Raw genomic sequence first — 57671 nt, forward strand, 5'->3', positions numbered from 1 at the left:
GCTTCATCTGCAGAGGCATTGTTACCTGGCGATGCGGAACTCACACTAAAAGCAAAAACCTATGCGCCATGACAGGTATCAGAGAAGAGATGATTGTAAAGGCCATGATCAGAGGCTTTATGGAGCGATATCAAAGCAGAGATTATCAGAAAAAACAGGACCTTGCTACAAAGCTGATTGAAGAACTTCAAGGTGTAAATTCTGCAACAGACTCTGCCTACAACCAAATCCGATTAGAGCTGGAGCGGATTTTGTATAAAGAAAACCTGGTGGTTTTGAACCCGGAAGTCCAAGATAAAGATGGGCAATTAAAAGCTCTAAATGAGAAACGGACAAAAATTGAAGAGCAAATGGCTGCCAAAGAAGCTTGGTGGATCTTATTAGAAGAAGACTCTGAGTATCGACAAAGGGCCATAGAAACCTTAGAGAACTTACGAGCTGTAAAGGTATCTCTAAAAGAGTTGAAAGAACATCTAAATAACAATGATTTTTTAAGAGCATGGGTGGTACGTGTGAAAGCACTATCGCCCATTTCTTTTTCCCTAAATTGGTTTGATGGAGAAGAGACTTTGGTTGAATTTAATGAAGGAGTTGAAGGGAGATGACGACACAGGGGAAAAACTCGGCAAGAGTTAAGGTTATTCCTGCCAAAGTAAGGGCAATCAGACAAGATGAAACTTCTCAACAGCAGAAAAAGAGAATTGCTGTATACGTCAGAGTTTCTACCGAATCGGACATGCAAGCGAGCAGTTATAAGTTACAAGTAGCGCACTATACAGATTATGTACAAAAGAACCCCGCTTGGACTTTGGTTAAAGTTTACGCCGATGAAGGAATTTCCGGTACATCTACCAAAAACAGAAGTCAATTTTTGCAGATGATCCAGGACTGTAAAGACGGCTTGATTGACTATGTAATAACGAAATCTATAAGTAGATTCGCACGAAACACTCTGGATTGTTTGCATTTTATTAGAACACTTAAAAATTTATCGCCACCTGTGGGGGTTTACTTTGAAAAAGAAAATTTAGATACCTTAGATAGCAAAAGCGAACTCTTTTTAACCATACTTTCTTCCATGGCCCAAGAAGAATCGAGGTCTGTGTCAGAAAATACCAAATGGGCGGTACAGAAAAGATTTCAACAAGGGAAAGCCCATTGCCCAACCACCTACTTCTTAGGATACGATACGGATGAACAAGGGAACATCGTTATCAATGAAGAGCAAGCGGCTGTAGTCAGAAGAATTTTTCGAGAGTACTTAGAAGGCAAAGGCGCAACGATAATCGCAAAAGGGCTGATGCAAGACGGCATTCTTACCGCCAGAGGCAATGCAACGTGGACGGGAAACGCCATTCTAAAAATCTTAAAACAGGAGAAGTACTATGGTGCCGTACTCTGCCAGAAGTCAGTCACCATAGACTTCCTGAACCACAAGCGCGTCCCCAACCGAGATATCTTGCCACAATACTACATTAAGGACCACCACCCGGCCATTATATCGGAAGAAGAATTCCAGGCTGTTCAACAGGAGATAAAACGCCGATACAACATGCGCAAAGATCCCGATGGCAAGTATCGAATGAACTACAGTGGAAAAGCCCCTTTTTCCAATAAACTTTTCTGCGGCCATTGCGGCAGGCCTGTGGTCAGACGCAGACTAACATCCCAAACAAATGGCGAGAAGTATCTTTTCTCAGCCTGGCAATGTCGAGTACCGGTAGGGAGAGACCCAGACTTTAAAGGCTGCAATGGAAGGTACGTTTGGGAGATAGATTTAGAAGATTGTTTCACAGAGCTTCTACGTGAAATGCGCAACAACAGGGATGAAGTTATGGCAGAGGCAGAGCAGGCCATAGCAGATAAAAGGTTATCGGAAAAGGAACAAGCAAGATTTGAGGAGCTTGAAAAACAACTTGAAGCGGTAACAAATAGAATTAGCGATCTAGCCTCGAGAGAAATGGGCAGTGCAGACGCCCTTTACGATGCCACCTTACGGCACCTGATTTTCGAGCAAGAAATCCTCAAACAAGAATATGATGCACTCAAAGATAAAAAAGAGGGAAGCTTATACTTCCAGAAACACTTGGAGGTACTTTTAGAATACCTTGACCAGCTACCGAAACGATTTAGCGATGAAATCTTCATCAAAACGGTAGAGCGAGGCATTCTCGATAGAGACAAAAAAGTCACCTTTGAATTCAAATGCGGCATTGCCCGCAAAAAACCAGTAGGCAGATAACCAATAAAAATCTCCTTTCAAACTAGAGAAAGACTTGCATTTTCTCTAGAAATGAGCGACTAATGACATGCCTCAAAGCTGTCGCTCAAGTAGAAAGGAGATTTTTTTATTGGACCAAAACGAAAAGAGAATGTGGATTCAAACCCTTTGGGAGCCCATCCATGAAATCAAGCAAAGCGCACTGGAAAGCGAAAGACAGGGCATCAAAGTGGCCGCTTATTGCCGAGTGAGCAGCAAAGACGAGTCCATCACATCGTTAAAGAACCAGATCGATCATTACACCCTTTTTATAAAAAACAAAGCAAACTGGAAGTTTGTCGGCATCTATTTTGACGCCGGTGCCAGCGCCGCCAACTACAAAAATAGAAGGGGCTTTCAAAGACTCTTGCGGCATTGTGAAGAAGGGAAAATTGACTTTATACTGACCAAAAATGTATCGAGGTTTTCGAGAAACACAGAAGAGCTTTTAAGAATTGTGAAAGAACTTAAAGAGCGGAACATTGGCATCTTCTTCGAAAGGGAAAACATCGACACATCCATCGAATACAATAAATTTCTTCTTAGCACTTATTCTGCTTTGGCCCAAAAAGAGATCGAGAGCATGTCTGAGCTAACGAGGTGGGGCTTTGAAAAACAGTTCATGAAAGGAAAACCCAAGTACTCACGCATGCTCGGTTACGATGTCGTTAAAAGCAATGAAGAATCGCACCTTCAAATCAATGAGAAAGAAGCAGAGGCTGTTAGAAGCATCTTCAATATGTTTATAAAAGGACTTTCACTATCCGAAATTGCACGCCAGTTGATCCAAGAAGGCGTTAAAACGTCCGCCGACAAGGATTTATGGAGAGGAAGCACTGTTAAAAACATACTGACCAATGTGACCTATACAGGAAACAAGCTCACGCGTGTAAGAACTAAAGATATCTTTACCAACAAAACAAGCCGAGGAGCAAGAGACCAAATTCTCATTGAAAACTGCCACCGGCCTATTATCAGCCCAGAAGTTTTCGACTTGGCCCAGAAGCGACTGGAAGAAATAAAACCGAAAGAGATAGCGGCGAAGCCAAAAAAGAAAAAAGCTTTGTCAGGAAGGATGAAGTGCGGTCATTGCGGTTATAGGCTCTCAAACTATCCCACAAGAGGCGTGAACTATTGGAAATGCGACCCCAGCGATTCAGGTGTATGCCACTTCAAATCGCTAAAAGAAGAGGCCTTACGCAAGATGATGCTAAAGGCCATGGAAGAAAAATATGATTTTCAACAGCCTGGCCTACTCCAAAGACTGGGCAAGGAGCTAGAGCGGGTTAACCAAGATGATCACTTTGAATTTCTCAGGCTTAAATATATTACAGAAATAGAGCTCGCCAAACAGGAGCAGATATTGCTAGATCATCATCAAGACATCGACCAAATGGAACAAGCCTACTTTGCCTTTGAAGAAAAAGCGGCAAAATTAGAAGACGATCGAAAGTATCGTAACGTAACGATTGAATGGTTGCAAAAAACCAGCAGCGTCGATGAATGGCTGGAAAAGGTTACGATTGAACATTTGCGATCTTGGATCATTGAAATGACAATCTACTCTACCGATGATTATCGAGTCTATTGGATTGATGATCAGCAAACCATGATCGGCGACTGCACGCTCTATGGCAAGGCGGAGCTAAGACCGAAGCTGGTAAAAGAACAGGAAAAAATGATTTCCAAGGAAAGCATAACCCTTCCCAAGGAGGCTCCAGTAGATATGGATACTAATAGAGAGGTTATTAAGATCGAACCGAGCCAAAGCGCTCTTACCAAGCAAGCGATTCAGTCAGCGAAAAATGTAGAGCTTATGAATCCCTTTCAAGCACTAGGCAAGCCCAGACTACGCACGGCCGCCTATTGCAGGGTATCAACAGATCAGCTAGATCAGAAGACAAGCTTAAAAACCCAGGTCGCCTATTACACCTATCTGATTCTAAAAGATCCAACCTACGAATTTACCGGCATTTTTGCAGACGAAGGGATCTCCGGGAAGTCACTTAAAAACAGAACAGAATTGTTGAAGCTGTTAGAAGAATGCAAAGCCGGAAACATCGATTTGATTCTTACCAAATCCATTTCAAGATTTAGCAGAAATACGCTGGATTGTTTAGAAATGGTCAGAATGCTACGCTCTTTACAGCAACCTGTGTATGTGTACTTTGAAAAAGAGAACATCCATACCAAAGACGCTACCAGTGAAATGATGATCTCGATTTTTGGCAGCATCGCGCAAGAAGAAAGCATTGGTTTAGGCGAGTCAATTGCCTGGGGAAAAAGAAAGTATGCAGCGCGAGGAATTGTAAAAACGGGAACCGTCTGTTATGGCTACAAGTTTGACAAGAACAAAAGGTGGGTCATTGACGAGGAAGAGGCCAAGATCGTGAGGAGGATTTTTCAAGATACTTTGGCCGGAAAAAGTTATAACCAGATTGTCAAAGAATTGACCGAAGAAGGCATCAAAAGCCCCAAAGGGAAAGCGAAATGGTACACATCGAGAATCAAAGCGATATTAGAAAACGAAGCCTATCGAGGCAATTATGTTTACCAACGGACCTTTACAGCTGATAGCATAGAAGCAAAAATTGTCCCTAACAATGGAGAGTATCCTCAGTACTTTATTGAAGACCACCATGAAGCGATTGTTTCCAGTAGCGATTGGGAAAAGGTTCAATCCATACTGGAAGAGCGCTCAGCGAAATTCAAAAATAGAAATCGAAAGAAATACCCTAAAGAAAACCTTAAAAATCCCGCTTTTGTGAATGCCTTTACCTGTGGTGACTGCGGGAGCTTGATCGGCCATAGACGGTATGTTGAAAAGACTTACGAAATGCACGGTTGGGTATGCAACTTGGCCGATAAGCTTTATGTAGCCAACCGGTGCAAGTCAGGAAGATTTCAGCAAAAGCTTATAGAACTTAACTTCATGAAAACGCTGCTTTCTATCAAGAGGGACAAGGCATTTAAGAAGGCAATGGATGAGCTGATAAAAAAGACCGATTTGAATCAAGAGGAACTGCGTTTAGAGGAAGCGCTTCAAGATAGAATCGAGCTTTTCAACCAGCAGCTTTACGAGGCCGTGAATGAAGAACTCAATAAAGAGGGACAAGACTCTCGAAAAGTAGATGAACTAACAGAGGAACTCGTAAAGCTACATAATGAGCTAAAGAGCTATTCAGAGCGAAAACGGCAAGCACAACAATACAAGCAAGAGCTCAATTGGCTTTGGAAACAGCTACGAAAGATAGACGACAAAGCCATTGAAAGCCTCGATGTACTTCGGAAAGACCGAGAAGTTCCTTTTCGCAAGGACATCTTCACCAGGATTGTGGAGAGTGGAAAAATCTTCAGCGATGGCAAGATTATCTATAAGCTCAAGCTGGGTCTTGAGTGGTCGATTGATTTTAAGAATGAAGATTTCAAGAAACTCATCTCAAAGCAAAAAGCAGCCGAGCGCAGGGCGAAGAAAGAAGCCTTTTTAGAAGGGCCAGAAGTTAAAGCACTTTTAGAGTTTTGCCAAGAGCCAAAGCCTTTTTCAGAGCTCTTTAAGTTTATGAATAGGATGCTACCTATATCAGAAGCTCATTTTAGAGTAACGGTGTTGAACGTGCTCTTAGAGCAAGGCAGGGTGAAGAGGAAGTTCCCGGAAAAGCGTAGCCGCAGGATGATGATTTATTATTCTGTAGAAGGGGTTGGGGATGAGGGAAGGGTTAATTTTTAGCACGAGAACTCCCTCAGATTTCCCTTGATATAAGTCTGCTCTAGAGCAATACTCTTACTACCAAAATGAATGGATTGGGGAGGGGGAAAATGGTGATGGCCAGCAAGAAGGAAAGGAAACAATTGACACCAAGCCTCTCTCTCAAATCTGTTCAGAGCCCTGTGCCGATGTAAAGTCAGCACAGGGTTTTTCTTTTCATTTAAATAGGATGGGAGTGTTTCAGATGAGTACTGTAAGAGTGAAAACATTCATCGATGTGATCGAATTGGCCCCACTTAAAAGCGGCCAGGGCGTAACTGATCACATTGTAGCAAGCATGGGGGCATACCGAGAGGAACTGCGCACTTTAAAAGAAGAGGCGAGAACAGCTTTTCAGCTTCGGCAAATACCGGGACTTGAAGTTAAGGAGAACATGGTTTTGGTCTGCGACACCGGCAGATACAAGATCACCAGGGTGAAAAGAAAGGATGATATGTACTTAGAGGCCTTGGTTGAAAGGGATTGAGTACTTGGTTCTTTTGGCTACTATTCGTTCCGTTACTTCTACCGAACAATCTCGAGGAAATGATTTGAAAAATTTTGCAAATGATTATAAGGGCCGTACAATGGGGATTCAGGAATTGATCAGAAACGCCACAAGCCGCCACCCTGTTTTGGGATGACGGCTTGTTTATGCGAAAGTAACTTTAGCTACGGTTCCTGGTACGGGACGCTTATTTTGAGATCCGGATGTTCTACGTAATGGTAGTCATCGGGATTCCGTGTAAGCAAAGGAAGCTTATAATGGATAGCTGTTGCAGCAATATAACAATCCTCGATATGATGCTCCCGATATTCATAAGATTGTCGGGATAGCATTCCTGCTACTTGAGCGACATCGGCTGTTGTTGAGAGAATACCAACAAATCGTGGAAGCTTATCGATTATCCTGGCTTCTTCTTCTATGGATAAATGGGGGTATTGAAGTAGTTCCTTCAATGTGTGGCATGAAGTAAAAAGAGGCTGGTCATCTAAAATGAGAGATTCAATCAGCTCTTTAGCAGACTCCTGACAAAAACGTTGTTTTTCGTTTTTTGGGCGGGACCTACGAAAGTGCCGAATCCAATCAATTAAAATGTTTGTATCTAAAAGATAGCCGTTCATGAGTTATCTGCTTTCATCTTTGTCAAAGAAAGAGGTGTCTTTGTCGCCCCACATACCAAGCAAACTGTAGGCAGCTCGTAAGCGGCGCTGAATTCTTCTCTCCTTTGGGTCTTTAGTTAAAGCTTCACGAAACTGTTTCCCACGCAGAGACTTTTTGCGGATTATGTTTCTGTTTTTGGTCTCTCTGATGACAGTTTTCATTTCTCTTTCTCCTCCTTTTCTTTCAACCCCTCAAAAATCGCATTCCAAGGTAGCACGCAGTTTGAAACCTTCTTAACTTAAATTATACGTTACAGAGAGTAGCAACGCAATTCAAGGATAAAAAACAAGAAAAAACACTTGGTCACAAGTCAGACTACCGAAGCGAACCGGGGACCTGGGCCTCCATGGGTACCACCCTGCATTGGTGAAATAAAAATTAAAAGAGGACTAGACGCATCTAGTCCCCTTAAGTGCAAGCCGAAGCTTACACCGCAATTCATATATTACACCCCAGTACTGCATGTAGAGACAGTAAGTTTCCCTTGGTTTAAGACCATTTGAACTCGACCACTTATTAGCCGCATGTCGAGTAGCGACAAGTATTTGATTCATATCTTCTGACTAGACCTTATAGCAACTCTGGGGAAATGTCAAGGCTAGATTTATTTTGAAATCACCAGATAAACGAAGAATACGATCATCGCCCATAAAGGCACGCTGATTAGCGTACCAACAATCAAGCCTTTGAAAAAGTTGAAGCCTTCCAATTCAATATCCCCCTCTATGCTCTTACGTTTAGTTTGGCAAAAAACATGCTTTCCTAAACCAAACAAAGAGAGGGGTTGGTATGGTGAGGTGAAAAAACCAAATCGTTGTTCCTCTAACGAAGCTCATCACCTTAACCGGTGGTGGGCTTTTTTTGATCTATAAAGCATACTCATGCAAAACCATATTCCGGGCAAAAAAGGGTCAGAGCATCACTATATCTAGTGACCCGGAATTTAGCCTGATACTAGATATAGTTATTTTATCCTTGGATCATCAAGGGGTGCCTCAAATTCATAAGAGAGCTTAAGGCGTTGGGGATAGGCATTTACTTCGAAAAAGAGAACATCGACACCTTAGACACAAAAAGCGAACTGTTCCTTACCATCCTCTCCTCCATGGCACAGGAAGAGTCCAGAAGCATAAGTCTCAACACAAAATGGTCGATCATGAAGAGATTCCAACGAGGCAACGCCCATATCCCAACAACCTACTTTCTAGGCTACGACACTGATGAAAATGGCAACCTTGTCATCAACGAAGAAGAAGCGGCCGTCATCCGAAGAATCTACTCCGAATGCCTCGCTGGAAAAGGAGCAGCCTTGATCGCCAAAGGCTTAATGAAAGACGGTATTTTAACAGCCAGAGGCAATAAAAAATGGACACCCGATGCGGTCTATAAGATCTTGACGAATGAAAAATTTACAGGCTCGGCCTTAACTAACAAAACAATAACCATTGATTACTTATCCCACAAACGAATCCGGAATGATGGCAGAGAACAACAATATTTCATTAAAGAGCATCACCCCGCCATCATTTCAGAAGAAGATTGGAATGCCGTCCAGCAAGAGCTAAAACGAAGAAACGACATGCTCAGAAACCCCGATGGAAAATACGCACAAAACTATTCCAACAGATCATGCTTTTCCAACATACTCTACTGCGCCGAGTGCGGCCACCCCATCGTGCGAAGGCGAATGAGCTCACAGAAAAATGGAGAGAAGTACCTTTTCACCGCCTGGCACTGCCGAACGAAAACGCACCCCCAAAAATACAAAGAGGACTGCAAAGCAAGGTACGTCTGGGAATCTGCTCTGGAAAGTGAGTTCATGACTTTGCTAAGAGACTTAAAAGCAGGAAAGGCTGAATTGCTCCAAGATGCTCAGCAAGTCATTGATGAACACGACCTCAGCCCAACAGAAAAAGAGCGCCAATTAAATCTTGCAACACAGATTAAGCAAATCAATGAGCAGATACAAAAGCTCACAGAACAAAGCAACTCTTCTCTTGCCAACATTTATGAAGCTTCAATCAACCACTTATACTACGAGCAAGAGCTACTACAAGCCGAGTACGATGAACTCGATGAGAGGCGACAAACAAGCAAAGATATGGAGCGTCACTTGGAAACATTACTTTCCTATTTAGACAGCCTCGATGAACGAGAAAGCTTTGATGAACAAGAAAGCTTAGAACAAGAACAAGAAGAACCGGCCTTCCAAGAAGAAATCTTCCGACAGGTCGTGCAAAAAGGCATCATTAACAAAGACCTGAAAGTGACCCTAGAATTCAAATGTGGCATTACCCGAAGCTTTATAGCTAACCGGAAAAAATAAAATAAAGAACCCCCTTGAACTTCTAGCAAGATTGAGTGATAGATAACGTACCTCCCCAGTACCAACAGGTGAGGGAAGAACGCCAAACTTGATTAGAAGAGGAGGGGGTTTTTCTTTGTCCGAGGACATTCTAAAAAACCATGAGTGGAAGGAAGTTCTCTGGAAACCCTTAGCCCAGGAAAAAGCAAGCCTACTAGGATCAGAGCAAAAGATCATCCGAGTTGCCGCTTACGCCAGAACGAGCAAAAAAATCAGCGTGCAATTGCAGTCCTTAGAAATTCAAATTGACTACTTCACAAGGTTTGTTCAAAAGAAGCCACAGTTTAAGCTCGTTTCAATTTATTACGATGAAGGTGTTTCTGGCACCAAAATGGACAACCGCTTAGGCCTGACCCGCTTGTTGCGCCATTGTCGAGAAGGAAAAATTGATTACATTGTCACCAAAAGCATATCCAGATTTTCACGGAACGTAAAAGAGCTTATGGAAGTGGTGAAAGAATTACAAAAGCTCAATGTGGGTTTGTATTTCCAAAAAGAAAACCTCGACACTTCAAAAGAGTACAACGAATTTTTACTGGCCACCTATGCGGCCCTTGCTCAAAACGAAGTAGAAACCTTAGGCCAAAACGTCAGCTGGGGCTATGAGCAAAGAACCTTACGAGGCGTGCCTAAGTTTGAGCGGATTCTCGGGTACCATGTTTTCCACTATCAAAAAAAGCCCCACATCACCGTTGACGAAGAAGAAGCAAAGTACGTTAAAAAAGTCTATCAATTATATCTAGAAGGAAAAAACTACAATGAAATCGCCCAATATTTGATGTTGCAAAAAGTGATCAGCTCAAGAGGAAGCGCTGTTTGGGACGGAACAACGGTCAAAAAAAATTCTAACCAATGTGACCTATACGGGAAATCGACTTGCCACATTTAAGTCCAATGATCTTCTAACCAAAGGCAAAGCAACAGAGAGACAGAGCTATTACATTGAGAACAACCATCAAGCCATTATTGACCGGTCCACCTTTGAAGAAGTGCAAAAGCGTATCCAAGCGACAGAGTACAAAAAGAATATGAAAAAAGCAGAGTTTCGCTCCTTATCCAGTCGCATCCTCTGCGGGCTATGCGGATGTAATTATCAGTTCTTAAGGGACTATGCCACCCCTTGTTGGCGCTGTAGAAAAAGTAAATATGGCATGGAAATATGCTCTTCTTACAGGCTCTATGAATCAGAATTGCTTGAGCTGATGAAAGAAGCCTTTAAGAAGCGCTTTGATAACCAGTCATTGAAGGATATCTTCTACCCAATGAAACGACATCATGAACAAGATCAGTACGAACAGCGCCGATTGCTCTACTTCAGCCGGCTCCGATTGATCAGAGAGATGGAAAAAAAGGCGCTAGAAAGTGAATTGCCTGTAATCCAGGACAAAAAGAAAGAGCTAGAAGAGGAGCTTTTTACTTTTGAAAGGCACCTCAAAAAGATAGAAAAGGACAGGTCTTATCGGGAAGAATCCATCGCTTGGATGAAAAGCATTTCTTCTCTCGATGACTTTTTTGAAGAAGCTACCATCGATCGCTTACGAGCATGGATCGTTAGCATGACGATTTATTCAAAAGATTTGTTTCTCGTTCAATGGTATGACCAGCAAGAAACACAGGTAGGAGAAGGCGATACACCTGAACCGCCTAAGACCTGGAGGAATCTAAACCACACTAATGAGCAACGAAAGAAGGAGGAAGGTGTGATAGTCCAGGGGAAAGAGGTTAGCCAGAATGAAGTGTTAGCCCAGAGCGAAGCACTTGTGCAGGGTGTTTTGATTGACCAGGGCGATGGGCGTATTCAGAGTGATGTGATACCCAAAGATGATACACTCATCCAAGGCGATACTTTTAGCCAGAGCGATGCACCTGTGCAGGATAATGTGATTGTCAAAGATGATGAGCTCACCCAGAGTAATGTGATAGCCCCAGATGATGCATTCATCCAGAGTGATGTAATAACCCAAGGTGATACTCTTGCTCAGAATAATACTTCTATCCATGACAATGCACCTGCTCCAACCCATAGAGCAAAGATTAGCACACCAGCAAAGGGTTATCTAACGCGCCAAATAAAAAAAGAAAACATCATCAAAGTGGAGCAGGCTGTTCAAAGAAAGCAGCTAGAAAAGCCAAAACTAAGAACGGCCAGCTACTGCAGGGTATCAACGGAAAAAGACCCCCAGCAGATCAGTCTAGAATCGCAAGTTGCCTACTACACTTATCTGATCTTGAAAAACCCTGATATGATCTTTGCCGGGATCTTTGCCGACAAAGGGCTGTCGGGAACACAAACCAAAAACAGAACAGAGTTTAATCGGCTTATGCAAAAATGCAAAGAAGGAAAAGTCGATCTCATACTGACCAAATCCATATCAAGGTTTTCTAGAAATACGGTCGACGCCCTTTCTTGGGTAAGAATGCTAAAGTCACTGGATCCACCCGTACATATCCACTTTGAGCGAGAGAACATCAACACAGCCGATGAAGACAGTGAATTGATGCTAACAATTCTAACCAGTATGGCCCAAGAAGAAGCGATCAGCTTAGGAATCAGTAGCCAGTGGGCAAAACAAAAGTTAGCCGAACAAGGCATTATCAATGTGGGCCGAGCCCCTTATGGATACGACCTTGATGAAGAGAAAAACTGGGTCATCAACCCTGAACAAGCAGCCGTGGTTAGAAGAATCTTTCAATCTTACTTAAGCGGCAAGGGCACCAGAACAATTGCCCGAGAATTAAGCGAAGAGAAGATCGAATCAGCCAGCGGAAATAACTACTGGCATCAAAATGCTGTCCATCGGATCTTACAGTCCATCATCTACAGAGGCTGTTACTTATACCAAAAGACCTACTCACAAGATGCAATTACACAAAAAAGATTGGTTAACAAAGGGGAGCTTCCCCAGTATTACATCGAGGACCATCATCCAGCCATTATCACACCGGAGGTTTGGGACGCCGTTCAAGAACTGAGAGAATCCAAAAAAATAAATATAAAGATCATGCCAGAAGAAAGAAGGGAGCCACAAAACTTTCATAAAATATTTAGGTGCGGTCAATGCGGAGGAATCCTGAGCCATCATTTGCGGTACAACTACCAAGATCCGAAGAAAGGTGCAAAGCACTACTGGAGATGCATTGTCAGTAGAGGGAAAAACTACTCTGCCAAGTGCAATGCTCAGAGCTTTCGGCAAGAGTATCTAGTGCATAACTTTATGACCGCATTGCTGGAGATGAAATCAAATGAACGATTTCAGATAGAGGCAGAAGCTGTAGCAACCAAGACAGACTTAACAAGTGAAGAACTTGCTGAAGTGAAAGCAATAGAAGCAAAGATGGAGCAACTCAACCAAGAACTTTATGAAGCCGTAGACGAGGAGTTAAACAAAGCAGGCCAAGACACCAAAAAGGTCGAAGCGTTAACAGACCAGATCGTAAAATGCAAAGAGCAGCTAGATGAGTATGAAGAGCGAAAAGAAAAGGCTGAAAAGTATCGAGATGAACTAAAGTGGCTCATGAAAGAATTAGAAGGCTTGGAGGAGTTTGATCCGCTCAAGCACCGGGTAGCCTTTCGAGCAGATATCTTCGAGCGCCTTGTAGAAAGTGGAGTCGTTCATCCCGACGGCAGGATTGTCTATACACTAAGCACAGGAGTTGAGTGGGAGTGCTATCTTGAAGAGAAGCGATCCTATAAGTTGAAGGTGAAACAGCAGAGGATGGAAAGGGTTCTTAAGAAAAAGTGAATCAATAGAGAAAGCCCACTAAGTTAGCTGTGTAGGATTTAGATAGCTACTTGGTGGGCTTTTTATTTCGTTATTATCGAGTTGTTGGAGAATCTCGGAACCTTGATAGTAGAGTGCTTTTGCGTGACATAAACAAGACTGAGTTAAAGCTCTTGTAAAAAAAATGTTTACCTTTCTTTTGTCTTAATTCCGTCATAATTAAGACTGAATTAACGTAGAATAAAAGTAACTTAAAGGGAAGGGAGGATAGCATTATATGAATGTGTACGAATCACGGGCTGTACTTCGTTATCCAGTAGAAAAAGCCGATATTCGTAAAGACGAAAAGACTTTGCATGAAGCCGCGAAACACTTTAATGAAAAAGCGGTAAATCGCAAAATTATGGCCATATCGGCAATTTGTGAGACACAAATTGATTTTCTTATTGCTTTTTATGGTGATAAGAACAAGAGTCCTACGGGCTATGATCTTGTAGAATTTACCAAGTTCTTGCAAGCGGGAGGCTTTTCCAAGTTTTCAAGACACGACGGCAAACTTTTTGCTATTCTACCGAATCTGACCAGAAAAGCCACACTCCAGGAATTGAAAGAAGCATTGAAAAAGAACAATGACCCTATTGCAGAAAGCCTTTACCACGATGGTTATGAAGAAGCTATCACAATCCAAGACAAATCGGCAGTTACAGATGCGACGATACTTGCTACTGTTCAATTTCTATTAGCTGCTTCCTTATACGATCCTCGCAAAGAAGAAGATGCTCAACAAATTCGCGAAATAGCCAAAAAGTGGATCATGGGTTAAGAGATTGGTGAGAAATGATTAACTGAGGGAGTGATTTATGTGCCTGCTAGCCAATATAACGCGTTAAAAGGTCATCCAAACTTGCTGAATGGGTTGCGTAACGAAGTCTTTGATGTAGTGCAGCAGTACGGGTCAATGTCGAAACCGTTGACAGCGCATGAGATTGTCGGCCGAATTCACCAACCCATCTCTGTGCAAGCAATAGCTATGGTCTTGCAAACCGTTAACAAACATCGAAACACAGCTTCAGTTGCTTCAGCAGTAGCCGCACAGCTTTCGAGAGAAAACTTGCTAGTTCAAGCGGTGAAAAAGTGTCCGGTTACAAGCAAATCAATGCCTGCTTGGTATGTTGAAACAACATAAGCTTAGATAAGACGGGGCATTTCTAGTACATCACCCAGCGAAATGGTGATGTGCTTTTTTTTGCTCTTTAAAGGTTCAGTGACCTACGGGCCCGGTTTTTTTAGTTCCTAGCACGAGAACCCCTCGGATTTCTCTTGATATAGGCCTGCTCTAGAGCGATACTCTTACTACCAAAACGAATGGGTTCGGGAGGGGAGAATGATGATGGCCGGCAAGAAGGAAAGAAAACAACTGTCACCAAGTCTCTCTCTCAAGAATCTGTTCAGCCCTGTGCCGATCTGCACAGGTTTTTCTTTTGCCTAAAAAGAAGGGAGTGTCCAAGATGGGTATTGGAAGAGTGAAAACATTCATCGATGTGATTGAATTGGCTCCACTCAAAAGCGGCCAGGGAGTGGCCGATCACATTGTAGCAAGCATGGGAGCGTATCGAGTGGAACTGCATGCTTCAACAGAAGAGGGGAGAACAGCTTTTCAGATCCGGGAAATACCGGGACTTGAAGTTAAGGAGAACATGATTTTGGTCTGCGACACCGGCAGATACAGGATCACCGAGATTAAGCGAAAGGAAGATATGTATCTAGAGGCTTTGGTTCAAAAGGATTGTAAATCGGTATGAATATGTATTGATATGAATAACTTGTTTTGAATGAAAAAGTAATAAATGGAGGGTTTCAATGACATTAAGCGATGTCAGAAGGAAGTCAGGAAAAACCGTTAATGATGTAGCGAACGAAACGAAAATAAGCATTGAACGATTGATTGCCTTTGAGGAAGGAAGAAGAAAGCCGACAGACAAAGAAGCTACTCTTCTCGCAAAGTGTTTCAATGTAAAAATATCGCTAATAAGAGAGGTTATTGAAAAAGATGAAAAGAGTCTAAAACTTCTAATGAATAGTGTGGTGATGCACGGTAACGTTCCATCAGCTGATAACTACGGAAGAGAGACAATGGACGCGTTTGTGTTATTAATAAATGATTTATGGCCGATGATTGACAAAAGTGTCACTTTCTATATCGGGCGGTCAGATGAAATATCTGTGGAAATGAGAATAAAAGAATGGAAGCAACAGTTAAGAAATATTTTAACTGAAGGAAATAGAGATCATTGCTTGACAAGAAAGTCTTTTCCATTCACAACATATGGTTTTGATAATCCATCAACTTGTTGGGTAGAATTGTATGACTGTGACGAAACAGTTGATGGCATTCATACGGTAGTCTTAGATGGTATGAATGGAACAAGTGTTACTCAAGGGGCAGAAACTTTTATTAGAGACTTGATAGAGATAATTCTTAAATCAAAAGGTTGGGCATCAGGAAGCATGTTGAAGAACGATGAAAAAAGTGAAAAGTATCTTTTTGATACGACTGATATGAACGTTAGATTTTTACAGAGGATATATATAGATAAAGAAGAAAAATTTCAAGAAATCAAAATTAAAGAAGGTGAAGCTTTATTTCTGCCAAGTGAATTAAAGCTAAAACCATTTATAGATGATGAGGTATACCGTACTTACCGCATAATGAAGAGAGCAAGAGATTTGCCAGAGCCATCATTTAGAGGCCAAGACGATTATAGATGCAAAGGAGATAGATGTGGTAACTGTCCAATGTCTACAGGTATACCACCAGATGAACAAAATGGATGCTCATATTGTCGCGGTATAGCAAAAGCATGGTTGGTAAGGGAATGGCTCTTGGAAAAGTTTTCAGACGAGGAAATAAGAAGTATAAGAACATATGATCAATTGTTTAAGAAACATAATCAAATAGCTGATGAATTGAAAGATTCATTTTGCGGCGGAAATGAAAAAAATGCAAAATTAACTTACTACCATTCTTACATTTTCGGTAACTATGGCGGAAGTGATAACCTTGTCGTTTCTGAATCAGGATATACAAATGGAAGACACAGGACCAAAATTGCACAGGCTCTGGATTTAGTTGTTCCTGTTCATTGGGAAACTAAGGAGAAAATGAATGGCGAGTTAATAGAATGATTATGTTGATATAAAGTGCTCTTGTTATCAACGGTGTTAAATAGATGTACGTAAATAATCAATGAGTGCAGTCGCACAACTGAGAAACAAGTCAACAAGAAATAGCACCCCACCGAGTCGGTTCTAAGCATATCGAGCCTACTTGGTGGGGCATTTTTCACACCTATCATGTGAAAAAAAGAGCTATACAAATGATGCACTTATGTCAAAGCAACTCGGTAAAGAAAAAAAATAAGCAGTGTCCACAGAGGAATGCTTATGAATGTTCCAACGATAAGCCCTTTAAAAAAGTTAAGGCCCTCATCTGTTTCTAGCAAGGTTAGTACCCCTTTTTATTCTTATTCTTAACGAATAAGGGGCCTTCTTAAACCAAGATTGAGGGACGCTTCTAGCTCATCACCTAGCCGCGGTGGCGGGCTTTTTATCTACGAAGTATATTGATAAAAACAATCGTTTAACGAAGAGAACGCTAGACTGCCACTACATCTAGTAATCCCAAGCTTAATCCGATACTATATCTAGATTTTTTATCTAACTCGGATCATGGGGTACTCGCTGGGGCATCATGAAGCGTTTTCAACGAGGCATAGCCCACGTTCCAACAACATACTTCCTAAGCTACGACACTGATGAAAAGGGCAACATTGTCATCAACGAAAAAGAAGCTGCCGTAGTCAGAAGAATATTTTCAGAATACCTCGCTGGAAAAGGAGCATCCCTGATAGCCAAAGGTTTAATGCGAGACTACATCTTAACAGCCAGAGGCAATAAAAAATGGACAGCCGATGCGGTGCAGAAGATACTCAAAAACGAAAAGCATTGTGGAAATACGGTTACCTCGAAGACAATAACCGTCGATTACTTATCCCACAAAAGAATTCGAAATGATGGCAGGGAGCAACAATATTTCATCAAAAATCATCACCCAGCCATTATTTCAGAAGAAGAATGGGAGGCGGTTCAGCAGGAGTTGAAGCGAAGAAATAAAATGCTTCGCGATCCTGATGGGAAATACGCTCAAAACTATTCGAACCGGTCCTACTTTTCTAATAAGCTTTACTGCGGTGAGTGCGGCCACCCAGTTGTCAGGAGAAGGCTTAGCTCACAGAAAAATGGAGAGAAATATTATTTCACAGCCTGGCAATGCCGCACGAGGATACACCCGAAAATTTACGTTGCTGATTGCAAAGCAAGATACATCAGGGAAAGCGCACTTGAAGAAGCATTTATGAAAGCGCTTCATGACTTAAAAGAAGAGAAGGATCAAGTCACTAGCGAAGTCAACGAAATCATAGCCGAATACGACCTAAGCGATATGGAAAAGGCACGACTCATCATCGTAGAGGAACAGCTAGACACAATTAATAACCGCATCCATGAATTGACCGAAAATCGAAACTCCACGATTGCAGATGTGTATGAAGCAAACATCCGGCATTTATATTACGAACAAGAAGCATTACAAGCTGAACTAGAAGATCTACATGAAAAGCAAGAGGAAAGCAAGCACCTGAAAAGCAATTAGAAGAGCTATTGAGTCTACTAGATGAGCTTGAAAATGATCGAAGCTTTAGAGCCGATATCTTTCAACAAACAGCCAATAGCGGAATTCTCAGCAAAGACCGAGAAGTTGTATTTGAATTTAAGTGTGGCATCAGCAGAAAGGTTAAAGCAAAGTAAGGCTTAGAAAACAAGTACCCTGAAGCAAATGAATGCCCTGGTCAAACGAATACCCCCTTTCTTCAAAAACCACTTGCAAAGCAGTTGGTTATGAGTGATAGATAGGACACTCAAAAATGAAGAAGGGGGTATTTACTTTGAAAAAAACCCGAGTCGCCTGTTACTGCCGAGTGAGCTCCAAGGAAGAAGAACTACTAAACTCCTTAGAAAACCAAGTGCAGTACTACACAAGGTACATCGAAGAACAGCTGGACTGGAGAATGGCCGGCCTTTATATCGATAAAGGCATATCAGGCAAAGGCAAGAAAAAAAGAACGGGCTTTTTACGCATGTTACGGCACTGTGCTGAAGGGCGCATTGACTTAATCATCACCAAAAGCGTTTCAAGATTTGCGAGAAATACGCAAGACTTTTTAGAGGTAGTCAACGACCTCAAAGAAAAAGGCATAGACATCTATTTTGAGAAAGAGGACATCCATACTCTATCAGCGGACAGTTCTTTTTTGCTATCCACACTGGCAGCGGTGGCCCAGGAAGAACTAAGGAGCATGTCCGAAAATAAAATATGGTCCAAAGAAAAGAGAGCTACCCAAGGAAAGTGGAAAAAACCACCGAGTTAGCCTCTATGGTTTAGATGGCTACTTGGTGGTTTCTTGCATGTCTTAATAATGTAACAAGGATTGCGGTTAAATACCTTTTTAAGCGGAAAAACTATTAAGAAAAGTTACAAAAACGTAACATAATCCTTGAGTTTTTCATATCAAGAAGATATACTTTACTTAAAGGGGAGTGGAGAGATGAACTCGGTTTTAGGAGCAAGAATAAGATCTTTGCGTGAATCCAAGGGACTCACACAAGAGCAAGTTGCTGAAAGAATGAACTGTACAAGACAAAAGTATGCCAGGATTGAGAAAGGCTTGGTAGACATCTCTTATGCCAGTATTATAACGATTGCTCAGATCTTAGAAGTTTCTCCAGATCAGATAACTTCAGCAGTAAATAATGAGGCTCAAAAAGAACCGATGTTTAGAGATAATGGCGCTTCTGAGAAAGGTGATAAATTTCAATTTCTCGATGAAATGATTGATACTTTCTATGCCCATCGAAAGCTATATAAGAGTGTAAGGCAGGTAGATGGCGATGAATAAAAATCGACAACTTGCAATTGAAAAAATAGCTGATACTGTTAGAGCTGAATGCAAAGTAACAGGATATGGCTTTCAAAATATCTTTGAAGCAGCTGAAAAATCAGGGTATCAGGTTATTAGATACCCTATTGGCAAAGATGAATTTTTGGGTTTTGCTATGATCAAAGAGGGTGAGCGAATTGTTTTTTCAAACTCATCATTGATACTGTCAAGAGAAATTTTTTCTATTGCTCATGAGCTGGGACACCAAAAGTTACATTTGTCGGAACAAGGCTTGACCCTTATCAAAGATGACGATTTCACCGATAGAGATGAATACGAGGTTGAGGCCAATTATTTTGCCGCTTCGCTAATGATGCCTAGGGAAAAAGTGGACAAATTCATTAGGCAAGAGTTGAATGATAAGAGCAGTGATAAGTGGAATGGCCTAGATATAGCCCGGATACAGACCGCCTTTAATGTTAGTTATGACATGGCTTTGATTCGGTTAAAATCCTTAGGAAAACTAAGCGAAAGCCAGGTGCAGTATCTAAAAAATGAAAAAGGTGAGCATACTGCCACGAAGCTACTCAAAGCCATTAATGGTAATGCTGACTTGTGCAGGTCAACAGAAGCGAAGAAAGTCCCCGCTGAGTATCTGGAATGGGTCATTTCAAACTACAACGAAAAACTGATCCCACGCAAAAGCCTGCAGGCTGCTTTAAGTTATGTAGATTTAGACGTAGAAGATATAGGCGGGCTATCAGAGGAAAAAGCTGTAGAAGATGACAGCATTTTTGCAAAGATAGGAACATAGATGCGAAGCAAAGAATTCAAAGATTGAATAACTATTTGAGGTCCAATGACCATTTTTGAAGACACCTCTGAGCCTCGCAGGCTTAGTCGGATATAAGGGAAGGTATCCCCAAAATATCAAAACGAAATTCCTTCAACGAAGCTCATCACCTTAACCGGTGGTGGGCTTTTATTTTTTATCTACGAAGCATATTGATAAAAGTAATCGTTTAACGAAGAGAACGCTAGACTACCAGTACATCTAGCAACCCAAATCCCAGCCCGATACTATATCTAGATTTTTTATCTAAATCGGATCATGGGGCGCCGTACTCTGCCAGAAGTCAGTCACCATAGACTTCCTGAACCACAAGCGCGTCCCCAACCGAGATATTTTGCCTCAATACTACATTAAGGACCACCACCCGGCCATTATATCGGAAGAAGAATTCCAGGCTGTTCAACAGGAGATCAAACGCAGATACAACATGCGCAAAGATCCCGATGGCAAGTATCGAATGAACTATAGCGGAAAAGCCCCTTTTTCCAATAAACTTTTCTGCGGCCATTGCGGCAGGCCTGTGGTCAGACGCAGACTAACATCCCAAACAAATGGCGAGAAGTATCTTTTCTCAGCCTGGCAATGTCGAGTACCCGTAGGGAGAGACCCAGACTTTAAAGGTTGCAATGGAAGGTACGTTTGGGAGGTTGATTTGGAAGATTGTTTCACAGAGCTTCTACGTGAAATGCGCAACAATAGGGATGAAGTTATAGCAGATGCAGAGCAGGCCATAGCAGATAAAAGGTTATCGGAAAAGGAGCAAGCAAGATTTGAAGAGCTTGAAAAACAACTTGAAGCGGTAACAAATAGAATTAGCGACCTAGCCTCGAGAGAAATGGGCAGTGCAGACGCCCTTTACGATGCCACCTTACGGCACCTGATTTTCGAGCAAGAAATCCTCAAACAAGAATATGATGCGCTCAAAGATAAAAAAGAGGGAAGCTTATACTTCCAGAAACACTTGGAGGTACTTTTAGAATACCTTGACCAGCTACCTAAACGATTTAGCGATGAAATCTTCATCAAAACAGTAGAGCGAGGTATTCTCGATAGAGACAAAAAAGTCACCTTTGAATTCAAATGCGGCATTGTCCGCAAAAAACCAGTAGGCAGATAACCAATAAAAATCTCCTTTCAAACTAGAGAAAGACTTGCATTTTCTCTAGAAATGAGCGACTAATGACATGCCTCAAAGCTGTCGCTCAAGTAGAAAGGAGATTTTTTTTATTGGACCAAAACGAAAAGAGAATGTGGATACAAACCCTTTGGGAGCCTATCCATGAAATCAAGCAAAGCGCACTGGAAAGCGAAAGACAGGGCATCAAAGTGGCCGCTTATTGCCGGGTGAGCAGCAAAGATGAGGCCATTACTTCATTAAAGAACCAGATCGATCACTACACCCTTTTTATAAAAAACAAAGCAAACTGGAAGTTTGTCGGCATCTATTTTGACGCCGGTGCCAGCGCCGCCAACTACAAAAACAGAAGAGGCTTTCAACGACTCTTGCGCCATTGTGAAGAAGGAAAAATTGACTTTATACTGACCAAAAACGTATCGAGGTTTTCGAGAAACACAGAAGAGCTTTTAAAAATTGTGAAAGAACTTAAAGAGTGGAACATTGGCATCTTCTTCGAAAGGGAAAACATCGACACATCCATTGAATACAATAAATTCCTACTTAGCACCTATTCCGCTTTGGCCCAAAAAGAAATCGAGAGCATGTCTGAGCTAACGAGGTGGGGATTTGAAAAACAGTTCATGCAAGGAAAACCCAAGTACTCACGCATGCTCGGTTACGATGTCGTTAAAAGCAATGAAGAATCGCACCTTCAAATCAATGAGAAAGAAGCAGAAGCTGTTAGAAGCATTTTCAACATGTTTATAAAGGGACTCTCCCTTTCCGAAATTGCACGCCAGTTGATCCAAGAAGGCGTAAAAACGTCTGCCGGCAAGGATTTATGGAGAGGAAGCACTGTTAAAAACATACTGACCAATGTGACCTATACAGGAAACAAGCTCACGCGTGTAAGAACCAAAGATATCTTTACCAACAAAACAAGCAAAGGAGCAAGAGACCAAATTCTCATTGAAAACTGCCACCAGCCCATTATCAGCCCAGAAGTTTTCGATCTAGCCCAGAAGCGACTGGAAGAAATAAAACCGAAAGAGATAGCGGCGAAGCCAAAAAATAAAAAAGCTTTATCAGGAAGGATGAAGTGCGGTCATTGCGGTTATAGGCTTTCAAACTATCCAACAAGAGGCGTGAACTATTGGAAATGCGACCCCAGCGATGCAGGTGTATGCCACTTCAAATCCCTAAAAGAAGAGGCCTTACGCAAGATGATGCTAAAGGCCATGCAAAAGAAGTATGATTTTCAACAGCCTGGCCTGCTCCAAAGACTGGCCAAGGAGATAGAGCGGATCAATCAAGATGATCACTTTGAATTTCTCCGGCTTAAATATATTACAGAAATAGAGCTCGCCAAGCAGGAGCAGATATTGCTAGATCATCATCAAGACATCGACCCAATGGAACAAGCCTACTTTGCCTTCGAAGAAAAAGCGGCCAAACTGGAAGACGATCGAAAGTATCGTAACGCAACGATTGAATGGTTGCAAAAAATCAACAGCGTCGATGAATGGCTGGAAAAGGTTACGATCGAACATTTGCGATCTTGGGTAATTGAAATGACAATCTACTCTACCGATGATTATCGAGTCTATTGGGTTGATGATCAGCAAACCATGATCGGCGACTGCACGCCCTATGGCAAGGCGGAGCTAAGACCGAAGCTGGTAAAAGAACATGAAAAAATGATTTCCAAGGAAAGCATAACCCTTCCCAAGGAGGTAGACGTATCTGTGGATACAAACAGAGAGGTTATTAAGATCGAGCCGAGTCAAAGCGCTCTTAGCATGAAGGCGATTCAGTCAGCGAAAAATGTAGAGCTTATGAATCCCTTTCAAGCACTAGGCAAGCCCAGACTACGCACGGCCGCCTATTGCAGGGTATCAACAGATCAACTAGATCAGAAGACAAGCTTAAAAACCCAGGTCGCCTATTACACCTATCTGATTCTAAAAGATCCAACCTACGAATTCGCCGGCATTTTTGCAGACGAAGGAATCTCCGGGAAGTCTCTGAAAAACAGGACAGAATTGTTGAAGCTGTTAGAAGAATGCAAAGCCGGGAACATCGATTTGATTCTTACCAAATCCATTTCAAGATTTAGCAGAAATACGCTTGATTGTTTAGAAATGGTCAGAATGCTACGCTCTTTACAGCACCCTGTGTATGTTTATTTTGAAAAAGAGAACATTCATACCAAAGACCCCACCAGTGAAATGATGATCTCTATTTTTGGTAGCATCGCGCAAGAAGAAAGCATTGGTTTAGGCGAGTCAATTGCCTGGGGAAAAAGAAAGTATGCAGCGCGAGGAATTGTAAAAACGGGAACCCTCTGTTTCGGCTACAAGTTTGACAAGAACAAAAGGTGGGGCATTGACGAGGAAGAAGCCAAGATCGTGAAGAGAATTTATCAAGATACCTTGGACGGAAAAAGTTATAACCAGATTGTCAAAGAATTGACCGAAGAAGGCATCAAAAGCCCCAAAGGGAAAGCGAAATGGTACACATCGAGAATCAAAGCAATATTAGAAAACGAAGCCTATCGAGGCAATTATGTTTACCAACGAACCTATACAGCCGATAGCATAGAAGCAAAAATTGTCCCTAACAACGGGGAGTTTCCTCAGTACTTTATTGAAGACCACCATGAAGCGATTGTTTCCAGTAGCGATTGGGAAAAAGTCCAATCCATACTGGAAGAGCGGTCAGAGAAGTTCAAGAATAGAAATCGAAAGAAATATCCGAAAGAAAACCTTAAAAATCCCGCTTTTGTGAATGCCTTTACCTGTGGTGACTGCGGGAGCTTGATCGGCCATAGACGGTATGTTGAAAAGACCTACGAAATGCACAGTTGGATCTGCAACTTGGCTAATAAGCTTTATGTGGCCAACCGGTGTAAGGCGGGAAGATTTCAGCAAAAGTTTATAGAGCTTAACTTCATGAAAACGCTGCTTTCTATCAAGAGGGACAAGGCATTTAAGAAGGCAATGGATGAGCTGATAAAAATGACCGATTTGAATCAAGAGGAACTGTGTTTAGAGGAAGAGCTTCAGGAAAGAATCGAGTTTTTTAACCAGCAGCTTTACGAGGCTGTGAATGAAGAACTCAATAAAGACGGACAAGACTCTCAAAAAGTCGATGAACTAACAGAGGAACTCGTAAAGCTACATAATGAGCTCAAGAGCTATTCAGAGCGAAAACGGCAAGCACAACAATACAAGCAAGAGCTCAATTGGCTTTGGAAACAGCTACGAAAGATAGACGACAAAGCCATTGAAAGCCTCGAGGTACTCCGGAAAGACCAAGAAGTTCCTTTTCGCGAGGACATCTTCGCCAGGATTGTGGAGAGTGGAAAAATCTTCACCGATGGCAAGATGGTCTATAAGCTCAAGCTGGGTCTTGAGTGGTCGATTGATTTTAAGAATGGAGATTACAAGAAACTCATCTCAGAGCAAAAAGCAGCCGAGCGCAGGGCGAAGAAAGAAGCCTTCTTAAAAGGGCCAGAAGTTAAAGCACTTTTAGAGTTTTGCCAAGAGCCAAAGCCTTTTTCAGAGCTCTTTAAGTTTATGAATGGAATGCTGTCTATATCAGAATCGCATTTTAGAGAAACGGTGTTGAACGTTCTTTTAGAGCAAGGCAGGATGAAGAGGAAGTTCCCGGAAAAGCGCAACCGCGCAATGATGATTTATTATTCTGTGGAAGGGGTTGGGGATGAGGGAAGGGTTAATTTTTAGCACGAGGACTCCCTCAGATTTCCCTTGATATAAGTCTGCTTTAGAGCAATACTCTTACTGCCAAAATGAATGGGTTGGGGAGGGGGAAAATGGTGATGGCCAGAGAGAAGGAAAGAAAACAACTGAAACCAAGTCTCACTCAAGAACCTGTACAAAACCCTGTGCCGATGTAAAAGTCAGCACAGGGTTTTTCTTTTTATTTAAATAGGAAGGGAGTGTTTCAGATGAGTACTGGAAGAGTGAAAACATTCATCGATGTGATTGAATTGCTCAAAAGCGGCCAGGGAGTAACCGATCACATTGTAGCGAGCATGGGGGCGTATCGAGAAGAACAGTGCGCATTAACAGAAGAGACGAGAACAGCTTTTCAGATCCGGCAAATACCTGGACTTGAAGTTAAGGAGAACATGGTTTTGGTTTGCGACACCGGCAGATACAAGATCACCAGGGTGAAGAGAAAGGGAGATATGTACTTAGAGGCTTTGGTTGAAAGGGATTGAATTTAATAGGAATATGAATTGCGATAGTTAATTAACCACATTTTGACCGCCCTTGGAAAAGCGCATGCTCCAGAACGAAATGGTCTTTAAAACAAAAATACGAGATGGTGCAGGCACCTTCTCGCTAAAAACTCATACGAGTTTTTGTTCCTCGGGCTCATTTGAACTCGACCACGTATTAGCCGCATGTCGAGAGTAGCGACAAGCAGTTGATACATATCTTTTGACTAGACCTTATAGCAACTCTGGGGAAATGTCAAGGCTGGATTTATGGTGAAAACACCAGATAAACGAAGAATACGATCATCGCCCATAAAGGTACGCTGATCAGAGTACCAACAAGTAAGCCCTTAAAAAATTTGAAGCCTTCCAATTCAAAAACCCCTTCTATGCTCTTACGTTTAGTTTGGCAAAAAACATGCTTTCCTAAACCAAACAAAGAGAGGGGTTGGTATGGTGAGGTGAAAAAGCCAAATCGTTTCAAGTGGTCAGAAAAATTCAAACCGTGAACAGAATCCACTACGGTCTATGGTGGGTTCTCCTAGTTGAACAACCCTGGTAAATCAATAGAAATTTGCTAATGCTTTTTATTGATTCGCTTAACTTCACGGTCAAAGTCGCTTTCAAATTTGCGGTCCTGAACAATCCTGAATTTTTCATACTCTGCTTCTGCTAGTTCTTTAGCAACTTTTGCTGAAACTTTTCCCGCATTATTTAATATCTCATAATCATTAAATTGTAGGAATGCATCAAGACGCTTGATCCAATCTACCATGTTCATTGGGACTTGACGCTCTGCTTGCAGTTCAGCATAGTCTAAGTACATTGTAACTATTCTATTAAGTTGTTTTAACTCATCTTCTCTTAAATAATTCTTTGCAACACCCACATCGGATTTTAGAATCTTGCCTTCTGGTGCATTTTTCCATGTGGTTAACCCCATGTTTGGCTGACTACTATCTGCGCGTGAATTTATAATCTCTGCTGCGGTATGACCAGTAATAGCCCAATGAAGTTTATTTTGTACAGTGGCGTAAAAGTCTTTTGTTATTGAAGCATTAGGATCGTAATCAATAGAACATTGAGCGTAAATATCTGTAATTTTTTGATAAAATCTTCTTTCAGAAGCACGTATTTCCCTGATGCGTTCCAATAATTCTTCAAAATAATCTTTACCCCAATGCTGGCCTTGCTTTAGCCTTCTGTCATCTAAAGCAAAACCTTTAGTAATATATTCACGTAATATTTCCGTAGCCCAAATACGAAACCTAGTAGCTTGATAAGAGTTTACACGGTATCCTACTGCTATAATGGCATCGAGATGATAAAATTGAGTTTTATAAGTTTTGCCGTCTTCTGCAGTATGTGCAAATTTTGCACATACTGAATTCTTGTCAAGTTCACCTTCGGCAAAGATATTACTTAGGTGTTTAGTTATAACGCTGCGATCAACACCAAAGATTTCTGCCATACGTTTTTGAGAAAGCCAAAGCGTTTCATCCCTAAATAAAACCTCAACCTTCATATCACCTTCCGAGGTGGTGTAAAATATAATCTCATGAGAATCAGTCACTCTATTGAACTCCTTCCCGTATTTAATCGTAATATTTACAATAGTTTTTAAGCAAAACATAAATTTGTTAGATAATTAGTTTGACACTTTTTGCCATGTTCCTGCATGGTGGAATGAATAATACGGCTTAAATTTGATTATGGTGGTCCGAACTATTCGTTCTTAATTAGCAAAGATAATAGAATAGACTAAAGTTAGAGTTAAAGTTAGGCTGGATAGACATAAGCTATTAAATATGTAATAGGAAGAAACTCGTCACAAAGCTCATCACCTTAACTGGTGGTGGGCTTTTTTTTGATCTATAAAGCATACTCATGCACAACCATATTCCGGGCAAAAAAGGGCAAGATCAGCACTACATATAGTGTCTTGGAGCAAATCTTGATACTAGATATAGTGATTTTATCCTTGGATCATCAAGGGGGCACTTGAACATATTCGCATGCTCAAAGGACTCCCCAACCCCGTGCATATCTTTTTTGAAAAAGAGAGCATCAACACAGAAGATGAAAAAAGTGAAATAATGCTAACCATATTAAGCACCTTGGCTCAAGAAGAAGCTAGAAATATTTCAGAGAACGTAAAATGGGGCTTCAGAAAGTTAGCCGAGCGAGGGATCGTGAAAGTACCGGGCTATCTCTTTTATGGATTCGACTCTGATGAGAATGGGAACTGGATTATCAACGAAGAACAGGCGAAAGTGATTAGAAGGATTATCGATGAATACCTAAAGGGCCAAAGCTATAGAGCGATCGCCAAAGGTTTAACAGAAGATGACATATTGAGCCCCGGTGGCAAGAAAGCATGGAACGCGACAACCATAAAGGATATTTTGCGTTCAGAGAAAAATGTGGGCCATGTCACATTTCAAAAAACCTTCGTTACTGATTACCTTTCATCAAAGCGTAAAAGAAATGAAGGAGAACTGCCGCAATACATTATCGAAAATCATCATACACCCATCATTGAACAGGAAGTATATGAAGCGGTTCAGCAGGAGATGGAACGACGAAGAAATCATGAGAAAAAAGAAACGAGGCATAAAAGTGAATTCTTTAATGTTCTTTACTGCGCTCACTGTGGAAGCCTAATGTGGCACAACTTTTCGAGTTCAAAAATGATAGATGGTAAACGAAAGAAGTACCATTACTGGAGATGTGCCGCAGCGTCAGGAGACGTATTTACGATAAAGTGTGAAGTAAAAAGTTACCGAGAAGAGATACTAAAACAAACCTTTATGACTATGCTAAAGGAAATGAAAGAAAACCCACAGCTATCCATTGAAGCAAAGGGAGCCATAAAAGAAATGGACCTCAATGAAGAAGAGCAAAAACACATGGACAATCTGCACCATGACAAAAAAGAACATTACAATGAGCTCTACAATATCGTTGAAGAACTAGGCGTTATTGATACCCAAAGCCCAGAGATACAGGAAAGGACAGACAAAATCATCGCCCTTGAAAAAGAGCTAGAAGGGTATAACGAAAGAATAGAAAAAGCGAAAGACATGCAAAAGGAGCTAGATTGGCTATTGGCAGAGTTAAGTCAACTCCAAAGAATCACAAAGAAGTCAAAATTCCGAGATGATATATTCCGGCGACTTATCAAACGTGGGGAAGTCTACGCAGACGGCCGCATTGTTTACGACCTTAGCTTGGGGATAAAATGGACGGCCTATGGCGCTGAGCAGAAGATGCCGAAAAGTAAGGATAGGAATAGGAAGTGAGGGGATTGAAAAAACCACCGAGTTAGCCTCTAGGGTTTAGATGGCTACTTGGTGGTTTTTTTCTGTATAATAGTATTAAGGTTATTAGGTACGCGATGTGTCAGAGAAAAATTAAGATGACTCGGTCCTGTAAGAATGGTAGCGGGGAAAGAAACACTGTTTTAATATGCCAAGAGGGAGGCAACTTCAGAAAAAACTCTCAAACAGAAGGATTTCAGATGTTTTCCAAAGAAAAAATAACCAAAGGAATATACACTATACATCAAGCTTGAGGCAACTTAAATTAATTGAGGTGAGAGCGTTGAAGTGGCAAGAAGTGCGTTCATTGTATCCCAATCAATTTGTAAAATTACAAGTATTGAAGTCTCGGTTAGAAGGTACGCAGGAAATCATAGAGGACATGGCTGTAGTCGGTATGGTTCCAGATGCCAATGCAACTCGTGAATTATTACAGTCAAAAGGCGAATATCTCGTGTATCACACCAGCCATGAGGAAATTGTCCTAAAGGTTCGTGGCGCCATTGGCTTGAGAGGAAAAGTAAGTTATGCAGATTAAGTATCGTGACGGTTTATTGTTTGTGTCAATAAAGCTTGTTTATCAAGGTAGGTCTAAAGTAATTGATAATATGGTTATCGATACAGGATGTTGCTTCTCACCTAATTTGTCGGAACCCTTCTCACTGACAATATCGTGAAAAACATAACGCCTACCTGCCACCTGCATGAGAGGTGAAGCGACACTCATTTTTACGGAACCGCCATTCAATGTGGATATTGTGAATAATGTGAATATCCCGCCAAGCCAAAAAAGACCTGGCGGGATTTGTATTGTTCAACCAATGCCCTGAACACCTCGTTGACGTGCCATATCTGCTAAGATACGACCAATCTGACTTTCTTCCACAATATCGGTTTGCGTCCGTTCGGCATCAAAGAGTGCCAATGTGCAAATGTGATTAATCATTCGAGGAATGCCTCGAGTGGAGGCATATATCTGTCGAATCGCTCCAGTTGCAAACAGAGGCGTTGTTCTTTGGGCAATCTCCATTTGGTGACGAATATAAGAAGATGTTTCCTCTTCATTGAAGCCATTAAGGTGATATTGAAGACTGACTCGTTGCGCAATGGCATCGTAGCGATTTTTCCGCAAGGTAATTCGCAGTTCCGGCTGTCCGACCAGTATCAAAGATAATAGAGAGCGAGCATCCATACTGCTGTTCAAAATATATCGCAATTCTAGCAGCATGGCTGGCGTTACGTCTTGGGCTTCGTCGATGATCACGACCAGTTCTTTGTCGCGGGCAACTTGGGCCAGTCTTTCTTGAAAGCGACGCTTTGCTTTGGTTACACCAAAAGGGACTTCTTCCCCAAGGTGTCGAAGCATCGATTCGTAGAAGTCACGAGGTTTCATATCAGCTTGACAGAGATAGGATACAGAAAAGCGCATTGTGTCTAAACTATCTACCAGTTGTCGAATCAAAGTAGACTTACCACTACCTACCTCTCCTGTTAGCACACCCAAAATACGACGCTCCACCATAAGTTGAAGACGAGCAAAGCCTTCTCGGTGAGCAGCAGATTGGAAGAGTTTGTTCGAAGATAGCTCTCGAGAAAAGGGGTCTACGGTTCCTTGCAGAGTTTGTACTTCCATCATTGTTCTCACCTCTTGCAGTCACTGGCTTTGCTACAGTAAAACCGATATCGTTCCATTGTTGCCGGCGCTCCGTTTCGGCCACTTGAAAGAAATCGATACCCGATGAAGAACTTTTCTCTAAAGATGGGCTCTCTTTTTTAGAACCACCCGATGTTCTAGAAGGATCGGTACGTACTCCTTTGTGGTAGGAACTTTCTAGAACCAAGGGTTTGGCATTGTTTTTTCGCTCTCCATCAAGCCAAACCTGGATCATAGAGAGGTCAAAAGGATCAAATCGAAGGATGACCTTTTCTCCACAGAGCTCCGAGTCAACAGTATAGATATTGCCAAAAACATGGACACAAGAGGTTTTATCGACCTTTCTTTGTTCTTGCCACAGAAAGACTTCCGTCAAGTCAACAGGACTAATTCGTCGAGGTGTTCGCTTTATTTGCTTTAATCGTTCTTGAGGCGACATTTTAGTGGCACCGTGTCGACGTAAATGATAGTAGCCGTCGAGCCAGGCATACCAGGCTTTATTCAGATCATCTAAGGTCCGAAGCTGGCCCGCTTCAATAGCACCGTATGCTTCAGGCTTGAAGCTACTATCAACAAATTGGAAGAACTTCTCAACTTTACCACGCCCCTGGGGACGGTACGGGCGACTGTGAATTAATTGAATCGCAAGACGTCCACAGATCCGTGCAAGATGATGAGACGAGAAGACGGCTCCGTTATCAACATAAAATTTCTCGGGCAATCCATGCTTTAGAATAGCTTTTTTAAGGCTATCTTCCATCCGAGGTAACTTTTCATCGAAGTAAAACTGGCTATGTACAATGTAACGACTGCGATCATCAAGGATGACAAAAAGGATGGCTTTACGGCGCTTTTTGCTGTCATTGGGATCGGGGATATAAAGCGTATGTTGAAAGTCTGCCTGCCAGAGCTGGTGGACATCTTCGGCTTCAAAACGCCGATGCTCTTGCGGTATCGATATTTTTTCGCGCGAGACACCCGAACGTGTAAGATACCTTGCCAGTGTGCTTGCAGCTACTGTGCCTGGTTCTGTAATGCCACCTTTTTCTAACAGGTAAATAATTTGGGCTACAGACCGTTCAGGGCGTTCTTTGCGCAATGCAATTGCTTTATCTACAATGTCTGAAGCGATAGCGTTGTAGGCTTTGGGACGACTCTTTGGCTTTAGACCTTCCCAACCCAATTGACGATAGGCCGCAATGTATCGTTCTAGCGTGCGCACGCCAATTCGACACTTGTCACTTCCAGGAATGGTGTAACTTTGTGCCGCAATTTCTTTCAGTATTTGTGTTTGTTCCCCCACTGGCATGGCTGTTTGTCGTGAAACAATCGGGGCAATGAGGCTGTAGCGAAAAGCCGCGACTTGCTCTGCATGAAAATCTTCCACTAAACTTTCCCTCCGTCTGTCGGTTTTTGACGGATTTTCCGTCTCCCCTCATTTTCGCGTAAAGGTAGATTTTTTTCGACGGACAGGTTTTGTGGGATTTATAGGGCGCTCAAACCAAGTCTTATTTTTTTTGGCTTTGAATCCACTGCAGTAAACCGCCACTCAATCTTTTGTCTTTTTGCAGGCACTCTTGCCATAAACAGAGTAGCCACCCTAGGTTTGTTCGCGGTTTTTTTGCTCCGATGGGCAGGTCTAGGAAAGGATATCGTTGTAATAGAAGTGCTCTGGTATCATTTCCCCATTGTTTTTCCCACTTTTTCCAGTGGGTAAGCCAACGTCTCACCGTTTTTACACTGTAAGAACTGGTACCGGCGATTGTTGTATCTGCAATCTTTTCTTGACTTTGACCTTCGCTTTCTTGTTCGATGGCCTTTTCTTGGATATCCAGTCCAGCTGTCTGATGAGGCAGCATAAAACAAGGTAGCAACCCCGCTGTTTTTTTGCATTGGGGACAACGAAAACGATAAATCCAGAGCTGATATACCGCTTCTATCGTGTAAAGGGTGCGATGAAAACGACCGTGCTTATGCAAGATTCCTTGCCATTGACATTTTAAACAACAGGTCGGGCGATGTTCTGCTGGACAGCTCTCGCTGAAAATTTCTAAATAAGTCTGGACAGATGCTATTTTTTCTAGTACGATCATATTGCTCTTGTAGCAGCCGTTGAAACGTGGTTGGCAGACCTTAGGCGTTTCAACGGCTTTTTGCTTTCTATTTAATTTCTCTTTCGGCCTAGACCAAATTGATTGACATATCAATTAAGTTGTTCACATGACATCCATTTTCCCATAACCCGACAGGGTAGACAAGAAAAAGCACTCATTTTACCGTCATGTAAAATGAGTGCTAACAACAGGAGCCGCTAAAACACTTATTTCTCAAAATGCAGTCGATGATATCGATTTACGAGTAGAAAGCGGAGATCATATTGTCACATACTACGGCATTGGTGGTAAAGAGCATGCATATACGAAGCAAGTTGACTCAATTCATATAGGCTCTTTGCAGTTAAAAGATTATAAGCTGGACTTTAGTGGAATGGATTACGAAGGTATCGATGGCTTATTAGGGCTTGATGTTTTACTAGATGCTGGCTTTATCATAGATCTTAAAAAACTAGAGATGTATCGCTAAGTAGAAAAGCAAATTTAATGGGAAAGGTGTCTCTGATGAGCAAAATTTACATTTGTTCTACGCACCGTGATACAAAGGCAAAAGTTATTCTTGAATTGCCTACAAGCGAAGAAGCAAAACAAGCCCTGCAACGAATTAAAAGGGAAAATCCAAAAATAAGTATCGGTGTTTATGGCTCAAGAGATTTAGCAACATTCAAACGAACACAACGGGCTTTAAAATCACCTACATTAGTTAAGTCAGTAGATGATTTCTTGGAAGCCATGAACGAAAAGGAAATGGAAACCGTTTAACCTAGAACCTCTATATTAGTGATCAAGTTGGTGACTAAGCCAGTGATCAAGCTGATGAAAAAAATGATGGACTACAGAATTACTGGAGTTTTGTACTTATCCGTATAGGGCTTAAAATGGTTTTAGAAACAGAGGCGTCGAAAAGGTTGGTCTGTACTTGGTTTGAGGGAGTGATCGTATGAAACCCAAAAAACTTTCTCGGGATGAGATACTCAAACTGGAAAGTGCAGTGGACGATGGTGTGTATGTTGCTCCTTCAAAAATATCTGATAAGCAAGAAATGGAAACGAAAAAGCTTATCGAAAAAATGAAAAATGCAAAAAACAGGCAAGATACCTAACCTAAGATATCTTGCGTGAACTGAACCCACTAAGGTCATGAGGACCAGGGTGGGTCTTTTCGTTTTCAGGGAGGCTCTTTTGCGCCCCAAAAAATCAAAATTAAGTAACTCTAAAGAAGCTCATCACCTTAACCGGTGGTGGGCTTTTATTTTTTTATCTACGAAGCATATTCATGCAAAATTATTTTTCTTGGAAAAAAGGCCAGATCAACACTACATCTAGTAGCTTGAAATCCAGCCCGATACTATACCTAGGTTTTTTATCTAAATCGGATCATGGGGCGCCGTACTCTGCCAGAAGTCAGTCACCATAGACTTCCTGAACCACAAGCGCGTCCCCAACCGAGATATCTTGCCACAATACTACATTAAGGACCACCACCCGGCCATTATATCGGAAGAAGAATTCCAAGCCGTTCAACAGGAGATCAAACGCCGATATAACATGCGCAAAGATCCCGATGGCAAGTATCGAATGAACTATAGTGGAAAAGCCTCTTTTTCCAATAAACTTTTCTGCGGCCATTGCGGCAGGCCTGTGGTCAGACGCAGACTAACATCCCAAACAAATGGCGAGAAGTATCTTTTCTCAGCCTGGCAATGTCGAGTACCGGTAGGGAGAGACCCAGACTTTAAAGGTTGCAATGGAAGGTACGTTTGGGAGATTGATTTAGAAGATTGTTTCACAGAGCTTCTCCGTGAAATGCGCAACAATAGGGATGAAGTTATCGCAGATGCAGAGCAGGCCATAGCAGATAAAAGGTTATCGGAAAAGGAGATTCAAGGCTCAGTAGTTACATTGTAAAAAGGTGACCTTAAAAAACCCCACCTTAAAACTAAGATGAGGTTCGATAAATCAGGTGATTGAACCGATGGCAAATTATCGGACTAGGTAAAAAAATGAGATAGAGAGGCGCACGAAGAAGAAATAGCACCCCACCGAGTCGGTTTTAATGTACCTGATTTGGTGGTTTTTTAGTTGTAGAAAAATATTACGTATTTGTCTAAAAAGGTAGAATTCATGTACAAGTTTAGTATAATTAAAAGTAGGAAAAAAAAGATGGCTCAGCCTGCAATAACGGTAGCGGGGAAAAGCCATCTTTTTCGTACAAATGTTTCCAGCCCTGCAATATCGGCAGCGGGGAAAGAAACACTGTCTTTAATTTAGTTGCTGTACAAATATCTTATAGCTTCTATATCCTATTGTCAACAGAAAGGTTAAAAAATATAACAGGGGGTTCTTATGAACTATCTAATATATTTTGATGAGAGCAATAAAATAGATCAATCTAATAAAGATTATTCTTACTATGGCGCTTTTGGAGACTATGATAGATCGCTGGCGAACTTAGTAAAAAAGGTAGCCCGAATATACAAAGAAAATAATTCAAAAAGTGAGCTGCATTTTACAGCGTACAAAAGTGACAATAGCGTAAAAAAATATTTTCAGGTTTTGCATTCTGTATTACAGGAAGACATTCGAATCAACATTCTAATCGTTAACAACAACGATGCACTTAAGGCTGCTTCAAATATTGGTTTATCGCCCAAAGAATTAAGAAGCTTATTTTACATTAAGATACCTGAGAGACTATTCTATGGTATCATAAGGGATTTGTTCTCAAATATACCCAAAGGTGAAGCGGTCAATGTAAAAATTAAAATAGACTGTAATGATGAGTACGATAACTTAGATTTAAATAATAAATTGATCGAACAGATGAATGCTCACTCGGCATATCGTAATAAAAACTACAGAGTTAATAAAGTGATTTCACAAGATTCCAATAAATCCATCCCACTTCAAATTATTGATACTTTTATGGGGATTGTCGTGTTTTTACTTGAAAAAGGTTACACGCAAAACTCAACCGCATCAATTGTAAAAGCCGACTTAATTTACAGGGTGTTGTCTGAGCAGGAAAACATCCTCCGCTTTCAAGAAAAAATTCGATTGTTTAAATGGACTGGGAATGAAGAACTAACTCAGATAAACATCTCAGATTATTTATCTCCGTTTATGGTCTATAAAACATCATTTGATATAGAAGAGACTACAAAACTACAGAGGATATTAGCTTCCAATCCAGGCATAAGTACAACCGAATTAAGAAAAGAAATGAATTACTCCAATCGTCAACTTAGACTGTTGCTAGGGTATATAGACCAGATAGATGGTTTAGGTAGAAACAACTTTTTACGTATTTAGGTTGACATGTTACGAAGAAAAAGGGGTGTGAGCAGGAAATGATGAAAGTTAAAAGAGGACTAGACGCATCTAGTCCCCTTAAGTGCAAGCCGAAGCTTACACCGCAATTCATATATTACACCCCAGCACTGCATGTAGAGGCAGTAAGTTTCCCTTGGTTTTAGATCATCTGAACTCGACCATTTATTAGTCGCATATCGAGTGGCGACAAACATTTGATACATATCTTCTGACTAGACCTTATAGCAACTCTGGGGAAATGTCAAGGCTAGATTTATCTTGAAATCACCAGATAAAAGAAGAATACGATCAATGCCCATAAAGGCACGCTGATCAGCGTACCAACAAGTAAACCTTTGAAAAAGTTGAAGCCTTCCAATTCAAAAACCCCTTCTATGCTCTTAAGTTTAGTTTAGCAAAAAACATGCTTTCCTAAACCAAACAAAGAGAGGGGTTGGTATGGTGGGGTGAAAAAACCAAATCGGTGTTCCTCTAACGAAGCTCATCACCTTAACTGGTGGTGGGCTTTTTTGATCTATACAGCATACTCATGCACAACCATATTCCGGGCAAAAAAGGGCCAGATCAGCACTATATCTAGTACCAAAAACAAAGCTTGATACTAGATATAGTTATTTTATCCTTGGATCATCAAGGGGGCACTTGAACATATTCGCATGCTCAAAGGACTGCCCAATCCCGTGCATATCTTGTTTGAAAACATAAACACTGATACCCCACAATGCCCGAAAACAGCGGGTTTTTGTGGGGTTTACTTCATTTTTGGTGTTTGTTTGGTGTTTAAAGATATTTAACGAAACTGAAAAATACCATGTAAAACAGGCTTTTACTGCACTTTCTGTTAATAGGCGTCCCTCGCAAGATAGACCAATGTGATAATCAACAAGTGTACGATCGTAAACGTCAATGATAGAGAGTAGGTAGAGAAACCTGTTTTCTTCGGCAATATATCCGTATTTGATCTCTGTCTCCCAAAGCTGATCAGAGGCAGTCACTTCTCGATTGATTGCTATTCTACGAGGGTATTTAACTTTTAGCTTTCGCTGTGGATTTAAGATGTTCAATTCTGCGCACAGGCGATAAACTTTTTTGTTGTTGATAACCAAATTGTGATTACGGCGTAAACATATTGCTAGTTTTCTATATCCGTAAGTGCTCTCTTCGCCGGCTATGAGCTCCATCAGCCATTCTTTGATTTGGTCATCGCTTACTGGTTTGCCGTCATTGGTTAATGAATAACCAGGAATGGGTCGTCCGCCCTTATCTTTTTTTAAGATTTTATTTTCAGTTTGCTGAGATTGACTCTGACGCTTTTTCCACAGGTAGTAGGTTCCTTCTTGGACGCCAACAATGCGAAGTACTGTGACTACAGGATAGCCCCGGCCAATCCACTTGTTGGCTATCTCTATCTTCTCGGAAAGCCGGGGCCCCGCTTTTTTAGAAGGTCTTTAAGAATAGCCACTTCTAAGTCTTTTTCATCCAGTAGTTTATTTAGTTGACTATTCTCATTCTCCAGTTCTTTGAACTCTTGGGGAGAAGGAACGTATGTGGACATCTTTTTTGAAGCAGGGCTTGTCTCTTTCCAAGCCTTGTGTTGTGAATTTCTCATCCAATTATTCAGTGTTGATTTATTGATTCCATGACGTCGGGCCACTGCGGTCATGTTGCCGCATTCTTTGACTTCCTAGACTAATTGTTCCTTAAAATCTTGAGGGTAACTTTTGCGTGTCATATCCATGTCCATGTCCCCTTTCGTTGTTTTCATTGTATCTCATTTAGGGACATGTCTCAATTCTGATTAGGGGGCTTAATAGGAAACCAAGCTACAGACTTATATTCTGATATTGACCTTCGTATTATCGTTAAAGAGGAAGTGTTTGAGGAATAGGAAAGTTTTACTAAGAAGATGCTAATTTAGGAGACTGCTGAAAAAGTCTCAATATTACCTTCATGATTAAAGGGAGAGGAAACTCTTCCTTTTTTCGTACGCTTATTTAGTTGTTGAAGTAAAAATGGTTTTATAGAGACAGAAAACATTTAGAAAATGGGTGAAGCTATGCTACCTAAAAAAGAATTACAGTGCACTTTATGATATATTGATTCCACTGGGCTGTACTTCTGGCCTCGTTGACCTGACATGGTGGTGTCCTCCTAAAAGTACTATTTTCTTAATTATAGTCTTTTAGGTCCCTACGGCAGCTAACCTAACACAGGGGGGGCACTTATCAGCGAGGCTGTCGTGAAGCTGGAGTATGGTGCTACCAATTGTCAGGACATCAACAAAGCTTCCAAGCTTTTTCGATAATTCTAAGGTAGCATCTATCATAACTTCAGAAGTAGCACGTTCAATGCAACGCTTTAGAAATTCTATTAACTCAGGCTTAAAGCGGTCATGGAAAGAAGATGGTGCAATCGTATGACCTGCCATTGATTTGTAGGTCCGTCTCAATTCAGCCATCGTTCTTTGAACGCCTACTCCAAAGCCTAAAACTAAAGCCCAGAAGAAAACAACCGGATCAACCTTACGATCTCTCTTTAAGAAGCCTACTTCTTCCGCTGTTTTCAATAACCACTCTTTGGGGAAAAGTTCTGTCAATCTTTTTTCTATAGCTTGCTCTTCACGTGGTAACTCTAGTATCTTGATTCCTCCGCATAACAACCTTCTTTTTTAGGTTATTCGACAAAGAAATCAAAAATCCTAACTGGAATTTATATCCTTCCATTGGAATTTACTTGCTTAGCCGAACACTGATGACGCTGAACATAAAAAAGCGAGGCTGTAATAACATAACAGCCTCGTGCTTAAGCATTTAATTATTTCTTAAATAATCTGCATGACGAATGGATATAGCTTTATTTTTGTCATCAATCGTAATTACGCAATCCCAAGTAGGCTTAATTTGAATAAGATTACTCGAATCAATCCAAATTACAGCATTTAACTCAATAGATCCATCCATAATCACCAATTTTTTTGTGGTATTATCAACTACGGCAGATAAATTCTCTTCAAGATTAATCTTCCAATCGAAAAAACTAATGTTTTTCACGAGAAGTTCTCCCTTCTATTTATCAATAATATTTCCATACCTGTCTAGAGAAGCTTTTCTGTTTGGATTTCCTATTTTCCAAGCCTTTTTGTTACCATTATATCCTAAATGACCAGAATTATCTTTCGTAATCGTCCATTTACCATTCGTGAATGTTCCACTTGTTTTATTTTCTGGTGTATTACCATTTTTGTCTTTGAACTTCGATAAATCTACTTTCATGCGTGACTTTTTCAAGCTATTAGGAATGCTATCAGCTGCTTTTTCAGCTGCTTTTTTACTAAAGTACGCACTAACTTGATTGTAAAGCCATGAACCTGCCGCAATAGTGGCTCCACCGATTACAACGGCTCCCGTAACTGTAATAGCTACTTGTCCTATACCAGGTATAAAGTAGATTCCCGCAGCCGCACCAATTGCAAACGTTTGAAACTCTCCTTCTTTGGGCTCGCCATAAGGGTTAAATGTAGTATCAATTGTATCTGGATGAAACGGATCTAAATATTCCTCTGGAATATAGATTATTTCATCTTCAGTATAATAGCCTGGTTCAAATAATTCTGATGGCACTTCTTCTAAGCTATCATATTCAAACCCCCATTCTACCAATTCTTCATCCCAAAAGTCGGGATTAAAATCTTCTTCAAAGTCCTCATTAGCAAAAGCAGGGGTAACGGTAGAGAAACATAATAGAGCAATTAAGAGTAAAGAAATACTGCGCTGATATTTTTTCATGCAAAACGCCTCCTTATTTAACAAAATATAGAAATATACTACTCCTGCAATTTTGTAAAATAAAGAATTATAATAAATGTAAAATTATGCTATAATATATGTCCTTGTTTCGACATTAGTGTCACTATTCCCTAGCAAGATAGCATGACTCACCATTTTGCGGCGTATGTTCTTTTATTTGATAACAAAAGATTTATGGGGTCAGGTGTTGCCATCAACGCATCATTATCTTATAGCAATTGAAAAAGCACTAATAGAATCTAAAATAATTGAATGGCAAAACTTTAACAACGCTCTTTCCGCAATTTATCATATAACACCCAATCAACACAATGACATCTACAATTTCGTAAAATTTTTAGAAAATACTCTCATAAAAGACAGCATAGACAATTATCCTTCATCATCCACTAGCGTGATAACGATGATACCCCAGGGGTGGTCAAATCTCCACAGCTTCTCAAAATCGTGACCGCGCCCGGGCCGCACGTGAAAAATCGCATAATTCAATAGGGGGGGTACCCCTAGAAATCGCAAATAAGCGCCACATAGCTTTGTAAGCCTTGATATAAAAGGGTTTACGGGTTATGTGGCTATTTTTATTATGTGTAATAGTTATAGGTTTTCGCTAAATAATTGCTGGTAAAAACCTTGATTTCAAAGCTGTTTTTAACCCTTAAAATGCGCAAAAAAAGACTTGATGTTTTCGCAATATAGAGTGATATATAGTGTAAACGAAAGCGAAAGGATGATGAAAATGGGGGTTAAAATTACCTATGAACTAAAAGGGCAGCGAAGAAAGGAGCTGGTACAGGCAATCAGCGAAGTGCTGGGAACAGTGGCAAAATATAAGAGCGTACCAACATGCGCCTATGAGATTGGAGACCTAGTGGTTGACCGAGAAGGGGCTGTAATCATCAATGACGGCATGACACCGGCAGAAGTTCAACATATGGTAACGGTGCTGGAAGCCCAAGGCTTTCTTCCAACAAACTATGGCGAGAATGCCTTTGACGGCATCGAGGTATCCATGCCAAGAGAGATGTTCACCGAAAAAGCACTGGAGAATCTCCACAAGATCGTCAATGCCAAAGGAGAACTAATCGCCAAGGCAATCGGCACCATGGATTTGAGAATTATCGAAAATGATGTGAAGGTGCGATTCCCATGGTTCCCGAGAACTGAAGACGGGGATGAAGTCAAACACTACACGCAATTTACAGAAGCCTTATGCAAAATGGCAATCGAAAGAAACCGCGTGGCTTCAACACCAAAGAAAAGTGAAAATGAGAAATATGATTTTAGATGTTTTCTTTTAAGGCTCGGATTCATTGGAAGTGAGTACAAGGCACTGAGAAAGTTTTTCCTTCGAAATCTCACTGGTAACTCAGCATTTAAGAATGGCAAACCGAATAACGAAAACTGATCAGAACGAAGGGTAAGGAAGATAGCTGGTTTAGTGGCTATCTTCCTTTTTAAATACCTTTTTTGAAACTGCGGTTTTTTGCGTGACGCTCGGCCCTTCTTGTTCAAGGTCGAAGACTCCCCCTCTTAGGGCGGTTACTCTGCCACCTGAAGGAGCTTGACAGCTTCCGGTACGATCAGTTTTGCATCCAGCCTTTCGTAAGCTGCATAACCGATTTGTCCTTCAAGGATGTATTTCTCCTTCAAGACTTTTATGGAAAGGGGTTGACGCTCAATGAGCCAAAGATAGCTGAAATCTCCAAAAGCGATAGGTTTTTTGCCGCTCTCGATCTCTGGCATATATGGCGAGTATTCTACTGGCTTTCCAAGGATGGTATTGTCAGTATGATTCCATATATAATTACCGCTTGCGTCTTTTAAGGTTCTGAGATACAGTGCTGTCTCATCGTTCACAACCCATACAGCATTTTTTCTGTAATGCTTATCGAGGGAGAAGTACAGTTTGATGATTTCATCATAGGTGATGGCATCTGTAGCTGTTGTGATACCTACTTCAGCACCAGCGGTTGGGTGAAGAATTCCTACCGGTGCATCATTACCATCTCCGTTAATAAGTGCGTTTTCTTCTTCCCTACCAAATCTACGAGCAAATTCATTCTTGAGATATTTTTCGATATCGAATTTATTATCTGTAACGAAGGTATGTTTTAATTTTGCAAGGCTCGCTAGTTTATGAGAATCGACGGTGAACTGGCTGATGGTATCGGAGCTTTCTGGTATAGCAACCGCTTCACCAACCCATTCAGCTTTTCCGGTTGAGGTAGCTGCATGAATCTTGCCTTCTGGTGATGTGGTTTTAATGACCGTTCCGATTCTTCTGAAGAGGTTTTCTTTTTCCAGTGCTGGTGTGTAGCTGCTTAGAAACTCATAGGGAGCTGGATAGCTACCAGTGCTATCTGCCATATTGCTCATTTCCGGATAGACTTCATGCTGAATTCTCATAGTGTTCCAAAATGCTTTGTTGTACATACTTTGGTTTGCCATGATTTACTCCTCCTAAATTTTAAGATGCTTTGATCCAGTTACGGGTTATCAAGTAATCGGTGGCTTCTTTTAATGTCTGGAAGTAGTAGCCGGAGCCTCGGTGCTGAATGCACCAGTGACCTTTGCTCTCTGCTCTTTTATCTCTCATCACCACCACAGGATGCAAATCATCCTTTGGGATAATGCGGATCACTTCAAAGTTCTCCAAGTCCAGACTTTTTCTTAGAGGTTCTGGTAATTCGTTTTCTCTTGCCATGTTTTCACCTCCCATTCATAAAAATTTGGTGACAGTAGTGACAGTACGGTGACAGTTATTTTTGTGCACTGTCACCTGATGAAAGCCTTATGTATCAAGGCTTATAAGGACTTTAGTGACAGTAGTGACAGTAAACGCAGGTTTATCTTCACACTCTTATATAATCCTCTCGGGTATTTATTCATTTTTGCTTGTTCTCTATAGAAGTTATAAAAACTGTCACTACTGTCACCAACCATTCTGAAACCATTGTTATTACTGGGTTTATCAAGGTGACAGTTGTGGATTTTTACTGTCACCTAACTGTCACTACTGTCACTGATTTGATGCAAGAAGAGGAAACTCATCGTAGCCATAGGCTCTTTGATACCTGCTCTTTGCTTCATCAGTTAAGGTATATCTATGGTAAAAAGTACCGCCTTTTCCCCGGCGAACGGTCATATCCGAGAAAGTGGTCCCCAGATAATCAGCCAGTTCTGTTCGGAACTCTTTAGCGGTCTTTGCATAGCCATGATTGTTATCCATGCACCAAGCCTTATACACATCAAAGACTCTACCGGTAGTACAGCTGTCTTTGATTTTGCCAAGGGGTCTTTCTTCCATACATTCTGTAAAAAAGGCAATCACTGTATTGTTTTCAGCCATATAAACTTCTCTTGCCTTCTCTACACACTGTGGTTCTGTAAAAGTGTAGCCATTCTTAATGACCTGAGTGAGCGCCATAATAGCCTTATGGACAATGCCATCGCGCTCAGCATACATTTTGTCCAGCAGGAACTTATCCTGCTTTTCCTTTGGTATCACATTGTTGCAGTTGACTTGCATGATCCGATCATAGACCCACTGACCATCATCTCCGCCAAACTTAGGCAGACGATTCATACAAAACCAGAAGAGTCCTTTGTAGATGAATTCAAATCCATTTTGACCTTTGAATTCTGCGAAGATGCTATCTCCACCGGTACATTGTTTAAAGATGCGAAGTTCACCAACTGTTAAGAAGCTCATATCGGAGCTTCCAGCAAGGCGCTTATTATAAAGATTTCCAGTGCCAAACCGGGACTCAATCTCTTTGAGATCAATTCCGATGAAGTTTCCATTACCGAGTAATCTTTCTGTCAGACTCTTTAGCTGGGATTTCCCTGTATCTCCTTTACCGACCATGAAGAGAGACTTCTTCATCCGGTGACCTTTCACATTAGATAGGCACACTCCCATAAATTCAAGGAGCAGATTTTCAACCGCCTTATCGCCACTGGTTAAATCATTCATGAATTTATCAAAGACCGGTGTGGGTTTAGCACTCCCCAGCCAATTGCAAGGGATCTGGATGGTACTCATAACCTCTGGACTATGAGGAAGCAACTTCATATCAGAAAGTCTTAGAATGCCATTTTGGAAATTGATGATATCCTCATCGGCATTCAGCTCCTCGCTGGTTTTGAATTTCAGATCGGTGGTGATTTGTCCAAAGACTTCATTCACATCACGCATTTGCAGGATGCTCTCATCAAAGGAGGTAATATAATTTTTGATGATACCTTTTAGCATTTCATCGGCATAAAGTCTGTAACATCCATCCTCGTAGACATAGCGTAAGACACCGCCTCTGGCACTGTCTCGAACGAAGATGTAGTGAAGGTTCTCCCGAATATGTCTCGCCAGTAGAGGGCAATTGACCTTCATGCGTTTGGAACGCTCATCGTAGTAGATGTAGGGCGGTCTGCTTTTACTGCCTATGTAGAACTTGCCATGACAGCCTTTGATGGCATTTTCAATAGTAGAAGTTCGATAGTCTTCCCGCTCCCATTTTTCCCTGTAGAGCTTCGATTGTCTAAACAGGCTATCCATCTGATCAGCGTTGCCGCCGGTGTAGAAGGAGAGAATGTTGCAGAGAGCTTGGTCTGCTTCTGATGGACTTCCGTAACCGGAAATATCCCCCTTGTCAAAGAGGGCAATGAACTTTTCTCCATTTTTGGCTTTTCTAGCTGTGACGATAATGTCGAAGTGATCACAAGAATCTTCTTTGAAGCGTTCCTTTTTCATGTACTTATCGAGGAAGGTAAGAACTTCATCAGTCCGATCAGCTAATGGCACATCATTGATTGTTTCACCCGTAAAGGTAAGATATCGATTGGTAAGTCCACCGATGTATATTTCCATATCGTTGTGGGGGTTTTTGCTGTAGTAATCGCTGGATAGTTTTCCTTTGTTAGAAGGAATCTTCTCAACATCCACTTTGAATAGATGGTGAATGCCTTTAGAACTGGGGGAGAGTTCTTCATAAGTATTCATCAGCTCTCGGACTTCTTCTGCTAGAATACTGTTTCTATCAATATGATCGAGATCAATGCCACCGATGCCTTTAGGGAGTACTAGACCAATGCCATCAAACCCATTAGCTTTTACTGCAACTGTGGCCTCATCATAACTTGCCCACTGGAAATTATACTTTTTACTGGTTCCGGTTTTATAGCCTTTGGTGTTATATAAGACTTTGGTACGGCGGCTATGTTTTGTTTCATATCGCCAACATACCCAGATCTTTTGCTGTTTTAGTTGTTCCATAGCCGCCGCCTCCTTTTTTAGAAATCTTCATCCAAAAGTTCATCTGCACAATCCTTACAGAAAAATCCTGCATAGACAGATTTGTTTTTGCTCGTGTCAATAAGAATCCTGATCATTTCATCTAAATCAGCTAATCGAGCTTGGCCACAGTTTTTACATTCCATTTGGATATCCATATACATCATCTCCTTCCGGTCTTTCTGAGCCATCAAGTTGGCTAAGCTGTTCACACAATTTTTCATAATTGATATAGGCTTTCTTTCCTACATAGATGGCAGGGAGTTTTCCTGCTTTTAGTAGGAGCCTTAAAGCGTGTTCCGGGAGGATGCCTGTTTTAGCTGTCTCCCTTACTGTCAGCATGGTTGGTTTCTTCTTTAGTGTCATTGGCTTTTTCCACCTTCTTTAGTTTCGCTTTGGCTTTCTTCTCCCAGTAGTTCTTGTTATGTTGTTTAACCTTATCAGGGTTATTTCGGCGCCACTCTCGGAAGTATTTTAATCGTTCTTCTTTGGCAGCTGCTTCAAGCGCCTCTTTATCCATGCAACGCACCTCCCTTATAAAAAATTCTGTTTCGCTTTATTTTCGCTTGATTAGTTTCGTTTCATCTGATATTGTTATTGTAACGCAGATAAAACGAAACAACAAGTGATAAAGAATTAGAAAGGAAATGTTCAAGTAAAACGAATGAAACGAGATGAAATAAGTGAAAAATCAATTTAAAGGTTATGAAAATCCATTTGCAAAGACGATGCGATTGATCATGGACGAACATCCGCATTCCGGAGAAAAAACAACACAAAAGGCGCTGGCAAAAGCTATCGGTATCAGACCGCAGACCGTCAGTTTATATATGGATGGAAAGACTCAACCTACCGCAGACAGCCTCTATAAAATCGCACAGTACTTTGATGTGTCTGTGGATTATTTATTGACTGGAGTAAGTGCAGAGAATAAAGAAATGCATAAGCAACTTGGTTTATCCGAAGGTGCAGTAAATCTGATTAAGAGAGCGCACAAAGATGATAAGGCAGGAAGTTGCTCAAAAGTTGTCCCAGTGCTAGATGATCTATTATCCAATGTGGAGTTTTATAAATTTCTTGATGATTTGTCGTACAAAATTGAGAACCTAAAAAAACTCGCCCAATTGTCATCAGACGAGAAAGAAAAGTTGATGCCTGGTCTCAATGTTCAAGGTTATTGGGAATGGGATCTAAACAATTATGTTCATGAATTTATAAAGAAGGAATTAGCAAAAAAGGGGATACATTTTACGGAAAGCTAGTATCAAAGGCTGGTGTTTATTCACTTGACTAATAACGCCAGTAGAGTGATAGATACTGTAGGAGGATCATTTCCTCTGCGAAATCTACATTAATAAAGAAAGGAGGAGGGCATTATGCCAAGTATAGAAAAACGGGGCGATACCTACAGAATCATGGTCTCTCTTGGCTATAATATGGAAGGTAAGCAGATTAGAAAGACCACAACTTTCAAGCCACCGAAGAATGTTAGTGAGAAGAAAGCAGAGAAGCTGGCTACATCCTTTGCCTATGACTTTGAAAAGAAGTGTATGGGCATGACCAACTTTGATGAGAACATGCGTTTTTCAGAGCTGGTAGAGTGGTACTTTGAACAGATCGCTCCGCACAAGTTGAAAGAGCGAACACTGCTAACCAACATTTATTTGATGAAGAGTTATGTACTTCCCTACATCGGGCACTTGAAGCTGAAGGATATCACGACAGCCCGAATTGACGAGATGCTGAATCATCTTTATAAGAGAGGAAAAAACAGTCGCTTCTATGTTATGAAAGACCCAACACTTCTGAGTGATGGAACAAGAAGGCCTGCATCAAGAAAAACTGGAATCGAACTCAATACCATAAAAAGAGCGGCACGAGGTGAACATGTCAGTAAGGTAACTGCAGAGAAGATTGCTGGCGCTTTTGGTAAAAAGCTAAATGAGATGTTTGTGGAAAAAGAAAGGCCAGAAGAAGAACGTGGAATAGGGAGTACATCTATTGCAAGGATAAGAACGGCTACCTCGGCTATCTTTAACACCGCGCTTAAGAAAGATATCATCTGGAAGAACCCGGTAGTTCATGCCACATCACCGCGAGGTAGAAAAAAAGATAAAGACTTCCTTGATGCCGACCAGTGCAAGCAGCTCCTAGAACATTTGAAGGAAGTACAAAACCCCAATGCCCGGGTAGGCTTAACAATACTCATTTACACTGGGATGCGCTCGGGAGAACTGTGTGGGCTTCACTGGCAAGATGTTAACCTAAAAAAAGGAACCATCTACGTCCGCTATACCCTTTATCGAGCGGATGGGAAGTACAAACTATCGACACCAAAAACCAAATCCAGTGAGAGGGTTATTGCCATACCTTCAGAGTTGACAGCCATTTTGAAAGAACATAAAGAATGGCAGGAAAAGCGTAGCGAAAAGCTAGGTTCGAAATGGAAGGATCGAGGAGCGGTAGTCACAGGCATGGAAGGCGAGTACCTCAGCGCTGGCTATTTGAACACCACCCTCAAAAAACTACTGAAGAAATATGATTTACCAGATCTCCATGTGCATGACCTACGCCACGCCAATGCATCCTTGCTCATCAATGCAGGAGTGCCGGTGAAATTTATCTCGGAGCACTTAGGGCATTCCAACACCAAAACCACTGAAGACATTTACGCCCATGTTTATAACTCCACAGCAGAAAAAGTCGCAAGCGCCATCAGTGATGCCTTGGATGGAGTGATTTAAACGAAGAAGCAAGGAAGGAAGAAGAAAAAACTGCATAAAAAAAGTGTACCCAAATCGGGTACACTCGGCATTTCAGAATGTGTTGTAAGAAGGATAAAAACCTTACAGCACATTTATTTTTTGAAACTGTACTTTTGGAGAGAATCTTGGTGTTTACTTGGTGTTTTATGCTTCTTTAAACCCCAAAACGAAAGTTCACGATACACAACTGCCTATGGACAAAGCCCCACGAAACGCGGGTTTTAAGGCTTTTCTTAACGATACGAAATATCTTCTAACGGTTTGAAAAAGAGAACATCAACACAGAAGATGAAAAAAGTGAGATAATGCTAACCATACTCAGCACCTTGGCTCAAGAAGAAGCTAGAAATATTTCAGAGAACGTAAAATGGGGTTTTAGGAAACTAGCCGAGCGAGGGATCGTGACAGTACCAGCCTATCTCTTTTATGGATTCGACTCTGATGGAAATGGGAACTGAAGAACTAGGCGATATTGATACCCAAAGCCCAGAGATACAGGAATGGACAGATAAAAACATCGCCCTTGAAAAAGAGCTAGAAGGGGATAATGAAAGAATAGAAAAAGCCAAAGAAATGCATAAGGAGTTGGAGTGCTGGCTACTTGGTGGTTTTTTTCTGTATAGTAGTATTGAGGTTATTAGGTAGCATCGGAAAAAGACAACTATCACCAAAATGAAGGCTTTTCGATTGGATTGACAATTGAAAAAGAAGTGGTATAATTCACAGGCAAGACAGGCTTCTCTCATTCCGAGGATTGCGAGAACTGCCTAAACAAAGAGACTCGTTCCGTGGGACGCCAATCTTTGTGTTTATCTTCTGGAGCTGACAAATACTTACTTGATGCAAAGTTAATGACTAGCCCTGTGCCTAGCGGATTTTGCCTCAACAACTAAAAAAAGGTGCCGCCCTATCAGCTATCCACCCTGCATAATTAAACAGATGAAACGGGAAAGGGTGTTTCTGATGAGCAAAATTTATATTTGTTCTACGCACCGCAATACAAAAGCAAAGGTTATTCTTGAATTGCCTACAAGCGAAGAAGCAAAACAAGCCCTGCAACGAATTAAAACTGAAAATCCAAAATTAAGCATAGGTGTTTATGGAACAAGAGATTTATCGACATTCAAACGAACACAACGGGTTTTAAAATCACCTACATTAGTTAAGTCAGTAGATGATTTTGTGGAAGCCATGAACCAAAAGGAAATGGAAACCGTTTGAGCCTAAACCTCCGTAAGAAGACTTGAACAAAGCGAGCCCAAGAAGCCCAAATCTCATCATGTAGTCTGTGGTTATTCTGAACAAAGGGACTCCTTCCGCGGGATGCTAATTTGACTGAGGTGAGAGCGTTGAAGTGGCAAAAAGTGCGTTCATTGTATCCCAATCAATTTGTAAAATTACAAGTATCGAAGTCTCGGTTAGAAGGTACTCAGGAAATCATAGAGGATATGGCCGTAATCGGTATGGTTCCAGATGCCAATGCAACTCGTGAATTATTACAGTCAAAAGGCGAATATCTCGTGTATCACACCAGCCATGAGGAAATTGTCCTAAAGGTTCGTGGACCCATTGGCTTGAGAGAAAAAGTAAGTTATGCAGAAAAGAAAATTGTGGAAAACAAAGAACCCACTAAGTAAGCTTCTAGGAATTAGATAGCTACTTGGTGGGCTCTTTTATATTTAAACACCGCCCTAAATCCACTATCGATAAACTGCACTTATGACAAAAATCAGTAAAAACTTACTTTGTCGGCCTATTGGCTTATGACGTACTTCCTTGGGTGTTCTTTTTCACTGCATGTTTTAATCGCGTAACAGAAATGCGGTTAAACACCTTAATCATCGGAAAAAATATTGATTGGAGTTACAAAATCGCAACATAATTCTTGGGTTTTTCATACCATGAAGATATACTTTACTTGAAGGGGAGTGGAGAGATGAACTCGGTTTTAGGAGCAAGAATAAGGTCTTTGCGTGAATCCAAGGGACTCACACAAGAGCAAGTTGCTGAAAAAATGAATTGTACAAGACAAAAGTATGCCAGGATTGAGAAAGGCTTGGTAGACATCTCCTATGCCAGTATTATAACGATTGCTCAGATCTTAGAAGTTTCTCCAGATCAGATAACTTCTGCAGTAAATCATAAGGCTCAAAAAGAACCGATGTTTAGAGATAATGGCGCTTCTGAGAAAGGTGATAAATTTCAATTTCTCGATGAAATGATTAATACTTTCTATGCCCATCGAAAGCTATATAAGAGTGTAAGGCAGGTAGATGGCGATGAATAAAAATCGACAACTTGCAATTGAAAAAATAGCTGATACTGTTAGAGCTGAGTGCAAAGTAACAGGGTATGGCTTTCAAAATATCTTTGAAGCAGCTGAAAAATTAGGGTATCAAGTTATTAGATACCCAATTGGCAAAGATGAATTTTTGGGTTTTGCTATGATCAAAGAGGGTGAGCGAATTGTTTTCTCAAACTCTTCCTTGATACTGTCAAGAGAAATTTTTTCTATTGCTCATGAGCTGGGACATCAAAAGCTACATTTGTCGGAACAAGGATTAACCCTTATTAAAGATGATGATTTTACCAATAGAGACGAATACGAGGTTGAGGCCAATTACTTTGCCGCTTCGCTAATGATGCCTAGGGAAAAAGTGGACAAATTCATTAGGCAAGAGTTGAATGATAAGAGCAGTGATAAGTGGAATGGCTTAGATATAGCCAGGATACAGACCGCCTTTAATGTTAGTTATGACATGGCTTTGATTCGGTTAAAAGCATTAGGAAAACTAAGCGAAAGCCAAGTACATTATCTAAAAAATGAAAAAGGGGAGTATACCGCCACGAAGCTACTAAAAGCCATTAGTGGTAATGTTGACTTGTGCAGGTCAACAGAAGCGAAGAAAGTCCCCGCTGAGTATCTGGAATGGGTCATTTCAAACTACAACGAAAAACTGATCCCACGCAAAAGCCTGCAGGCTGCTTTAAGTTATGTAGATTTAGACGTAGAAGATATAGGAGGGCTATCAGAGGAAAAAGATGTAGAAGATGACAGTGTTTTTGCAAAGATAGGAACATAGATGCGAAGCAAAGAATTCAAAGATTGAATGACTATTTGAGATCCAATAACCCTTTGTAAAGACACCTCTGAGCCTCGCAGACTTAGTCGGGATAGAAGGGAAGGTATCCCCAAAATATCAAAATGAAGTTCTTCTAACGAAGCTCATCACCTTAACCGGTGGTGGGCTTTTATTTTTTTATCTATGAAGCATATTCACAAAATTATTTTTCTCGGAAAAAAGGCCAGGTTAACACTACATCCAGCAACCCAAAACCCAGCCCGATACTAGATATAGATTTTTTATCTAAATCGGATCATGGGCCGGCCTTGACTAACAAAACAATAACCATCGACTTCCAACATCCTCTACTGCGCCGAGTGTGCGGCCACCCCATCGAGCGCTTACGAGTGTGGATTGTGAGCATCCAATGGACAAAGCAAAAGTCATCTTAACGTAAAGTATTTATTTTAAAATCACCTGGTAAACGAATACAATTAATGCCCATAGAGGAACGACGATTACCGTACCACCTATTAATCCTTTGAAAAAGTTAAGACCTTCATCCATTCTATCCAAACTTAAAACCCCTTTTATAATCTAAATTTTAGTTTGACAATAACAAGCTTGCCTAAACTAAACAAAGAGAGGGGTTGGTATGATAAGTTGTGAAAGCCCAGTCGTTTGAAATGTTAGAAAGAATCACAATAATAGAAAAGAAAAAGCCCCATCCAAAAAGAGGGAATTGCAATATTTTGCTGAAAAGCAGCTTAAAGGTTTTCTTTTTCGACGTAAACGTTGCTTAAGTCTTTACCGTGCAGGATTAAAAGGGGACGGTACTTTAAACCATATCAAGACAGGGGATAGAAATATGAAAATCTACGGTAAAAAAATTACCATGTTTCTGATAGATGGCGATCCAAATGGAAGGTTAACATGTGAGCTGTCTAACTGGACTGGAAAAGCTATAAATTCCGAGAACAATGATAAAAGACTGTAGCGATAGAAGTGAGTTGAATAGTTCTGGAGTATATCTCTTATTTGGGAAAGACGAAGCAATTGATAAAGAAGCCGTCTACATTGGTGAATCAGAAAATATTCTAGTTAGATTGAAGCAACATTTGAAGAAAGATTTTTGGAACGAGTCGCTCATAATAATAAGCAAAGATGACAACCTTAACAAAGCGTATATTCGATATTTAGAGCAGAAAATGATCGAATCAGCTGTACAATTTTCCAAAGACCATCTTTTTTCCAGTGCTTCCACCGCAGCATCTATTGTTTTAGGTAGCTCTTCTAGTGGTCAGAAGTTATGGAAGCTACCAGATGGGATCTCTTTAAGTGAATATGAGTCATCATTGACAGATCAACAATAAACAATTTCTTGAATACCCCGAAATACCAGTCAATCAAGTCATTGTGAAAACCAGAAGGAGGCTTGACGAAAACCACTCAAAAAGGTGCCGCCCTATCAGCTTATCTACCCTGCGTAATTAAACAGATGAAACGGGAAAGGGTGTCTCTGATGAGCAAAATTTATATTTGTTCTACGCACCGCAATACAAAAGCAAAGTCTGTGGTTATTCTGAACAAAGGGACTCGTTCCGTGGGATGCTAATTTGACTGAGGTGAGAGAGCTGAAGTGGCAAGAAGTGCGTTCAATGCATCAGAGGAAAAGCAAGTTATGCAGAAAAGAAAATAGTGGAAAAAAAAGAACCTACTAAGTTAGCGTCTAGGAATTAGATTTAGAGAAATTTCGGTGGGTCTTTTTATTTTTTCTCGGAAGCCTTTTGGACTTTATCATGGGCCTGAACCATATAAGCAGCTTTGCTCGTTTCATGGATCAGGCTGCCCAGCGGTGGGTTGCTACGTTTTGTCTCTCCTTCTATTTTGGAGATGAGCGTAATGTCCATATTGACGGACCAGAAAAGCTCATTCATCCAAGCATCCATAGGTGTCCCTTCTTGGGAAGCTTCTTTCCACATATCGAAAAAAGCAGCCGTCGGTCCGGGCCAGCTTTTATCCAACTTAGGATTATGGGCGCCATTCAATGTAGTGAGTCCCATCTTTTCCAAGTCAATCTGACTGATCTCGTTAAATAAGGTGTGCGACAGGACAAAAAGGAAGTGCTCGTTCCTTTGACCCTGAGCCCCTTCAATCTTTTCTGCGAAAGCACCGGCTAAAACCAGAGCAGCCAGAAAGAGGTTTTGACTGGGACCTACATCATCCCTAGAAAATAGATTTTGCTTAATTTCTTCGGGCCAATCGCGGAGAGTGATCGTCGCCGGTGAGGGAGCACAAGAGATACCGTATTGGGCGACCCAGCGGACTTGTTTGGTATTGACCAACCAGCTTTGCGGAACATCGGTCATGGTAGATTTTCCTCATTTCTTCGACTTGTTTTCCAATATTATACCATAGGACGCTTTCCACTCCCACCCTCTGAAACCCACGGGGAACCCCTTGTGTCACAGGTGTGTCGCAGGGACGTTTCGCTTAGAAGCTGTTTTTATCTTTGGCTGTGTCTAACCGGGTATGGCAAGTTAAGACGAAAATAGCTACCCTGTGGTGGGGTCAGGCGTTATGACTTCCTTCCAAACGGACTCATCCCACGCCATGAGCGGCAGCAAGCTGCCGATGGCTGAGGTCTGAAGTCCTCTCTCCAGGAAGTCATAACGCCTGACCCAGATACATCTTGCTGATTGTGACTGAGTTTTGGCCTATTGCATCATTTCTTTTACAGAATCCATCCCTTGTGGCAGACGCTCTTCTTGCACGAAACCATTTTTTTGCAATGACATAGTCGCTACGCCTCCTTAGTCTCTCAATTTCAAATATTCAGAAGATTTCAATCAAGCTATTTCCACATCAAACCATAAAATCCTTCCTAGAAGAAAAAGTTTTGGAAAAAAACATTCATAAAACACAGTTCCTTTCCATTTTAGAAACCTTACATGCTAACTCCTTTATGCCCGGCTGAGCACAACCAACGATGAAAATCAGCTTTTCCTGATTACGTTGGGGTTACTTCATAGAGGGGCCAGGTCATCACGCTTTCCTCCGCTCTGGACTGGTCCCACGCTGTTACCGCCAGCAAGCTGGCGACAGCTGAGGTCCCAAGTCCCGCTGCGGAAAGCGTGATGCCCAGGCCCAGAGAATTTTTGCTGATTGTTACTTTCCGTTGACATTGCTTTGCGCAACTTTCTGCGATGTATACGCAATTGCTTATTGTATTTGTATTTGCAATAGGCCAAAACGCAGTCACAACCAGCAAGATGTACCTGGGTCAGGCGTTATGACTTCCTGGAGAGAGGACTTCAGACCTCAGCCATCGGCAGCTTGCTGCCGGTTATGGCGTGGGATGAGTCCGTTCGGAAGGAAATCATAACGCCTGACCCCACCACAAAGTAGCTATTTTCGTACTAGTAGGTAAAAAAAGATGATTGCAAGAGCAATCACAAGAAATATAAAAAAAGAAGTAGGTATATAACACCGAAAGATCTGCGTATGTGTAGTATAAGACTGTCAAACTTTTCTAAAGCCCAAGTCCTACCAACAAAAAAAGTCCAGCGTCAAAAGACCGTTAAAACCTTCCAAACAACCACTAAACATCCAAAACAAGCCAATTAAAAATTCTGAATTGACAAAATATTCTGCGCAATGATACCATCGAACTCACAAAAGATGGCAACAGAATACATGGGAAATAAATCATGGAATTTGCAATTGTTAAAAAGACAACCAAATAGCTTCATCCTTCTTTTATCACTTCGGGTCCTAACAAAGTCTTAGTCTAAAAAACCATGTAGAGGATCAACAGGGGGAAAAGATCCCTCATGTCGAAAGGTTGCCAGGGAGAGGGAAGCCCTTTTTAAGACAGGAAGTTATGAAAGGAGGTGAAGTAAAAAAAAGAAAAAATAGTCTAAAAATTTAGAATATTCACTCCTAGCACAATCAAGGAACAGGGAACAAGGAACAGGATTCATCGGAGGACCGACCAACCACCCAAAGTATTAAAAATGGAGGAGGGGCCATCAGTTCATGCTTACAAAAAGCAAAAAAGGCATATTCGCCACTTTAGCTGTTCTGACACTGGTAACAGCAACAGCCTTAACAGGATGTGGAGATGGAGCCTCCACTTCCTCAAGCGGTGACACCATCCAAATCGGAGCGCTCGTTGACAAATCGGGCAAAGGCGCCGACTGGGGTCGTAAAAATGAAATTGCTATGAACATCGCCGTCGAAGAAATCAATGCTTCTGGCGGCATTAACGGAAGTCCTATAGAACTTCTCGTTCGCGATACCAATGGCAGAAACGAAGAAGCCGTGAACCTCACTCGTAGCCTGGCCGGTCAAGGCGTCGCCGCCATTGTAGGCCCCTTCTTCAGCGGAGAATGTGAAGTCGCCTTTCCACAAGCCAACCAATTGCAAGTACCGATTATCTCACCCTCATCGGCCAAAGCAGGTATCTCTGAAAACAACCGTCCCTGGGCATTCCGCAATAGCATGACTGACGATAAGCTACTTCGTGAAGCAACGCCTCGCTTTGTCAAAGCGTTTGATGTGAAAACAGTTGTCGTACTCCATGATGAGCGCGATGCCTGGTCCAAAGCAGTCGGGACAGACGATCTACCGAGAGAATTTAAAGCAGCCGGTGTGGAAATCCTCAATGAAGGCAACTATTTCAGCTTCAACACAGGGGAGACCAACTTTAGTGCCATTGTAACGCAAGTTCGGAATCTCAACCCCGATGCCATTGCTTTCGGAGGCCTCTATAATGAAGCCGCTGCCTTTGCTCGAGAAATGGAGCGCCAAGGGCTGAAAATACCGGTGCTAGGTGGCGTAGGTATGTATGCGGGTGCCTTGATTCAGCAAGGCGGTACAGCTGTAGAAAACTTTGTAGCCACCTCAAGCTGGAACGTAGACTCAGAAGATGAACAAGCTAGAAGCTTTGTAGAAAAATTCAAGCCCCAAGCAGCGCAAATTACGCCAGCCGATCCTTTACCAGGTTCCTTTGAAGCCAACCATTATGAGACCATCTATATGATCGCCCATGTGCTAGAACAAGCCGGTGTTGATCACACAACGCCTACGGAGGAAGTTCGTTTGGCCCTACGAGATGGTTTCGCCAACTTAAAAGATTTCAAAGGAATCACTGGTTTGACCAGCATAGATGAAAAAGGAGACGGAATAAAAACCATCTATCCTCTCGTTGTAAGAGAAGGCAGATTCGAAATCTTAGAATAAGAAGCTCATCGCAGCTCTGTAAAAACTTCATAAGTTCTAAGAGGGAGGGTGTGGACTTTTGCTTCTTCTCCAGCAGCTCATCAACGGTTTGATGCAAGGCAGTATCTACGCCCTCGTGGCCATCGGATACTCTCTCGTCTTTGGCGTCTTGAACTTGCTTAACATGGCCCATGGGGAAGTCTTTATGATCGCAGGCTTTGTGGGACTCTTGCTCATCTTAGCCCTTGACTTGCCTATTTATCTGGCCATCCCCGCTGCCATGGCAGCGGCAGCTCTTCTGGGCGTAATCATTGAACTTCTCTGTTTTCGACCGATCAAAAAAGAATTTCATCTGGCGCCTGTCGTTAGCACCATCGCCTTTGGTACCGTTTTAGTCAGTTTGACAGTCAACTTTATCGGTTCGGAACCGCAAGTTTTTCCCGCTCATGTCAATATTGGAGACTTCTCCGTAGGTGGCATTCTCATTAGTGGCACGGAACTGCTGATGTTCGCCATTGCCATAACTCTCATGGTCTTACTCACCTTTATGCTCGAAAAAACAAAAACAGGTCGAGCCATGCGAGCCATGGCAGAAAACGAAAAAGCAGCACAAATTTTAGGTGTAAATGTCAAAAGAATTATCATTACCACCTTTGCCATCTCTGCTGCCTTAGCTGGTATTGCCGGTATCTTAGTCGGTTTGCGCTTTGGTGTGATCAGTCCCTTTGTCGGTGCGACCATTGGCCTAAAAGCATTGGCCGTTATGGTGATTGGTGGTCTGGGTAACATTTACGGTGCGATGGTAGCAGGCTTGCTCTTAGGAATGCTCGAAGCAGCCACCGTTGTCATCCCAGGATTATCGCCCTACGTCGATGCTGTAATCTGGGGTTTTCTCGTCTTCGTCTTGCTCTTTAAACCCAACGGTCTCTTAGGAACAAGAGTACAAGCGGAAAGGGTGTGAGCAAGGTTGACAGAATCTGTATTTATTTTTGCCGGAATTAACATTATTTTAGCCATCAGCCTTTATATCACCCTTTCCACAGGGCAGATATCACTAGGCCACGGTGCCTTTATGGCCATTGGCGCTTACATGGCTTCGGTTATGACTGTAAAATGGGGATTTAATCTCCCTCTTGCAATTGTGGCCGCTGCCATTATGGCTGGTATTGTTGGCGTTGCTGTCGGCTTTCCGGCCCTTCGCGTTAAAGGAATCTACTTGGCCATTGGAACGCTCGGCTTGGGTGAAGTGGTGCAAGTCTTTTTCCACAACTTCAAGTACACCGGTGGTGCCTCTGGTATAAGTGGCATGTCTGGCACGACTTTGTATCTTGTCTGGTTTATGGTTGCTTTAACCATTTTGTTTGCTTGGCAACTTACCCACTCACGCATCGGTTGGGCTTTCAAAGCCGTCCATGAAGATGAGGTAGCAGCCCAATCGATGGGGCTGAATATCACCTATCTGAAAGTAACTGCTTTTGGTGTAAGTGCAGCCATCGCTGGCATTGCCGGCGCTCTCTATTCTCACTATATTTTCTTTATCGACCCCCACGCTTTTGGTTATCACACTTCCTTGCTGATTCTTTTTTACGTTATCTTTGGCGGTGCCCAGACTTTCTGGGGTGCAGCCCTTGGA

At 41.6% G+C, this 57671-nt stretch carries 55 protein-coding genes (2 of these 55 only partly in view); 38 read left to right on the forward strand and 17 right to left on the reverse strand.

All coding sequences use genetic code 11. The annotated features are described in order from the left end of the window. The 4 genes from FTV88_RS05500 to FTV88_RS05515 form a co-directional block, all read left to right on the forward strand. On the forward strand, nucleotides 1-605 hold the end of the coding sequence (locus FTV88_RS05500) for a recombinase family protein (RefSeq protein ID WP_153724755.1). Its footprint begins 1054 nt before the window's first position; only the last 605 of its 1659 coding nucleotides appear in the window; its start codon lies off the left edge, out of view; it ends in the stop codon at nucleotides 603-605. Beyond that, a complete protein-coding gene (locus FTV88_RS05505; protein WP_153724756.1) occupies nucleotides 602-2242 on the forward strand; it encodes a recombinase family protein in 1641 nt (546 codons plus the stop codon). The genes FTV88_RS05500 and FTV88_RS05505 overlap by 4 nt, the downstream gene beginning before the upstream one ends. 109 nt (nucleotides 2243-2351) lie before the next feature. Further along, a complete protein-coding gene (locus FTV88_RS05510; RefSeq protein ID WP_162007909.1) occupies nucleotides 2352-5987 on the forward strand; it encodes a recombinase family protein in 3636 nt (1211 codons plus the stop codon). Between the two features lie 223 nt (nucleotides 5988-6210). Then, entirely contained in the window at nucleotides 6211-6492 is a 282-nt protein-coding gene (locus FTV88_RS05515; RefSeq protein WP_153724758.1) for a hypothetical protein, read from the forward strand. Between the two features lie 185 nt (nucleotides 6493-6677). Here the strand turns inward: FTV88_RS05515 and FTV88_RS05525 are convergent, their stop codons facing one another. Both FTV88_RS05525 and FTV88_RS05530 read right to left on the reverse strand, forming a co-directional pair. After that, nucleotides 6678-7130, reverse strand: coding sequence for a type II toxin-antitoxin system VapC family toxin (locus FTV88_RS05525; protein ID WP_153724760.1), 453 nt, complete (start codon nucleotides 7128-7130; stop codon nucleotides 6678-6680). A 3-nt stretch (nucleotides 7131-7133) separates the two neighbouring features. Next, nucleotides 7134-7331: a hypothetical protein gene (locus FTV88_RS05530; RefSeq protein ID WP_153724761.1), complete on the reverse strand. Its 198-nt coding sequence runs from the start codon at nucleotides 7329-7331 to the stop codon at nucleotides 7134-7136. Nucleotides 7332-8173: 842 nt separating this feature from the next. On the opposite strand from FTV88_RS05530, the gene FTV88_RS05535 reads away from it, so the two are divergent. The 14 genes from FTV88_RS05535 to FTV88_RS05605 all read left to right on the forward strand — a co-directional run bounded on the left by FTV88_RS05535 (nucleotide 8174) and on the right by FTV88_RS05605 (nucleotide 25469). Continuing rightward, nucleotides 8174-9496, forward strand: coding sequence for a recombinase family protein (locus tag FTV88_RS05535; protein ID WP_279236989.1), 1323 nt, complete (start codon nucleotides 8174-8176; stop codon nucleotides 9494-9496). 115 nt (nucleotides 9497-9611) lie between these two features. After that, nucleotides 9612-10424: a recombinase family protein gene (locus FTV88_RS05540; protein ID WP_162007910.1), complete on the forward strand. Its 813-nt coding sequence runs from the start codon at nucleotides 9612-9614 to the stop codon at nucleotides 10422-10424. Further along, nucleotides 10390-13278: a recombinase family protein gene (locus FTV88_RS05545; protein ID WP_153724764.1), complete on the forward strand. Its 2889-nt coding sequence runs from the start codon at nucleotides 10390-10392 to the stop codon at nucleotides 13276-13278. Before FTV88_RS05540 ends, FTV88_RS05545 begins: the two co-directional genes overlap by 35 nt. A 256-nt stretch (nucleotides 13279-13534) precedes the next feature. Then, complete coding sequence (locus FTV88_RS05550; protein WP_153724765.1) at nucleotides 13535-14080, forward strand: hypothetical protein; 546 nt, start codon at nucleotides 13535-13537, stop codon at nucleotides 14078-14080. Between the two features lie 135 nt (nucleotides 14081-14215). Then, a complete protein-coding gene (locus FTV88_RS05555) occupies nucleotides 14216-14443 on the forward strand; it encodes a hypothetical protein (RefSeq protein ID WP_162007911.1) in 228 nt (75 codons plus the stop codon). A 322-nt stretch (nucleotides 14444-14765) separates the two neighbouring features. Continuing rightward, complete coding sequence (locus tag FTV88_RS05560; protein ID WP_153724767.1) at nucleotides 14766-15059, forward strand: hypothetical protein; 294 nt, start codon at nucleotides 14766-14768, stop codon at nucleotides 15057-15059. Nucleotides 15060-15117: 58 nt separating this feature from the next. Then, nucleotides 15118-16443: a helix-turn-helix domain-containing protein gene (locus FTV88_RS05565; protein WP_153724768.1), complete on the forward strand. Its 1326-nt coding sequence runs from the start codon at nucleotides 15118-15120 to the stop codon at nucleotides 16441-16443. 565 nt (nucleotides 16444-17008) lie between these two features. Then, nucleotides 17009-17968 (forward strand): recombinase family protein, encoded by a 960-nt coding sequence (locus tag FTV88_RS05570; RefSeq protein WP_153724769.1) that lies wholly within the window; start codon nucleotides 17009-17011, stop codon nucleotides 17966-17968. A gap of 292 nt (nucleotides 17969-18260) precedes the next feature. After that, nucleotides 18261-18743: a recombinase family protein gene (locus FTV88_RS05580; RefSeq protein WP_162007912.1), complete on the forward strand. Its 483-nt coding sequence runs from the start codon at nucleotides 18261-18263 to the stop codon at nucleotides 18741-18743. A gap of 177 nt (nucleotides 18744-18920) precedes the next feature. After that, the gene (locus tag FTV88_RS05585; RefSeq protein ID WP_153724772.1) at nucleotides 18921-19271 is read left to right on the forward strand and encodes a helix-turn-helix domain-containing protein; all 351 of its coding nucleotides are present in this window, start codon (nucleotides 18921-18923) and stop codon (nucleotides 19269-19271) included. Further along, complete coding sequence (locus FTV88_RS05590) at nucleotides 19264-20067, forward strand: ImmA/IrrE family metallo-endopeptidase (RefSeq protein ID WP_153724773.1); 804 nt, start codon at nucleotides 19264-19266, stop codon at nucleotides 20065-20067. The genes FTV88_RS05585 and FTV88_RS05590 overlap by 8 nt, the downstream gene beginning before the upstream one ends. Nucleotides 20068-20407: 340 nt before the next feature. Next, complete coding sequence (locus FTV88_RS15825; RefSeq protein ID WP_368277583.1) at nucleotides 20408-21223, forward strand: recombinase zinc beta ribbon domain-containing protein; 816 nt, start codon at nucleotides 20408-20410, stop codon at nucleotides 21221-21223. A 110-nt stretch (nucleotides 21224-21333) separates the two neighbouring features. After that, complete coding sequence (locus FTV88_RS05600) at nucleotides 21334-24969, forward strand: recombinase family protein (protein ID WP_162007913.1); 3636 nt, start codon at nucleotides 21334-21336, stop codon at nucleotides 24967-24969. A gap of 224 nt (nucleotides 24970-25193) precedes the next feature. Next, nucleotides 25194-25469 (forward strand): hypothetical protein, encoded by a 276-nt coding sequence (locus tag FTV88_RS05605; protein WP_153724776.1) that lies wholly within the window; start codon nucleotides 25194-25196, stop codon nucleotides 25467-25469. Between the two features lie 577 nt (nucleotides 25470-26046). On the opposite strand, the gene FTV88_RS05610 is transcribed toward FTV88_RS05605, so the two are convergent. Next, nucleotides 26047-26994 carry a virulence RhuM family protein gene (locus FTV88_RS05610; protein ID WP_153726529.1) on the reverse strand — a complete coding sequence of 316 codons (948 nt, stop codon included), beginning with the start codon at nucleotides 26992-26994 and terminating at the stop codon, nucleotides 26047-26049. A 514-nt stretch (nucleotides 26995-27508) separates the two neighbouring features. On the opposite strand from FTV88_RS05610, the gene FTV88_RS05615 reads away from it, so the two are divergent. Together FTV88_RS05615 and FTV88_RS05620 are read left to right on the forward strand one after the other, a co-directional pair. Then, nucleotides 27509-28771, forward strand: coding sequence for a recombinase family protein (locus tag FTV88_RS05615; protein WP_162007914.1), 1263 nt, complete (start codon nucleotides 27509-27511; stop codon nucleotides 28769-28771). A gap of 301 nt (nucleotides 28772-29072) precedes the next feature. Further along, on the forward strand, nucleotides 29073-29327 hold the full coding sequence (locus FTV88_RS05620; protein ID WP_151618596.1) for a hypothetical protein: 255 nt from the start codon (nucleotides 29073-29075) through the stop codon (nucleotides 29325-29327). A gap of 276 nt (nucleotides 29328-29603) precedes the next feature. Here FTV88_RS05620 and FTV88_RS05625 read toward each other — a convergent pair whose 3' ends face one another. The 3 genes from FTV88_RS05625 to FTV88_RS05635 all read right to left on the reverse strand — a co-directional run bounded on the left by FTV88_RS05625 (nucleotide 29604) and on the right by FTV88_RS05635 (nucleotide 32422). Beyond that, on the reverse strand, nucleotides 29604-30287 hold the full coding sequence (locus FTV88_RS05625) for an ExeA family protein (RefSeq protein WP_243137475.1): 684 nt from the start codon (nucleotides 30285-30287) through the stop codon (nucleotides 29604-29606). Next, entirely contained in the window at nucleotides 30265-31830 is a 1566-nt protein-coding gene (locus FTV88_RS05630; protein ID WP_207707922.1) for a DDE-type integrase/transposase/recombinase, read from the reverse strand. Before FTV88_RS05630 ends, FTV88_RS05625 begins: the two co-directional genes overlap by 23 nt. A 121-nt stretch (nucleotides 31831-31951) precedes the next feature. After that, nucleotides 31952-32422 carry a DUF6431 domain-containing protein gene (locus FTV88_RS05635; RefSeq protein ID WP_153724778.1) on the reverse strand — a complete coding sequence of 157 codons (471 nt, stop codon included), beginning with the start codon at nucleotides 32420-32422 and terminating at the stop codon, nucleotides 31952-31954. A 313-nt stretch (nucleotides 32423-32735) separates the two neighbouring features. Here FTV88_RS05635 and FTV88_RS05640 point away from each other — a divergent pair, with 313 nt between their 5' ends. The 5 genes from FTV88_RS05640 (at nucleotide 32736) to FTV88_RS05660 (ending at nucleotide 35868) form a co-directional block, all read left to right on the forward strand. Then, complete coding sequence (locus tag FTV88_RS05640) at nucleotides 32736-33026, forward strand: aspartyl protease family protein (protein ID WP_153724779.1); 291 nt, start codon at nucleotides 32736-32738, stop codon at nucleotides 33024-33026. Nucleotides 33027-33061: 35 nt separating this feature from the next. Then, on the forward strand, nucleotides 33062-33319 hold the full coding sequence (locus tag FTV88_RS05645) for a hypothetical protein (RefSeq protein WP_153724780.1): 258 nt from the start codon (nucleotides 33062-33064) through the stop codon (nucleotides 33317-33319). Nucleotides 33320-33497: 178 nt separating this feature from the next. Continuing rightward, nucleotides 33498-33659: a hypothetical protein gene (locus tag FTV88_RS05650; protein WP_153724781.1), complete on the forward strand. Its 162-nt coding sequence runs from the start codon at nucleotides 33498-33500 to the stop codon at nucleotides 33657-33659. A 319-nt stretch (nucleotides 33660-33978) separates the two neighbouring features. Further along, nucleotides 33979-34464, forward strand: a complete 486-nt coding sequence (locus FTV88_RS15830; RefSeq protein WP_279236991.1) for a recombinase zinc beta ribbon domain-containing protein — start codon at nucleotides 33979-33981, stop codon at nucleotides 34462-34464. Between the two features lie 438 nt (nucleotides 34465-34902). After that, a complete protein-coding gene (locus FTV88_RS05660; protein WP_153724782.1) occupies nucleotides 34903-35868 on the forward strand; it encodes a DUF3800 domain-containing protein in 966 nt (321 codons plus the stop codon). 632 nt (nucleotides 35869-36500) lie between these two features. Here the strand turns inward: FTV88_RS05660 and FTV88_RS05665 are convergent. The 5 genes from FTV88_RS05665 to FTV88_RS05685 all read right to left on the reverse strand — a co-directional run bounded on the left by FTV88_RS05665 (nucleotide 36501) and on the right by FTV88_RS05685 (nucleotide 39674). Beyond that, nucleotides 36501-37298, reverse strand: a complete 798-nt coding sequence (locus FTV88_RS05665; protein ID WP_368277584.1) for an IS3 family transposase — start codon at nucleotides 37296-37298, stop codon at nucleotides 36501-36503. Next, on the reverse strand, nucleotides 37295-37552 hold the full coding sequence (locus FTV88_RS05670) for a transposase (RefSeq protein ID WP_162007915.1): 258 nt from the start codon (nucleotides 37550-37552) through the stop codon (nucleotides 37295-37297). The genes FTV88_RS05665 and FTV88_RS05670 overlap by 4 nt, the downstream gene beginning before the upstream one ends. A gap of 519 nt (nucleotides 37553-38071) precedes the next feature. Further along, nucleotides 38072-38548 carry a hypothetical protein gene (locus tag FTV88_RS05675; protein WP_162007916.1) on the reverse strand — a complete coding sequence of 159 codons (477 nt, stop codon included), beginning with the start codon at nucleotides 38546-38548 and terminating at the stop codon, nucleotides 38072-38074. Between the two features lie 151 nt (nucleotides 38549-38699). After that, a complete protein-coding gene (locus FTV88_RS05680; RefSeq protein ID WP_153724785.1) occupies nucleotides 38700-38939 on the reverse strand; it encodes a hypothetical protein in 240 nt (79 codons plus the stop codon). Between the two features lie 15 nt (nucleotides 38940-38954). Beyond that, the gene (locus tag FTV88_RS05685) at nucleotides 38955-39674 is read right to left on the reverse strand and encodes a hypothetical protein (RefSeq protein ID WP_153724786.1); all 720 of its coding nucleotides are present in this window, start codon (nucleotides 39672-39674) and stop codon (nucleotides 38955-38957) included. A gap of 757 nt (nucleotides 39675-40431) precedes the next feature. Here FTV88_RS05685 and FTV88_RS05690 point away from each other — a divergent pair. Next, nucleotides 40432-41100, forward strand: a complete 669-nt coding sequence (locus FTV88_RS05690) for a virulence protein (protein WP_162007917.1) — start codon at nucleotides 40432-40434, stop codon at nucleotides 41098-41100. A 134-nt stretch (nucleotides 41101-41234) separates the two neighbouring features. On the opposite strand, the gene FTV88_RS05695 is transcribed toward FTV88_RS05690, so the two are convergent. The 5 genes from FTV88_RS05695 to FTV88_RS15835 form a co-directional block, all read right to left on the reverse strand. Then, the gene (locus FTV88_RS05695; protein WP_153724788.1) at nucleotides 41235-42143 is read right to left on the reverse strand and encodes a phage major capsid protein; all 909 of its coding nucleotides are present in this window, start codon (nucleotides 42141-42143) and stop codon (nucleotides 41235-41237) included. A 19-nt stretch (nucleotides 42144-42162) separates the two neighbouring features. Continuing rightward, nucleotides 42163-42399, reverse strand: a complete 237-nt coding sequence (locus FTV88_RS05700; protein WP_153724789.1) for a hypothetical protein — start codon at nucleotides 42397-42399, stop codon at nucleotides 42163-42165. A 315-nt stretch (nucleotides 42400-42714) separates the two neighbouring features. Then, entirely contained in the window at nucleotides 42715-44967 is a 2253-nt protein-coding gene (locus tag FTV88_RS05705) for a phage/plasmid primase, P4 family (protein WP_153724790.1), read from the reverse strand. A gap of 153 nt (nucleotides 44968-45120) precedes the next feature. Continuing rightward, nucleotides 45121-45351: a hypothetical protein gene (locus tag FTV88_RS15490; protein WP_162007918.1), complete on the reverse strand. Its 231-nt coding sequence runs from the start codon at nucleotides 45349-45351 to the stop codon at nucleotides 45121-45123. Further along, on the reverse strand, nucleotides 45302-45505 hold the full coding sequence (locus FTV88_RS15835; RefSeq protein WP_243137361.1) for a hypothetical protein: 204 nt from the start codon (nucleotides 45503-45505) through the stop codon (nucleotides 45302-45304). The genes FTV88_RS15490 and FTV88_RS15835 overlap by 50 nt, the downstream gene beginning before the upstream one ends. A gap of 163 nt (nucleotides 45506-45668) precedes the next feature. Between FTV88_RS15835 and FTV88_RS05720 the strand changes: the two genes are divergently transcribed. From FTV88_RS05720 to FTV88_RS05760, 9 genes are all read left to right on the forward strand, one after another. Further along, nucleotides 45669-46247, forward strand: coding sequence for a helix-turn-helix domain-containing protein (locus FTV88_RS05720; protein ID WP_153724792.1), 579 nt, complete (start codon nucleotides 45669-45671; stop codon nucleotides 46245-46247). A 114-nt stretch (nucleotides 46248-46361) separates the two neighbouring features. Further along, nucleotides 46362-47729: a site-specific integrase gene (locus tag FTV88_RS05725; protein ID WP_153724793.1), complete on the forward strand. Its 1368-nt coding sequence runs from the start codon at nucleotides 46362-46364 to the stop codon at nucleotides 47727-47729. 326 nt (nucleotides 47730-48055) lie between these two features. Continuing rightward, complete coding sequence (locus tag FTV88_RS05730) at nucleotides 48056-48208, forward strand: recombinase family protein (RefSeq protein WP_153724794.1); 153 nt, start codon at nucleotides 48056-48058, stop codon at nucleotides 48206-48208. After that, nucleotides 48192-48395 (forward strand): hypothetical protein, encoded by a 204-nt coding sequence (locus tag FTV88_RS05735; RefSeq protein WP_170285766.1) that lies wholly within the window; start codon nucleotides 48192-48194, stop codon nucleotides 48393-48395. Before FTV88_RS05730 ends, FTV88_RS05735 begins: the two co-directional genes overlap by 17 nt. Before the next feature lie 318 nt (nucleotides 48396-48713). Continuing rightward, a complete protein-coding gene (locus tag FTV88_RS05740; protein ID WP_153724796.1) occupies nucleotides 48714-48971 on the forward strand; it encodes a hypothetical protein in 258 nt (85 codons plus the stop codon). A 128-nt stretch (nucleotides 48972-49099) separates the two neighbouring features. After that, a complete protein-coding gene (locus FTV88_RS05745; protein ID WP_153726531.1) occupies nucleotides 49100-49387 on the forward strand; it encodes a hypothetical protein in 288 nt (95 codons plus the stop codon). Nucleotides 49388-49686: 299 nt separating this feature from the next. Next, nucleotides 49687-50037, forward strand: a complete 351-nt coding sequence (locus FTV88_RS05750) for a helix-turn-helix domain-containing protein (RefSeq protein WP_153724797.1) — start codon at nucleotides 49687-49689, stop codon at nucleotides 50035-50037. Further along, nucleotides 50030-50833, forward strand: a complete 804-nt coding sequence (locus FTV88_RS05755) for an ImmA/IrrE family metallo-endopeptidase (protein WP_153724798.1) — start codon at nucleotides 50030-50032, stop codon at nucleotides 50831-50833. Before FTV88_RS05750 ends, FTV88_RS05755 begins: the two co-directional genes overlap by 8 nt. Nucleotides 50834-51825: 992 nt before the next feature. Further along, a complete protein-coding gene (locus tag FTV88_RS05760) occupies nucleotides 51826-52188 on the forward strand; it encodes a GIY-YIG nuclease family protein (protein WP_207707923.1) in 363 nt (120 codons plus the stop codon). A gap of 393 nt (nucleotides 52189-52581) precedes the next feature. Here the strand turns inward: FTV88_RS05760 and FTV88_RS05765 are convergent, their stop codons facing one another. Further along, complete coding sequence (locus tag FTV88_RS05765; RefSeq protein ID WP_153724799.1) at nucleotides 52582-53184, reverse strand: hypothetical protein; 603 nt, start codon at nucleotides 53182-53184, stop codon at nucleotides 52582-52584. 1669 nt (nucleotides 53185-54853) lie between these two features. Between FTV88_RS05765 and FTV88_RS05775 the strand changes: the two genes are divergently transcribed. The 3 genes in view from FTV88_RS05775 to FTV88_RS05785 are tightly spaced (at most 58 nt apart) and all read left to right on the forward strand, a layout consistent with a single transcriptional unit that may run on beyond the window. Further along, nucleotides 54854-56059 (forward strand): ABC transporter substrate-binding protein, encoded by a 1206-nt coding sequence (locus FTV88_RS05775; RefSeq protein WP_153724800.1) that lies wholly within the window; start codon nucleotides 54854-54856, stop codon nucleotides 56057-56059. A gap of 58 nt (nucleotides 56060-56117) precedes the next feature. Next, a complete protein-coding gene (locus FTV88_RS05780) occupies nucleotides 56118-56999 on the forward strand; it encodes a branched-chain amino acid ABC transporter permease (RefSeq protein ID WP_153724801.1) in 882 nt (293 codons plus the stop codon). 6 nt (nucleotides 57000-57005) lie between these two features. Next, on the forward strand, nucleotides 57006-57671 hold the 5' portion of the coding sequence (locus tag FTV88_RS05785; protein ID WP_153724802.1) for a branched-chain amino acid ABC transporter permease. 198 nt of this gene lie beyond the right edge of the window; the window shows 666 of its 864 coding nt (coding positions 1-666); its start codon is at nucleotides 57006-57008; its stop codon lies beyond the right edge, outside the window.

It is taken from the genome of Heliorestis convoluta, from assembly GCF_009649955.1.
Classification (GTDB): domain Bacteria; phylum Bacillota; class Desulfitobacteriia; order Heliobacteriales; family Heliobacteriaceae; genus Heliorestis; species Heliorestis convoluta.

What these genes read in the sequence shown, in the direction of transcription:
- FTV88_RS05670 (WP_162007915.1), bottom strand. Translation starts at nt 37,552, where the DNA reads ATGACCGCAGTGGCCCGACGTCATGGAATCAATAAATCAACACTGAAT.
- FTV88_RS05610 (WP_153726529.1), bottom strand. Translation starts at nt 26,994, where the DNA reads ATGAAGGTTGAGGTTTTATTTAGGGATGAAACGCTTTGGCTTTCTCAA.
- FTV88_RS05735 (WP_170285766.1), top strand. Translation starts at nt 48,192, where the DNA reads ATGGAAATGGGAACTGAAGAACTAGGCGATATTGATACCCAAAGCCCA.
- FTV88_RS05555 (WP_162007911.1), top strand. Translation starts at nt 14,216, where the DNA reads ATGTCGAAACCGTTGACAGCGCATGAGATTGTCGGCCGAATTCACCAA.
- FTV88_RS05645 (WP_153724780.1), top strand. Translation starts at nt 33,062, where the DNA reads ATGAGCAAAATTTACATTTGTTCTACGCACCGTGATACAAAGGCAAAA.
- FTV88_RS05705 (WP_153724790.1), bottom strand. Translation starts at nt 44,967, where the DNA reads ATGGAACAACTAAAACAGCAAAAGATCTGGGTATGTTGGCGATATGAA.
- FTV88_RS05550 (WP_153724765.1), top strand. Translation starts at nt 13,535, where the DNA reads ATGAATGTGTACGAATCACGGGCTGTACTTCGTTATCCAGTAGAAAAA.
- FTV88_RS05685 (WP_153724786.1), bottom strand. Translation starts at nt 39,674, where the DNA reads ATGAAAAAATATCAGCGCAGTATTTCTTTACTCTTAATTGCTCTATTA.
- FTV88_RS15490 (WP_162007918.1), bottom strand. Translation starts at nt 45,351, where the DNA reads ATGACACTAAAGAAGAAACCAACCATGCTGACAGTAAGGGAGACAGCT.
- FTV88_RS05775 (WP_153724800.1), top strand. Translation starts at nt 54,854, where the DNA reads ATGCTTACAAAAAGCAAAAAAGGCATATTCGCCACTTTAGCTGTTCTG.
- FTV88_RS05700 (WP_153724789.1), bottom strand. Translation starts at nt 42,399, where the DNA reads ATGGCAAGAGAAAACGAATTACCAGAACCTCTAAGAAAAAGTCTGGAC.
- FTV88_RS05650 (WP_153724781.1), top strand. Translation starts at nt 33,498, where the DNA reads ATGAAACCCAAAAAACTTTCTCGGGATGAGATACTCAAACTGGAAAGT.
- FTV88_RS05765 (WP_153724799.1), bottom strand. Translation starts at nt 53,184, where the DNA reads ATGACCGATGTTCCGCAAAGCTGGTTGGTCAATACCAAACAAGTCCGC.
- FTV88_RS15835 (WP_243137361.1), bottom strand. Translation starts at nt 45,505, where the DNA reads ATGGATAAAGAGGCGCTTGAAGCAGCTGCCAAAGAAGAACGATTAAAA.
- FTV88_RS05525 (WP_153724760.1), bottom strand. Translation starts at nt 7,130, where the DNA reads ATGAACGGCTATCTTTTAGATACAAACATTTTAATTGATTGGATTCGG.
- FTV88_RS05750 (WP_153724797.1), top strand. Translation starts at nt 49,687, where the DNA reads ATGAACTCGGTTTTAGGAGCAAGAATAAGGTCTTTGCGTGAATCCAAG.
- FTV88_RS05570 (WP_153724769.1), top strand. Translation starts at nt 17,009, where the DNA reads ATGAAGCGTTTTCAACGAGGCATAGCCCACGTTCCAACAACATACTTC.
- FTV88_RS05530 (WP_153724761.1), bottom strand. Translation starts at nt 7,331, where the DNA reads ATGAAAACTGTCATCAGAGAGACCAAAAACAGAAACATAATCCGCAAA.
- FTV88_RS05585 (WP_153724772.1), top strand. Translation starts at nt 18,921, where the DNA reads ATGAACTCGGTTTTAGGAGCAAGAATAAGATCTTTGCGTGAATCCAAG.
- FTV88_RS05755 (WP_153724798.1), top strand. Translation starts at nt 50,030, where the DNA reads ATGAATAAAAATCGACAACTTGCAATTGAAAAAATAGCTGATACTGTT.
- FTV88_RS05740 (WP_153724796.1), top strand. Translation starts at nt 48,714, where the DNA reads ATGAGCAAAATTTATATTTGTTCTACGCACCGCAATACAAAAGCAAAG.
- FTV88_RS05505 (WP_153724756.1), top strand. Translation starts at nt 602, where the DNA reads ATGACGACACAGGGGAAAAACTCGGCAAGAGTTAAGGTTATTCCTGCC.
- FTV88_RS05725 (WP_153724793.1), top strand. Translation starts at nt 46,362, where the DNA reads ATGCCAAGTATAGAAAAACGGGGCGATACCTACAGAATCATGGTCTCT.
- FTV88_RS05560 (WP_153724767.1), top strand. Translation starts at nt 14,766, where the DNA reads ATGGGTATTGGAAGAGTGAAAACATTCATCGATGTGATTGAATTGGCT.
- FTV88_RS05730 (WP_153724794.1), top strand. Translation starts at nt 48,056, where the DNA reads ATGCTAACCATACTCAGCACCTTGGCTCAAGAAGAAGCTAGAAATATT.
- FTV88_RS05565 (WP_153724768.1), top strand. Translation starts at nt 15,118, where the DNA reads ATGACATTAAGCGATGTCAGAAGGAAGTCAGGAAAAACCGTTAATGAT.
- FTV88_RS05605 (WP_153724776.1), top strand. Translation starts at nt 25,194, where the DNA reads ATGAGTACTGGAAGAGTGAAAACATTCATCGATGTGATTGAATTGCTC.
- FTV88_RS05660 (WP_153724782.1), top strand. Translation starts at nt 34,903, where the DNA reads ATGAACTATCTAATATATTTTGATGAGAGCAATAAAATAGATCAATCT.
- FTV88_RS05515 (WP_153724758.1), top strand. Translation starts at nt 6,211, where the DNA reads ATGAGTACTGTAAGAGTGAAAACATTCATCGATGTGATCGAATTGGCC.
- FTV88_RS05590 (WP_153724773.1), top strand. Translation starts at nt 19,264, where the DNA reads ATGAATAAAAATCGACAACTTGCAATTGAAAAAATAGCTGATACTGTT.
- FTV88_RS05690 (WP_162007917.1), top strand. Translation starts at nt 40,432, where the DNA reads ATGGGGGTTAAAATTACCTATGAACTAAAAGGGCAGCGAAGAAAGGAG.
- FTV88_RS05695 (WP_153724788.1), bottom strand. Translation starts at nt 42,143, where the DNA reads ATGGCAAACCAAAGTATGTACAACAAAGCATTTTGGAACACTATGAGA.